This is a genomic window from Dermacoccus sp. MPR-E5 (genome assembly GCF_058809565.1).
Genome location: NZ_JBXASS010000016.1, coordinates 1 through 54,955, shown reverse-complemented (window position 1 = coordinate 54,955; position 54,955 = coordinate 1). Strand labels below are relative to the sequence as shown.

The window sequence follows — 54,955 nt, the reverse complement described above, 5'->3', positions numbered from 1 at the left end:
GATGGCGGCGCGCTGCGCGAGGCGGTGCTCGCGACGGATCTGCGCGGCGCGGAAGCGGCGCTTCTCCTCCTCCGTCACCGGTTCGAGTGTCGGCACCTGACGCGGCCTGCCCGACTCGTCGACGCCGACCATGACGAGGAACGCCGTCGCGACGTGGACCGGGGGCGTGCGATCGTCCCACCGTGTCGTCTCGACGCGCGCGCCGACCTCCATCGACGAACGACCCGCCCAGTTGACCTGCGTCTTCACCGTCAGCACGTCACCGACGCGCACCGGGGCCAGGAACAGCATCTCGTCCATCGCGGCCGTGACGGCGGGGCCCTGCGCGAAGCGCGCCGAGACGGCGCCCGCGGCGTCGTCGACGAACTTCATGATGTTGCCACCATGGACGGTGCCGAGCAGGTTCGTGTGCTGGTTGCCCATGATCTGGCTGAGGACGAGTTGTGTGTCGGAAGGAGCGGTCATGACCGCCATTGTCTCGCAGGATCTCAGCGGTTCGTGACGAGCCCGGCGCCCTCGAGGTGGGTGAACTCGTTGAACGTCAGCAACCGAGGGCCGTGACGATCGATCGTGATGCGCGTGACGCCCGTGTTGACCGCCGCGAGGGTGAAGTGCTTCCACGCGTCGAGGCTGCCGCCGGCGGTGAGGTGAGCCGCCGTCCAGCACACCGGGCCGGCCGACGTCACGACGACGACGTGCTCGTGCGCGGCGTCGACGAGATCGTCGAGCGCCTCGTTCGTGCGCGAGGTGAACTGCTCGAAGCTCTCCGGGTACTCGTGGTCGTACTGGCCGCCACTCCAGCGATCGACGGCCTTCTCGAACGTCTCCTCGAACGCGATGCGCGGACGCAACGTACGCACCATGTCGGCCTTCAACACGAGCATGTTCTTGTACGCCGGTTTGTACGCCGTCAGGAGCGCGCGATGATCGAGCTCGTTCCAGCGCTCGTCGAGACCACGCGCCACGACGCGCGGGGCATGCGCGGCGATGATGGCGTCATCAGGCTGTTCATCGGGTTTCGGGTGAGGGGGCTTGCCTCTGGAGGGTTTTCTCGGCGCGTGTGTGGCGGCGTCCTGGGTGCTCTCCAGGTGTTGCGCTCGGTCTGTTTCTCGGTCGCTCGACGCCGGGGCGGGCGGCGTGGCCGGCGCCTCCGATTCGTCCGCGCGGGGGTGAGCGGGCGTCGTCACGTGTGTGGGTTCGGTGGCGGGGACGTCGTCGAGATGCCAGCCGGCGCCCGCGGCGATCTCGGCGAGAGTCTGACGGTGGCGCTTCATCGAACCACTGACGATGAGGCTCGGTGCGACGCCGTGCGCGGCGAAGTGCTTGCCGAGCAGATACGCCTGCTCGTGGCCCGTCTCGGAGAGGTTGTCGTAGTCGGACTTGCCGAAGGACGCCTGCCCGTGGCGCACGAGCCAGACCGAACGCGTTTCCATGGACCAATCTTGCCGCACCACGTGCTACCCGCGGGTAGCCTTTCGTCGTGCATTCCACGACCGCCCTCGAGGCCACCGTCACGACCACGAGCGGGCTCACGAGCCACGTCACCTTCATTCCCGTCGACGACCCGGCGGCGCCCGTCCTCGTCATCCGACCGGCGTTCGGGGCGCCCGCGTCGTACTACCGGCACCTGACGCCGGCGCTCGCCGAGGCAGGGCTCGCGAGCCTCGTCGTCGAGTACCCGGGGCGGGAGACGCGCGACGGAATCGGGCGCGAGACGACGTACGGCTACGACGCGCTCGCGACCGGGGCGCACGAGAGCGTCATGACGCACGTGCGCGAGCTTCGGCCCGACGCCCCGGTCGTGCTGCTCGGGCACAGCCTCGGCGGGCACGTGTCGATCTTCGCGGCGGCGCTGCACCCGGATGGGCCGGCCGCGGTCGACGGCGTGATCCTCGCGGCGTCGGCGAGTCCCTACTGGCGGGGGTACGGGGCGCCCGGCAGGGTGCGCTCCTTCGCGGGGACAGCGCTGATGGCGACCGTCGCGCGCGCCGTCGGGTACTGGCCGGGCGACCGGCTGAAGTTCTGGGGGCGCCAATCGCGGGTGCTCGTGCAGGACTGGTCGCGGATGGCGCGTACCGGGCGCGTGCGTCCGTCGGGGGCTCAGATCGACTACGAGGCGGCGTTGGGGGCCTATGGCGGGCAGGTGCTCGCGATCTCACTGCCGAACGACTCGTTCGCACCCGTCGGCGGGCTCGAGCAGATGCTGCGCTGGGTGCCTAAGGCGCGCGTGACGCGCTGGCACTCGCCGGACGATCTCGGGCACATCCAGTGGGTGCGCCGCAACGCCGACGTCGTGCCCGTCATCGCTGCGTGGGTCGAGGAAAATATTGCGGCTCGGTGACGGGGTGCGTGATGGGTGTTGACGCCTGGCGGCGGGGGTAGTTGCACGAGTCATGTGCATCTGCACGTGGAATGTGCGGCACATTCCTCGTGCAGATGCGCAGAAGTCGTGCAGCTAAAAACTGCGATTGCGTCCGGTCGATGACGAAGCGTGCAGGTTCCAGATCCGACGAGCGACGTCGACGTACTGCTCGCGTGGGCCTGCGGTGGAGGGTGTCTCTGGTTCGGCGGCGCTCTCGCCATCGCTGTCGAAGCAGTGGACGAACGTCGCGTGGACGAGGGTGAGGACGTCGTCCGGGCTCGTGCACGCAGGCAGTCCCGAGGCGATGTACTCGGCCTCGGCGTCGAACTCGTCCGACGGCGCGCCGATCTCGGCGAGCCCGAGGAGGTTTGCGGCGTCGAGGATCTCGCTGATGCGGGGTGCCACCGTCGAGCCCAGCAGGCGCGCCGGGATGACGTGTGGCTCGCCCTGTTCGCGCGTGACGCGCCAGGCCACGCCACCGGGTTTCTCGGTGACGGCGTAGGTGGAGGTGCCGTACTCGGTGTCGCGGTGCCAGACGAGCGCAACGCCGTCATCGGCGGCAATGCCGTCGGGCAGGGCGCCGTCAGCGACCCACCGCCGGTACTTCTCGGCGCGGCCCAGTTCACCGAACAGGTGGGGGCACGCGCTGCCGGGGAGAAAGCCGAGGCCGTCATCGAGGGGTGCGAGTGGGCCGAACGAGTCGGTCGACGACGCCTCGAACCAGCAGTTCATGCCGGCGCTGATACCGGCCAGGACGGTGCCGTTCGCCGCGGCTTCGCGCAGGAGGTCGGGCAGGCCGTGCGTGCGCCAGATCGCGAGCAGGTTGGCCGTCGACCCACCGCCGACGTAGACGACGTCCTGGGTGAGGACGTGGCGGGGGTCGCAGGTCCAGTTGGCGTTCGCGGACTTGGTGAACAACGACAGGACGCTCGTCTCGGTGCGCCCGGCGAAGGCTTGCTCGAACTTCGCGGCGTAGCCGAGGTCGTCGCCGCTGGCCGTGGGGACGAAGCAGACGCGGGGACGCTCGGCGCGCGTCAGCTCGAGGATGTGCTCGTCGATCGGCGTGACGGCGCCCTCCTGAGAGAAACCCCCGCCGCCGAGGGTGACGATCGTGCCGGTGAAGTTCGTCATCCCTCGATTGTCGCCGAGGCGATGCGTGGTGGCGACAGACTTTCAGTCGGTGGGGTTTGGTCTGCCGTCGGGTGTGGGTATGGGTGCGGGGCGCCGGTCCGTCGTCGTGACTCGCCGTCATGGGTCGTGGAGCTCGTCGCTCTGGGCCCAGCTTCCGGCGTGGTTGAGGACGACGGTGAATGTGGACGAAAATCGCCGATGGGTACGAGAATCGCAGGTGAGCACACGCGTCGCCGGCGTGGATCGTGAGATGCCGGGGTGAATGCGACGGCTCGCACTCACCCCGGCATCTCACGCCCAGGCCCGACCGGCGTTCACGCGACGGGTAGGGCGCTCCCGTCATGAACGGAAAGCGCGGCGCGGCTCAGGCCGCAGCCTTCGCCGGAGCGTGCGAACCGTGCGGCGCCAGCGAGTTGGCCGGCTTCGTCAGGGGCTTCGGGGCCACCTTCGCGTGGTGCTTGCCGACCGGCTTGGCCTTCGGCAGCGCCTTGTTCGCGTCCTTGCCATGCGGCTTGGGTGCGGCCTTCGCGTGAGCAGGCTTGGGTGCAGTCTTGCCATGCTTCACCGTCGCCGGCTTGGGCTGCGGCTTGGCCTTCTCACCCGGCTTGCCGTGCTGCGCCGGGGCGGGCTTGCCGTGCGCCTTCGCCTTGCCCGGGTGCGCCGCCTTCGTGCTCGCGGTGCTGCTCTTCGAGTTGGACACGCTCGTCGTCGTGCTCGAGCTGTTGCCCGTCGAGCTGGACGCGCTCGACGCCTTCGTGCTCGTGGACGTCGTCGTGCCCGATGTGGCGCTCGTGCTCGGCGAGGCGCTCGTCGACGAGCTGGAGGTGCTCGTCGTGGGCGCGCTCGTCATGCTCGACCAGCAGCTGCTCGAGGCGGCCCAGGGCGACGTCCCGGCCTGGTTGTAGAGCTCGAGGGCGGCGGCATCCTGCACCGACGCGGGCGCCGAGGCGGCCGTCGTGTAGCCGGCGGAGGCCGACAGGCCCTTCCACGTCGAGTTCAAGAACTGGTAGGCGCCCGAGGCGCCACTCGAGGCGTTGACGGCCTGGTAGTTGCCGCCGCTCTCACAGGACTTGATCTTGGCGAGCGCCGATGACGCGGACGACGAGGACGTCGACGTCGCGGCGCTCGCGGTGGAGGCCAGGCCCGCACCGGCGACGCCGACGAGCGCGATTCCGCTCGCGAGCGTCATGGCGCGTTTGCGCTTCTGCTTGGGTGCGGCGTCCGTGGTGTCGTGCGAACGGATCGGGTCGGTGGTGGTGTCGAAGTGGGTCATGACTGTTCCTTTCGTCGGTCTGTTGACGTCATCCACCGTGCCGACGCTTCGTTGCGGGCGGCTGACGCGACTCTGACGGCGACGAAACGTTGTGAGCCTGCTGTGAGGCGTGCCGTCATCGCATCCTGTCGATGGCGGTCGGCTCTGATCGCTTGTGGTGCAACAGTTTTCGACAGAAGCACCGCGTCGCGGCGAGCCGCCGGGCGAGGGTCGGTCGGGGCCTCAGAGAGGGCGCGTGACGGCCGGCGTTCTTATCGAAATCAAAGGCGAGGTTCTTAGCGTCGCCGTCATGAAGGCACTCATCGTCGACGAATCCGGCCGCACGTCGGCACGTCTGCAGCCGGCGCTCGCGCAGGAGGGGTACGTCGTGCAGGCGGCCTCTCAGCGCGGCGAGGCGCTGTGGTTGGCGAGCGAGGCGGAACCCGACGTCATCGTCATCTGCAGCGCCCGACCCGGCACGCACGACGTCCCCGTCGTCACCGCCCTGCGCGGCGACGGCGAGCGCGCGCCGATCCTCGTCATGGCTCGCCGCAGCGAATCGGCCGACCTCGTCGACGTGCTCGACGCGGGCGCCGACGATGTCGTCACCTCACCCGTGCCGTTCGCCGAGGTCGCCGCGCGTCTGCGAGCTCTGACGCGCAGGGCCCCGCACCTCGTCGAGGACGAACTGCGCGTCGGGACCCTCCGTCTGGATCGAGCGGCGCGCGTCGCCGTCAGGACGCTCGACGACGCCACCACGGGTGACGCCGGCAGCGATCACGCCAGCATCGGTGACGCCCTTGCCGAGCCGGGCGGGGCCACCACCCGCGACGTGGTGAGCGGCGCGCAAGGGGGTGATGTGGCGATCGACCTCACCGCCCGAGAGTACGCCGTCCTCGAACTGCTCATGCGCAACGCGGGGCACGTGGTGTCACGCGCGCGCATCGTCGACGACGTCTGGGGCGGGCTCGATGCGGCGACGTCGAACCTCGTCGACCAGGTCGTCAGCCATCTGCGGCGCAAGCTCGACCGCCCGTTCGGTCGCCACGACATCACGACGGTGCGTGGCGTCGGCTACCGCATCGTCGACTCAGCCGCTCAGCTCGACGGTGTCGTGCGACGCGCGTCCTGACGGGCCCCACCCCCGGCCTGCCTGGGCAGCACGACGCCCCCGTCAGGACAAATCCTGACGGGGGCGTCACCGGCACGACACATCGTGCCGAGAGGTCTTACGTGGCCCAGCAGCTGGAGCTGGCGGCCCAGGGGGAGGTGCCGGCCTGGTTGTACAACTCGAGGGCTGCGGCGTCCTGCACCGACGCGGGCGCGTACTTGGCCTTCGAGTAGCCCTTGGCCGCGGAGAGGCCCTGCCACGTCGTGTCGAGGAACTGGTAGGCGCCCGAGGCGGTCGACGACGGGTTCTGCGCCTGGTAGTTGTTCGAGCTCTCGCAGAACTTGATGGCGGCGAGCGTGCTCTGCGCGCCCGAGCCGTTCGCCGCGGAAGCGGTGCTCGCGAGGCCGGCTCCTGCGGTGCCGACGATGGCGACTGCGCCGGCCAGGGCGGCGGCGCGGTGACGGATGTTCATGGTCGAGTGCGACATGTGGCGTCTCCTCGGAAGGCGTGAGCGGGCACGAAGTGGTGTTGCTCCGTGCGGGTTCTTCACCTGTCTAATGACCGAGCCCCGGCCCGCCGCAAACGCGCGACGCCCGCCGAGCCGTGGCTCGACGGGCGTCACCCGGGAAAAGCGTTGCGTCAGCGCGATGCTCGGCGACGCATGACGAGCGTCACGCCCGCCGCGGCGAACGCGAGCGCGGCAGCGCCCGTCAGCGCGCCGGTGTTCGACGACGGCGCGACGCGGTCGGTCTGGACGACGGGGCCGGCCGGCTTCGACGAGGCGTGGGACGCGCCCGGCTTGTGCGGCATCCCGCCCGGCATCTGCGGCATGCCGGACATGCCCATGAGCGTGGTGAACCAGGCGTCCCACTGTGCTTCGGACGCGTTGGCCGACGGCGGCTTCGGCAGGCCCAACATCGTGGCGACCTTGCCGGCCCACGCGTCGTACTCGGCGTCGGAGGCGTCCATCGCGGGCAGCGCCGGCAGGCCGAGCAGCTTCACGACGGCCTTGACGTACGTGTACGCCTGCTCGTCCGTGGCGTTCTCACCCGGGAAGGGCGGCAGGCCGAGGGTCTTCGACGCCTGCTGGAACCACGCCTCGATCTGCGCGTCCGTGGCGTTCTCGCCGGGGAACGGCGGCAGCTTGGCAGCCAGCTGCTCGATGGTGGCGGGCATCGTCGGCTTCGGGGCGGGCTGCTCGGCGAGGGCCGGAGCGGCGAACGAGACAGCGACGAGCGCGGTGCCGAAACCGGCGGCGACGCGGGAGGTGAGTGACACGTGAGTCACCTTTCGATGAAGGCCCGCGAGGCTCGGTCTCGAGCAGATCGGGCATGCACAGCCCATTATGAGCTACTTCACAGGGTGGCGGCGACTCGGCGAGCTGTGCGCTCAGCGGATACGCGAACTATCGCGCCCAGTCGCGACGGCAGCGTGCGGGTTGGGTGCTCCCGCGCGCTCACACGCCCGTCCGACGGAGCGTGCGAACCCGCACTCCCGTCGAGACAGGACGTGCGGGTTCGTCGAGGGGCAGAGGCGATCAACCGGCGCGGTAGGCGGCCCATTCGTCACGTGTCGGGACTGCGAGGACGCAGATGTTCTTCCACGTCGAGCCGAGCTGACGCCCGAATCGTCCCGTGTTGTACGGCAGGCCATAGCGTTCGCAGATCTCGCGCACCTTGGGGGCGACCTCGATGTAGCGGTTGCTCGGCAGGTCGGGGAAGAGGTGGTGCTCGATCTGGTGGCTGAGGTTGCCCGTCAGCGTGTGAAACGTGCGGGTGCCGGAGATGTTCGCCGAGCCGAGCATCTGCCGGATGTACCAGTCGCCGCGCGTCTCGCCGTCGATCATGCGTTCGTCGAAGGTGTCGACGCCGTCGGGGAAGTGACCGCAGAAGATGACGGCGTGCGCCCAGACGTTGCGCAGCGCGTTCGCCGCGACGGTGCCGCCGAGCGCGCGCAGCGCCGTCGAACGGAAGTTCGTCGGTCGTCCGAGGGCCTTGCCGACGAGCGCGCCGACGGTGGCCGCAGCGAGCGGCGTCGCGACGTAGTCCTTGGCGACCATCGCGATGGCCTTGTCGCGCAGCGCCGCGATGTCGGCCATGACGGCCTCTCGCGACTTGTACCCGGCCTTGTACTGATCCCACTCGATGTCGTAGCTCGCGATGCCCCATTCGAACATCGGCGCGAGCACGAGGTTGACGAGCGGGTTCGCGAGGTCGCGCGGCTTCCACGGCTGGTCGTCGCTGACGCGCAGGATGTTGTAGCCCACGTCGCGGTCCTTGCCGATGACGTTCGTCCACGTGTGGTGCAGGTCGTTGTGCGTGTGCTGCCAGCCGCGGGCGGGCGCGACGAAATCCCACTCCCACGTCGTCGAGTGGATGTCGGGGTCGCGCATCCAATCCCACTGCCCGTGCAGGACGTTGTGGCCGAGCTCCATGTTGTCGAGCACCTTGCCGAGCGCGATGAGGCCGACGCCGGCGCTCCACGCGATCTTCGAGCGGCTGCCGATCATGCAGACGCGGCCCGCGAGTTCCGTCGCACGCTGGATCTTCACCATGCGCTTGACGTACGCAGCGTCCTTCGCGCCGCGCTCGGCGAGCACCTCGTCACGGATCGCGTCGAGTTCGGCGCCGAGGCGTTCGACGTCGTCGTCACTGAGGTGCGCGGCCGTCGGCGGGCGCACGGCGAGGTGGCCGTGCGTCGGCAGGACGCCGGTGCGTTTGTCGGGCTTCGCGGCCGCGCGGGCCGTCTTCGAATCGGCGGCGCCGGGCTTGAGGGCGTTGAGGACGGATGTCATGAGCTGAACTCCTGGTCGGGTTCGTTCTCGCCGGATGGGGAAAGAGGACGTGAGGTGGCCGCGCGTCCGGTCAGCGCGGCGTGACGGGGCGTCGAGGGCCTGACGACGCAGCGGGATCGTGCGCTCAGGGCGGGCGCGTCGGGTCGGCGGAATGCGCCGTGGGTGGTCATGGTGACGTCATCACTACTCACGCGTCGAGGTGGACCGGGCCCACGGCGGCGCTGATGCAGGTCTGGATGAGTTCGCCCTCGTCGGAGCACAGTTCGCCCGACGACAGATTGCGCACGGTGCCGCTGACGAGCGGCGTCAGGCAGGTACGGCAGATGCCCATGCGGCACCCGGACGGAAGCAGGACGCCTGCGTCCTCGCCGACCTCGAGCAGCGTCGTGTTGCCCTCGGCGCTCGCCTCCTTGTCGGACTTCTCGAACGTGACGACGCCGCCGCGCGCGTCGGGGTCGGCGAACAGGGTCGGGGCGAAGCGTTCGACGCTCAGCTCGTGCGGCAGATCCTCGCTGTGCCAGAGACGTTCGGCGTCGTCGAGCATCTCCTGCGGCCCGCAGACGTACGTCTTGCGGCTGCGCCAGTCGGGGCAGAGCGTGTCGAGGTCATGGGTCGTCGCGAGATCGAGACGGCCTTCGTGTCCGGTGAAGCGGTGCACGAGCGTCAGGCTGTGGTGTGCGTCGTTCATCTGCGTGAGTTCGTCAAGGAACAGCGTCTCGTCGGAGTTGCGCGAGGAGTGGATGACGACGACGTCCGCGTCGCGCCGCTGCGGCAGCAGGGTGCGCAGCATCGACATGACGGGCGTGAGGCCGCTGCCCGCCGTCAGCATGAGCAGGGGGCGCGGGCCGGTGGGCAGGAGGAAGTCGCCCTGCGGCGGAGCGAGGAACAGCACGTCGCCGGGCTCGGTGTGGTGCACGAGGTGGCTCGAGACGCGCCCGACAGCGGTGACGGTGATCGCCGGGTCGTGGCCCTCGGCGGTGACGAGGGAGTACGAGCGCCAGTTGCGCACCCCGTCGATCTCGACGCCGATGCGCGCGTACTGGCCGGCCTTGTGCGCGTCCCACGTGCCACCGGGCGTGAACTCGATCGTCGCCGAGTTCGCCGTCTCATGGCGCACGGCGGTGACGACGCCGCGCAGCTGACGGCTCGAGACGAGCGGGTTGAACAGGCGCGCGAACTCCTGCGGCGGCGCCGGCGTCGTGAACACCTCGGCAGCGCGCCACGCGGCGCGCTTGAGCAGCGAGCCGCGGCGCGTGGTGCCTGACGAGCGGGCAGGGCGCGGTGGCAGAGCGGAGTTCACTCAGACATTGTGCCTCTCACAACTGACAAAAGCTTCCGCCGCCGGGGTGAGCAGCTCTGGGACCTTCGTCTCTGCGGACGAACTGGCGGGTTCGGTGGGGCAGCGGCGAGGGCGTGGCTGACGGGGTGCTCGGCGCTCGCCGACCCCGGCGCGATCTTGTGTCATCAACGCGTGAAATGGCGCGCGTTCATGACACAACATCCAGGAGGCTTGACGAGATGACGAACGTTCACCCTCGCAGATCGCGAAGTCATCCCCTCATGGCGCCATGCCACCGTCCTCGGTGATGGGATCGCCATCAGCGACATGACGTAAAGCGGTCTGTGGTGGGGGACCCCCGTCAACTACGCCAGGACCGGGAGGAGGCAGTCGACCTCGCCTTCACGTCGGTAACTCTCGATCTGCGGACGGGACGAGTCGTGATCTGCCAAGCCGAAGAGGACGTCGAACGCCTCGCCGATGTGCCCGTAGACCTCCGGCGCTTCACCTCGTAGGCGCAGCCGAAGGTAGGCGCCGCCCGGGATCGTCGTCTCGTCCAGACCCAGCGGGATTGCGGCGTCGCGATCCAACCGATTCGAGCACATGCGGTAGATGTGCGATCCGCCGTAGACGAGGCCCATCATGCGTCGTCCCTTCAGGGAGTCGAAGGCGTGCTCGAAGTCGGGCCACCCGGCTTGGATGCTCGGCAGGTCGAGGGGAACATCGCGGCTGAGCGCGGGAAGATCCTCGAGGTTGATGACGTCGATCCTGCCCAAGGCGTGGCGTTCTGGGTAGTCGCTCATGCGCCAGGTCTAGCCAAGAATTTGGAAGGTTTTCAAGTGTTCGGAGCAGACAGGCGACGCCGGCCCGCAGGGATGGGCCGTCGAGCTCGACGTGCTGTCCGTGCTGGAGCCCAACCGCGACGGCACCCGTACGGTGGGTGACCGCCCCGCCGGCTGACCTGCGCGCCGTCAGCGACCGGTGCGAGCCCGCCACTCACGACGCGTCTCGCCCGGGCGCGGGGCGCTGTCGTCGTCGGAGGCGCTGACGGCGGTTGCGTCGGGCGTCTTGGGGGTCGTCGACGCACCGGAGGGCGGCGGTTGGTTCGGCGTCTCGGTCGACGCGCCAGGGACGTCGGTGCGTGCGGCACCGGAGGTGGGCGCTTGGTTCGTCGCGCGTGACGGCGCACCGGGCGTATCAGTCGCCTCGGGGGTGTCGGTGGTGTCAGCGCTCGCGACAGCGGCGTTCTCGGGTTCTCCGCTCTGAGAGTTACCCACCGACTCGCTCGCTTCGTCGGCGCCGGGCTCGACCACGTCAGGCTCGGCGGGCAGTTCGCGTCGGGCGTCGAGGGCGTCCTCGGTGGAGGTTTCCTCGCGCGTGGAGGGCGTGGGGACCGGCTTCGGGTGCAACCCGGCCTCGGCGTCGCCGCCCTTCCACGCCGCGTGCTCCTCGGTGGTGCGCACGACGCCGTCATCGCCGAGGACGAGCCCGTCGGGCAGGTCGGGGGCATCCATCGGCATGACGTCGTCGGGGGAGTTCGGGTCTCCGTCACGGAACGTCGGGCCGACGCGTTCGGGGGAGTCGTACGCGGCCGACGGGTCGTCGAGACCGTGCGCCGGGAAACCGGCGAGCAGCTCGACCTGACCGACCGTCACCGACCCCGGTGCCGGCACGCCGTCGAGGGGGACGGGCGTGCACAGGTCGATCTCGCCGCACACCGTCGCGATCCGGGAGACGAGGAACTCGTGGCCCGTGACGGAGTTCGTGCGGATCTCGGCGAACTGGACGGTGCCGCTCAACGTCGCGAGAGGCGAATCGCTCGACGTGGCGGGCAGGAACGTCTCGATCTCCATCGGCGGCGGCCACGGCAGACCGAACTGCTTGACCTCGGCCGGCGGCTCACCTTCGACTCCGGGCATCGCACTGCGGGGCGAGTCGAAGAAATCCTCGACCGTCGCGAAGAACTCGGTGTCGACACCCATCGCGACGAGCGCGACGCGCCCCACCGCGGCCCAACCGACCGTGTACCGGTTGTTCGGCACGACCGTGAACGGGTCGAGCTCGAAACCCGAGACGTCCGTCAGCGTCACCTGCGCCAGACCGTTCTCGAGCGGCGTGATGCCGCGGTACGGAGTGCGCACCGGCGTGTCGAAACCAGGGCGCGCGTACTGCGCCGTGCGGTCGAGCAACAGCATCGCGCCACTCGAGTCGACCCAACGCGTCGTGCTCGACAACTCGTGCGCCGGCGCACCCTTGTCGCGCGCCAGGGCGGCCAGGGCAGCGGGGTCGGCAAAACCGATGCACGCGACAGTTGAACTCATGGGCGTAACGGTAGGCGAGCAGGTGGCCCCTCGCCACTCTCGCGGGGCGTTCTATCGCGTCGCGGCATGTGGTGGCCCGGCGCGGCCCGGCTCGGCGCGGCACGCGGACGACGCGGTGCGCGGGTGACATCGACGTCGGCCGGACCTGCGAGGCAGACCTGCCAGGCGGGCTGCGTCGATATCGGCATCAGGTCGGGCTTGTCGGGCCCGTCAGGACAGGACGGTGGAGGCGTGTTCCGCGGACGTGACGACGATGCCGTCCTCGTCGCTCCACAGATGGTCGCCGGGCTTGAACGTGGCGCCCCCGAACGTCACCGGAACGTCCTTCTCGCCCTTGCCGTCCTTCGCCGACTTGCGCGGGTTCGTGCCGAGAGCCTTGGTGCCGAGGTCGAGTTTCGCGACGGCGGCGCTGTCACGGATGGCGCCGTTGATGATGACGCCCTCCCACCCGTTCGCGACGGCGGCCTCGGCGATCATGTCGCCCATCAGGGCGCTCTCGACGTTGCCGTCGCCGTCGACGACGAGCACCTTGCCCGCGCCCGGCGAGTTGAGTGTCTCCTTGACGATCTGGTTGTCGCGGAAGCACTTGATCGTCACGATCGTGCCGCTGAACCGCGCGCGTCCGCCGTACTGAGTGAACTGGGTGGAGCACGAGTCGAGCGCGTCGCCGAGCTCGTCATAGAGGTCGGCGGTGGCGATGTCGGCCATGAGAGGCGTCCTTTCGTCGGGTTCGAAGGGCATGCAGGTCCACGCTATTTCGCGAGGACGCCCCATGGGGCGTCGCGGGCCGCGGATCAAGACGAGTCGCGGCGGTGACGGCCGGGGTCGGAGCGATGAACGGTGAATGTGTACGAAGATCGCAGAATCGGGATGCTGTCGGCGCGCGGGCGGTGCCGGCCGTTGGATGGGGTGGGGCTCGGGATCAGGTCGGATCGGGTCGGGTCTCGTCAGCCCTGGGTGCGGCGCTCGCGGCGATAACGTCCCGGGGGCATGCCGGCGAGGCGCGTGAACGTGCGGTTGAACGCGGCCTGGTCGGAGTAGCCGCAGCGGACGGCGATCTGCGCCAGCGTCAGCTCTTTGGCGGTGAGCATCTCGCGCGCGGCGTCGATGCGTGACGACAGGACGAGTTGGCGCGGCGAACGTCCGAACACGCGGCGCGAGCGTCGCTCCAGCGTGTCGACCGAGCATCCCGCGACGCGGGCGAGATCCTGCGACGTCACCGGCTGGTCGAGGTGCGCGTCGATGTAGGCGCGCACGGCGCCGAGCGACGTCATCGCCGGGTCGTCCTCGGCGGCCTCGCCGACGTCCTGCGACATGCTGGCGATGCCGACGACACGCCCCGCCTGGTCGCGCAGCGGCATCTTCGCCGTGATGTGCCAACGAAACGGCCCGCCCGAGGCGCGGATCAGCTCGAGCTCGTTGAACAGCGGCTTGCCGGACGACAGGACGCGCGCGTCCTGCTCCTCGTAGCGCTCGGCGAGCTCCGGCACGAACAGTTCGGCCGCGCGACGCCCGACGACGTCACCGCGCGAGCGCTTGTTCGTGCGCTCGACGAACGTCGGGTTGACGGCGAGGTAGCGACCGTCCGCACCCTTGACGCAGAACATCGTGCCCGGCAGGTGATCGACCATTTCGAGGACGGCGGGTCCGAGCGCGCCACGTAGGGCGTCGAGCGTCGGTGCCGTCGTCATGAGGGAAGGGTAGCGGGCGTGTCGGCACCGCCAGGCCCACAGACCTCGCCAGCCCCACAGGTCCCTGGGTCTTCCCGTCCCGCCGGCGACACGAACCGTCACGACGAGCCGTTCTGGCCGATACCCGCGGCGAGGCTGCGGCAGGCGGGCAAGACTTTAGCGGTCAGGAGGGGTTTGACTGGTGGTATGAGCCAGATCACTGACGCACCCCGCACCCCGGGCGCCACCACCGTCGACACCACCCCGTCCGACGACGCTGCGACGTTCGCCGAACTGCACGACCTCGTCGAGGACGCCGTCGCCCTCGCGAACCGTTGGAGCGACGCGACCGAGGCCGGCCAGACGAAGGCCGAGAAGCGCACGAGCGACCAGCTCGGCGCGCTGCTGCGTGACGAGAAGGGCCTCGACCTCGCGGTGAAGTTCGTCGACCGCGTCGCGCGCCCCGAGGACAACACGGCCGCTGCGCGCGAGCTCGCGCGCCTGTCGTCGAACGAGGCGACCGGGTTCATGGGCAAGCTCGACGCGAAGCTGCTCGGCCTCGGTTCCCGCCTCGCGACGACGATGCCGCCCGTCGTCGTGCCCGCGGCGCGCACGCGTCTGCGTCAGCTCGTCGGCCACCTCGTCGTCGACGCGAGCGACCCGACGCTCGCGAAGCACCTCGCCAAGGCGCACGCCGACGGCTTCCGCCTCAACATCAATTTGCTCGGGGAGGCCGTCCTTGGTGAGGCCGAGGCCGCGCGTCGCACCGAGGAGACGCGCAAACTGCTCGCGCGCGACGACGTCGACTACGTCTCGATCAAGGTCAGCTGCCTCGTCTCGCAGATCTCGACGTGGGACGCCGAGGGCACCGTCGAGCGCGCCCTCGAGCGGCTGCGTCCGATCTACCGCGTCGCGAACGGCACGGCGAGCGACGCGTCGTCGCCATCGTCGAACACCGGTGACGCCAACGCCGACGCAGGCCAGCCGGGTGGGGGCGCCGCGAACGTCAACCGCGGCGACATCAAGAAGAAGTTCGTCAACCTCGACATGGAGGAGTACCGCGACCTCGACCTGACGATCGAGCTGTTCACGCGCCTGCTGTCGGAGCCGGAGTTCCACGACCTCGAGGCGGGCATCGTCCTGCAGGCCTACCTGCCGGACGCGGTGCCGGCGCTCGAGCGTCTCATCGCGTTCGCGAAGGAGCGCAAGGCCAACGGTGGCGCGGGCATCAAGGTGCGTCTCGTCAAGGGCGCGAACCTCGCGATGGAGCGCGTCGAGGCCGAACTGCACGACTGGAAGCAGGCGCCGTACACGTCGAAGGAGGACGTCGACGCGAACTACCTGCGCTTCATCGAGCGCGCGACGCGCGCCGACGCGGTGGAGGTGTGCCGCCTCGGTGTCGCCTCGCACAACCTGTACGACGTCGCGATGGCGCACCTGCTCGCCGAGAAGCGTGGTGTGAGCGAGCACCTCGACGTCGAGATGCTGCAGGGCATGGCGCCGTCGCAGGCGCGCGCCGTGAAGGCCGACGTCGGCACCGTCCTGCTCTACACGCCCGTCGTGAAGCGCGAGGACTTCGACGTCGCCGTCTCCTACCTCATCCGTCGCCTCGAGGAGAACGCGGCGGAGCAGAACTTCCTGCACGCCATGTTCAGCCACGACGAGGGTGCGGCCGAGCGTCACAAGTACGTGCGTGACGGCCTCGTCGGCACCGGTGCGCTGTCGGCGATGCAGGACCAGGAGCGACGTTTCCGTGAGTCGATCGACGCGATCGCCTCGACGCCCGTCGGCCCGCGACGCTCGCCCGAGCGCGCGCCGATCGGAGACTTCTTCGAGAACACGGCCGACTCCGACCCGGCGCTGCCCGCGGTGCGCGATTGGGCGCGGGAGGCCGTCACGCGTCAGCCGGCGCCGCTGACGTCGCCGCAGCTCACGTCGCGCGAGATGGTCGACGACGTCGTCGCGCGCGGCGTCGCGGCGCAGGCCGGGTGGGCCGGACGTTCCAACACCGAGCGTGCCGCGCTGCTGCGTGAGGCGGCGCGGGAGATCGAGAAGCGTCGCGGTGATCTCGTCACCGTCGCGGCCGCCGAGGGGGGCAAGACGATCGACCAGGTCGACCCGGAGATCTCGGAGGCGATCGACTTCGCGCGCTACTACGCTGACCGCTGCGAAGAGTTGGTCACCGGAATGGCTTCTGACGGAGCACGATTCGAGCCTCACCGCCTCACGCTCGTCACTCCGCCGTGGAACTTCCCCGTCGCCATCCCGATCGGTTCGGTGCTCGCGGCGCTCGCGAGCGGATCGGCCGTCGTCATCAAGCCGGCACCGCAGACGGTCGGCTGCGTCGAGGTCGCGATGGAGGCCCTGTGGGCTGCGGGCATCCCGCGCGACGCCGCGCAGGTCGTCCGCGTCGAGGAGGACGACAACGGCCGCGCGCTCGTCGCGCACGACGACGTCGACACCGTCATCCTCACCGGCTCGATCGAGACGGGTCGCCTGTTCGCCGGGTGGCGCGCGCGTCACGCCGGTGGGCCGCGCGTGTTCGGTGAGACGAGCGGCAAGAACGCACTCGTCGTCACGCCCGCCGCCGACCTCGACCTTGCCGCCGCCGACCTCATGAAGTCGGCGTTCGGGCACGCCGGGCAGAAGTGCTCGGCTGCCTCGCTCGGCATCCTCGTCGGCTCGGTCGCGACGTCGAAGCGGTTCCGTGAGCAGCTCGTCGACGCCGTGAAGTCGCTGCGCGTCGGCTGGCCGAGCGACCTCGGCACGACGATGGGCCCGGTCATCGAGCCGCCGTCGGGCAAGCTGCTCAAGGCGCTGACGACGCTCGAACCGGGTGAGACGTGGCTCGTCGAGCCGAAGCAGCTCGACGACACCGGCCGCCTGTGGAGCCCCGGCCTCAAGGACGGCGTGAAGCCCGGCTCGTTCTTCCACATGACCGAGGTCTTCGGCCCCGTGCTCGGCCTCATGCACGCCGACACGCTCGAGGAGGCGCTCGAACTGCAGAACGCGACGCAGTTCGGCCTCACCGCTGGCATCCACAGCCTCGACGAGGACGAGGTCACGTACTGGCAGGAGCACGTCGAAGCGGGCAACTGTTACGTCAACCGTCACATCACGGGCGCGATCGTGCAGCGTCAGAGCTTCGGCGGGTGGAAGGAATCCGTCATTGGCCCAGGCGCGAAGGCGGGCGGGCCGAACTACGTCGCGCAGTTCGGCACGTGGGTGTCTGACGGCGTCGCGCGTCAGGGCGCGCCGATCATGCCGCGGGTGCGCGACCTGCTCGAGATCCTGTCGCCGCTGGCGCGAAACGAAGCCGACCGCGAGTGGCTGCATGCGTCGCTGCGTTCCGACGCGTTCGCGTGGCGCGAGGAGCTCGGCATCGAGGCCGACCCGTCGTCGCTGCGCGCCGAGTCGAACGTCTTCCGCTACCGCCCGCAGCCGCAGGTCGTCGTGCGCGCGGAGCTCGGCGAGACTTCGGCGGACGGCGACGTCGACGCCGTCGCGGACCGCACGCTCGCCGAGGTGGCGCGACTCGTACTCGGAGCGCACCTCGTCGGTTCGAGCGTGTACCTGTCGTGGGATGTCGCGCTGCAGCCGGCGCTGACGCGCCTGGCGGCGACGGGCGAGGGACGTCAGGCACTCGTCTGGCTGAACCGCATGGGGTCGGTCGAGAGCTCGGCGCAGTTCGTCACGTGGTGCCGTGAGGGCACGCGCGGCGGCGAGCCGCTGCGCATCCGCATGGTCGGCGCGGACGCCGACGGCGAGACGGCCGCCGCGCTCGCCTCAGCTCCCGGCGAGGACCAGGGCGCGAGCATCACGCCGCTGTTCGGCGAGGTGCTGTCGACGGGACGCCGGGAACTGCTGACGTTCCTGCGCGAGCAGGCCATCTCGCGGACACTGCACCGCTTCGGCCACGTCGCGCCGGAGCTGATGCGCTGACCGGTTGACGCCGAATCGGTGACCCACCGAGGTCTACTGCGTGACGAGCCGTCAGGGGGCGGCTCGTCACGCAGTTGGTTCGAGTTGAATGTGGACGAGATTCGCGAGTGTGGACGAAAATCGCAGGTGGGCGGGGCCTGAGTGAGTGGGTGGCGCCGGGGGTATCCAGGGCGTCAGGATGTGCGCAGGGTGCCGGCGACGAGGGCGACCGGGGCGGTGTCGAGCGCGGGCGAGCAGCCGATCGAGTCGGTGTCGACGCTCAACGTCCGGGCACCGCTGACGGGCACGCGGAGTGTTTTGGCCTGCTTGCCGCCGAGAGTGACGGTCTGCTTGGCGCTGCCGTCGACGCGGACGGTCACGGTCGTCGTACCTTCCGGCTGCATGTTCGTCCCCCCAGGCTGGGCGTCGGTGGCGCCGACGGTGAACGCCACCTCGTCGTAGCGACGATCGAGGGCGAACTGTGCCGCGGCGGTGCACGCCTGGCGGTCGGTGAGCAACGGCACGACGGCGTCGTCGTACGAAGATCCGCCGACGCGCACGCTCGCCGTGCGCGCCCCGCCCGACAGCGCGCCCGACAGGGGGACGTCTCGTGGCTGCGTCGAACGACTCGACGTCGACGATGACGGCGACGGAGCTGCGCTATGCGACGAGGAGGAGTCGCGCAGCAGCAGCCACGCGACGAGCGCGATGAGAGCGAGACCGGCGACGAGCGTCACCGCCAGCCAGACGCTGCGCCGGTGCTGCCCCCCGCTCGGAGTGTCGCTCGTCGCCGACGCTGTGCCCAGGTGATCGGCGGGATTCGCCCCACCCGGGCCGGCCACGCCACCCGCGCCGACCGCCCCACCTGCGGCCGCAGGCGCCGCCACCGCCGCGGCGGCGCCTGACATGGGCACGGGCGATCCGATGGGCGCGGCGCTTTCCGACGCCCCTGCGGCGACGATCCGTGACGTCCGCGGCGGTGCGCTGAGCACGGGCGCGGCGGGGGCGCCGGCGAACTGCGGCGCCATGGCCCACAGTCGCTGTGCCACGGCTGCGGCATCGTCCGGGCGTTCGTGCGGGTTCTTCGCGAGCAGCTCGGCGATGAGCACCCACAGGGCATCGGGGATGCCGTCGGGGCGCGTCGGCGCGTGATCGGCGTGCAGGCGCAGCAACGCGACGGGCGAGTCCGCGTGGAACAGCACCGCGCCGCACGCCATCTCGTACAGCGTGACGCCGAGCGCGTAGAGGTCCCCCGCGCGCCCGCTCGGTTGCCCGTCGCCGAGTTCGGGCGCGAGGTACTGCGGCGTGCCGATGACGTTCGCCGTCGCCACCTGCCCCGTCTGCGTGACGAGGGAGGCCACCCCGAAGTCGGCGAGCTTCGGCACGAGAGTGCCCAGCGCGTCGGTGGACGTCGGCGTCGATGCGGCGTCGGCGGGCAAGGCAGTCTCGGTCGTAGCCCTCGACATCGCAGCCCTCGACATCGCGTCAGGATCGTCGGCGAGCAGGACGTTCTCGGGCTTGAGGTCGCGGTGCAGCACACCCGCGCCGTGGACGGCGGCGAGGCCCTGTGCGATCTGGGCGCCGAGCGTCGCGACATCGTGCGGGGTCAGGTTGCCGCGCCGTTGCAGGAGGGCGCGCAGGGAGTCGCCGGCGACGTAGTCCATGACGATCGCGAGGCGCGGGCCCTCGACGACGAGGTCGTGCACGCGGATGACGTACGGGCTGCGCAGGCCGACGAGGAGGTTGCGTTCCTGCAGGAAGCGCGCGACGACGCCGGGGTCGTCGGCGAGTTCGGGGCGCAGCAGTTTGAAGGCCAGGGTGTGGCCGTCGACGTCATGCCCGACCCACACCTGCCCCATCGCGCCCGAGCCGATCTGCCGCTCGAGCGTGTAGCGGCTTCCCAGCTGCCAACTCTCGCTCACGCCGAGTTCCCTCCCTGCCTCGTTGGGACGATCCTATGGGCGCGCCGCCGCGTCTGGGGCTACTCTCGGGCACCAACCCCGACTTGCCCGCCGACCGGCGCGTGGCGTAGGAGAGATCATGGCCATCTTCGCTGTCACCTACACGTATTCCGACGACGTCGCCGCCCGCGACGCCCACCGCCCCGAGCACCGCACCTACCTCTCGCAGGTCGAGGGCATGCTGCTGTCCGGCCCCCTCGCCGAGCCCGACGGTGCGCTGCTCGTCATCGCCGCGCCCACGCGTGAGGATGTCGCCGAGCGCCTCGACCGCGACCCGTTCTTGCTCGAGGGCATCGTCGTCGAACGCACGATCCGCCCATACACGCCCGTCCTCGGCTCGCAGGCGCCGACGTTCGCCGAACACCTCGAACGATGACGGAGACGCCACGCGAGCCCGCACCTTACGGCACGTCCGGCACCTCGTTCGTCGACACCTCGCGCCTCGCCGAGAGGGCAGACATCGACGAATCGCCGGCGTCTGAGGGCGCATCGTCGAGCCACGCAAATGTGTCGCTGGCGAACGCGGACCTGCCGGAGCCGAAGCTGCCACCGATCACGAGCGTCGTCATCGACATCGGGGACGATCGCGTCGAGGTCTTCCACCGCGACAGCGGGCCTGATGATCAGCCCGACAACGCCTCGAGTGACGGGGGTGTCGACGTCCCGGGCGTGAACGCGTCGCTCGCCGGCGAGCAACGGGAGCGCGCCGCGGCTGACGCTGCGGCCGACCCTGGTGCCGCCGACGCTGAGCCCCACCCCGAAGCCGCGCCGACTGGTCGCCCGACGTATGTGCTCGTCCATGGTCTCGGCGGCAGCCTCGCCAACTGGGAGCCGTTGTGGCCGTTCCTCACCGAGCACGGTCGCGTGCTGGCGCTCGACCTCGCAGGGTTCGGTCGCACGAGTGGGTCGAACCGCTCGGCCGTCTCCGACAACGTCGATCTGCTCGCGGCGTACCTGCGTCAGCTCGGTCTGAGCGACGTCGTCCTCGTCGGCAACTCGATGGGCGGGATGATCGTCGCGATGATGACCGCGAAGCACCCTGAGCTCGTGTCGCGTCTCGTGCTCGTCGACCCCGTGCTGCCGCTGCACCCGCAGGATCGGCCGCACTGGTCGGTGCTCGTCACCTTCTCCCTCTACATGTGTCCGCCCGCGGCGCGACGCGTCATCCCGCGTTACGCCGCGCGCCGCGGCATCGACCGCATGGGCGTCGAGGGCGTCCTGACGGTCGTCGCCGACCCGCATCGCGTGCCGAAGTGGGTGATGCGACGCTCCGTCGAGGAGGTCCGTGCTCTGGCCGAGAACCAGGACGCCGTGCCCGGGCTCGTGCGGGCCGCCAACTCGCTCGTCGTGGCTGCTGGAAGCCCGCGTTACCGTCGCGTGCTGAGCGAGTTGCGGGTACCCGTCACGCTCGTGCACGGCGAGCGCGATCGCCTCGTGCCCGTCTCCGCGGCGCGTCGCATCGCCGCTCGTCACCCGGCCTGGACGTTCCTCGAGGGCCCCGGCCTCGGCCACGTGCCGATCTACGAGGCCGCGGGGTGGGTCGCACGCTGCATCGTGGGGGCGGCGGCGTCCTGATGAGCAAGACGGCCCGAGCCCGACGCCCGGCTCGGACCGCCGATTGCCGACGCCGTGCATGGTGGGTGTCACCGCTCGTTCAGGATCGCCTCGCGCACGCTGGTTCTGGTCGCTGGTGGATGGCACTGTGCGTGGCGGGTGTCACCGCGTGCTGACTGGCCGCCAAGGTCACGAATGTGTCACGGTGGAGTCGATCGTCCGTCATCGTGACCCACCCCGACCTTCCTGAGAGGACCCAGTGACCTTCACTCTTCGACCCGCCCGCACGCTGTCGGTGCTCGGTGCCTGCGCCGGTCTGACGCTCACGCTCGGTGCCTGCGGCAACAGCGGCGACGACCCGAGCGTGCAGGTCAGCCAGTCGAGTTCGGCCTCCGGCAAGCCCGGCGCGACACTTGCGCTGCGCAAGGCCTGCATCTCGTCGAACAGCCAGGTCGTCTCGGCGAATGCGGCGTGGAACGACGCCGTCGACTCTCACAAGGACGCCGACCTGCAGAAGGCGACGAAGACGATGGGTTCGCTCGCGGATTCGCTGCGCTCGGACGGGAAGCAGTCCGGTGATGCGTCGTTCAAGAAGAAGGCCGACGCAGCTGCGGCTCAGGTCGATGCGTTGAAGAAGGCGGAGAAGCCGGCGAAGACGGTCGACACGACGTCGTACAACAGCGCCGTCGAGGACCTCACGAGCTACTGCTCGACGATGTTCCCCCAGGCATCGAAGAGCGCCTGAGCAACGCCTCTTCGAGAGCGGCCCGCGCCGAGTCGCGGGCCGCTCTCGCTGCGTCGTAGGCCTTCTGCGCCGCCTCGACGCGGACTCGCAACCGCGCGATGCGGGCATCCATCTCGGCCAGCGCTGCCTTCTCGCGCTGCTCCTGCTCGGCCCGCCGCCTCTGGGCGCTCTCGCGCTCGGCGGCCTCACGTTCGGCTTTCTCCTGCTCGTCCTCATCCCGCCGGCTCTGGGTGTCGGCGACCTGCGGGGAGGCTCCATCCGCGGAGGAGGAAGCGGTTGGGGCTGATGTCGCGGCCGCAGCACCGCGGATTCGGTCTTGGGCAGGCGTACCGCCGGCGACGAGTCGCAGCGCGGGGCGCGCAGGCGCGTCGCGGTGCGCGACGGCGTCGGTGAGGTCGATGTCGCCCCACCCGCTGTAGCTCAGTGGCCGCACGAGTGCGCGGGTCGCCACGGCGTCGGCTGCCTGCCGGTCCGCGATCGCCGCGAGCAGCGTGGCGCGCACGGCCTCGGCGAGCGAGCCGTTCAGGTCGTGCCGCGTGACGATCTGCTGCAGCAGTTCCTGCCGTCGGGCCGACAACTCCTTGAGCGTGGCCGCGTCGAGCGAGGTCTGCGCGGCACGCATCTGTTCGCCGAGGGCGAGGACGTCGCTGATGGCGCCGTCGTCGAGGTGGTTGACGGCCGCGGCCGCGGCGGTGGGCTTGCGGAGCGCGGCGATCTCGCGGGCAGCATCGCGCTCACCGGCGGTACGTGCGGCTGCGGCGAGTTCCTTGCGCACCGCGACGAAGTCGGCCGGGTCGCCGCCGTAGAGCGTCGTGACGGCCTCGGCGACGGTGCCCACGTTCATGTCGGCGCTCATGCGGCCCGGCCGGGGGGTGTGCGTCGCACGAGGGCCTGCGGGTGCCCGGCGACGGCGATTCGTGCTGGGTTCATTGCTCCATTGTCCGTCGCCACCGATAGGGTATGCACAGCCTGGCGCCCGCCTGGCGCTCGTGGGGAGGTCTTTGGTGGTCGACGCAGCGGATCGCGCACCGATCGAGCGAGTGCTCGTTCTCGTGCCGACGTACGACGAGCGGGAGAACCTGCCGGTCATCGTCGAGCGCATCCGGAGTGCCGTCCCCGACGCCGACATCCTCGTCCTCGACGACAACTCGCCCGACGGGACAGGGCAGCTCGCCGATGAGATGGCGGCGGCCGACGCCCACGTGCACGTCATGCACCGTCGCGGCAAGGAGGGCCTCGGCAAGGCCTACCTCGCCGGTTTCGCGTGGGGTCTGGAGCGCGGCTACGACGCGCTCGTCGAGATCGACGCGGACGGTTCGCACCCGGCCGAGGAACTGCCTGCGATGCTCGCGCTCGCGGCCGGCGCCGACCTCGTCATCGGCTCCCGCTGGATCAAGGGCGGCTCCGTCGTCAACTGGCCGAAGAACCGCGAGATCCTCAGCCGCGGCGCCAACGTCTACGTCCAGGCGATGCTCGGCACCCGAGTCCATGACGCGACGGCCGGGTTCCGCGTCTACCGCGCGACGCTGCTGCGCCAGATCGACCTCGCGAGCGTGACGTCAGCCGGTTACGGCTTCCAGATCGACCTGACGTGGCGCTCGATCCGGGCCGGGGCGCGCATCGTCGAGCACCCGATCCGATTCAGCGAGCGCGAACTCGGCACGTCGAAGATGTCGGGCAACATCATCAGCGAGGCGCTGCTCGCCGTCGCCGGCTGGGGTCTCGAACTGCGGCGCGAACAGGCCGGGCACCTCCTGTCGCGGGTGCGGGCGCGACGGTCCTAGCGTTCGAGGGTGATGTGGTCGGGCACCTCGTGTCCCGGGTGGGCGCACGGCGCTCAGCCCCCTGATCCCGCTCCTGCGCGTCAGGCTTTCGGATCCTCTGCGGCGGCGCCGAACACGATCGTCCGGTAGGCGACGAAGCGCAGGATGGTGCCGATTCCGATGCCGATGAGGGCGTGCACGTTCTCCCACAACGCGCCGCGGGCCCCCAGCACGTAGTGCGCGAACGCGACCCAGGCCGAGGTGGCGGCGAGTGCGACACCGTTGACGGCGAAGAACAACACGACCTCGTGGTGCAGCGGACGGTTCTCGCGGTGACGGAACGTCCAGTACCGGTTGCCGACCCATGCGAACACGGTGGCCACGGCGCCCGAGATGATCTTCGCGGTCGTCACCTTGCCGTCGAGCGGGCCGGCGCGCAGCCAGTTGTACAGGCCCATGTCGATGAAGATGTTGAGCACGCCGATGATGCCGAACGTGCTGAGCTCGCGCCAGAACGCGGCGAGCGGGGACGACGCCGTAGTCGCCTGGTGCCCGGACGAGTCGGCCCCGAGCGATGACGCTCCGGCCGCGGGCGTCTCGTCGGGGCGCGCCGCTGCGGTCCGTGAGGTCATAACGTCCGATGCTACCCATTGCGCCTTCTGACGGGCTGAGAACGTCAGCACATCGGACGGCCGCGCAGCGCCTTTTCGTCGTTCGTCGATGCGCCCGAAAACCCGTGAGTACAGTGATCGGCATCACATCGAACCCTGGCGTTCGATACAGGCCGCGACGTGACGCGTCGTCCCGAGACAGTGCGTGCGACGAGACTTTGGAGGTGGGCATGGACGGGAAGAGTTTCGACGCGATCGTCGTGGGCGCGGGGCTGGCAGGTCTCGTGGCGGCGGCCGAACTGACGTCGCGGGGGCGCCGCGTCGTCGTCGTCGAGCAGGAGAATCGCGCCAATCTGGGCGCTCAGGCGCACTGGTCGTTCGGTGGGTTGTTCCTCGTCGACTCGCCCGAGCAGCGCCGCCTGCGGGTGCGCGACAGCCTCGAGCTCGCGTGGCAGGACTGGTGCGGCAGCGCCCAGTGGGACCGCCTCGAGGGTGAGGCGAACGCGTCCGGTGAGCCCCTCGGTGAGGACGTCTGGGGAAAGCGCTGGGCGCGCGCCTACGTCGAGTGGGCGGCCGGCGGCAAGCGGGAGTGGTTGCGCGAGAACGGAATCGAGCTCACGCCAATGGTCGGGTGGGCCGAGCGAGGCGACGGTCGCGCCGGGGGTCACGGCAACTCGGTGCCCCGCTTCCACATCGCGTGGGGCACCGGCACGGGCGTGAGCGGCCCCTTCGTCGAGAAGGCGCTCGACGCCGAGGCCCGGGGCCTGCTGACGTTCGCGCACCGTCATCGCGTCGACGAACTCATCGTCGAGACCCCTGCCGACGGTGGTGCTCGCGCCGTCACCGGCGTGCGCGGCAGTGTCCTCGCTCCCGACGACGCGAAGCGCGGTGTCGCGTCGAACCGCGACGTCGTCGGCGGGTTCGAGTTCACGGCGCCGTCGGTCATCGTCGCGAGCGGCGGCATCGGTGGCAACCACGACCTCGTGCGGCGCTGGTGGCCGGCGGATCTCGGCGAGGCGCCGCGTTCGATGCTGACGGGGGTGCCCGCCTACGTCGACGGGCGCATGCTCGAGATCGCCGCGGACGCGGGCGCGCGCCTCGTCAACCGTGATCGGATGTGGCACTACACCGAAGGCATCCGAAACTGGAACCCGGTGTGGCCGCAGCACGGCATCCGCATCCTGCCCGGCCCGTCGCCGCTGTGGTTCGACGCGATCGGACGTCGCATGCCGATGCCGTGCCTGCCCGGTTTCGACACGCGCGGCACGCTGCGTCATCTGCGCAGCGACCCGGCGATCCGCGCGTACGACCACTCGTGGTTCATCGTCACCCAACCGATGCTGGAGAAGGAGTTCGCCCTCTCCGGCTCGGAGCAGAACCTCGACCTGACGTCCGGGAGCCGCCGCGAGGTCGTGCGGGCGCGGCTGGCGAAGGGTGCGCCGCGAGCGGTCGCCGACTTCGTCGAGCACGGCGAGGACTTCGTCGTCGCCGAGACGCTCGAAGAGCTCGTCGCGAAGATGAACGAGTTGACGGACGAGCCGCTGCTCGATGCGGCACACGTGCGTCGGCAGATCGAGGAGCGTGACGCGCAGGTCGACAACGCGTACGGCAAGGACGTGCAGGTCATGGCGATCCACAACGCGCGCCGCTACCTCGGCGACCGGCTGGCGCGCGTGTCGGCGCCGCACCGCGTGCTCGACGAGAGGCAGGGCCCGCTCGTCGGCATCAAGCTGCACGTGCTGACGCGCAAGAGTCTCGGCGGCATCCAGACCGACCTCGACTCGCGCGTGCTCGACGCTCGCGGCCGCGTCGTGCCGGGGCTGTTCGCCGCCGGTGAGGCCGCCGGCTTCGGTGGGGGAGGCGTCCACGGCTTCAACGCGCTCGAGGGCACGTTCCTCGGAGGATGCCTGTTCTCCGGGCGAGCGGCCGGGGTGGCCGCCTCCCGAGTGGCATGACGGACGACATAGCAATTCGTGATTGAATCCGCAGGCCGAAATACGAGACGACCATGAGGGGGTGGCTCGGTGGCGCAGCGGAAAATCACCCAGGCGCGTGCGCACGAGACGCGCTCTCGCATCCTGACGGGCGCCGCCGAGGCGTTCGCCGAGCACGGTTTCGCCGGCGCGACCATCGCCGACATCATGACGCGCTCGGGCGTGACGAAGCGCGCGCTGTACTTCCACTTCGACACGAAGGAAGAGGTCGCCGACGCCGTCCTCGCCGCGCACACGACGTGGCTGCGCGACGCCGTCGCCGCCCTGGCGGGCTCGCCGGTGCAACGCCTCGTCGACTACGGCTACCTCACCTGTGACGGGCTCGCCGACGACCCGATCTTCCAGGCGACGGCTCGGCTCGCGATCGAGCGCGAGACCTATGGCGCGGGGCATCCGGCGTCGTTCGGGGTGTGGCAGGAGACGACCCGCGACATGCTCGACGAGGTCGCCGCTGCGGGGTGCCTCAATGCCGGGGTCGACACGGGCGTCGTGGCGCGCATGCTCAGTGCGACCGTCCTCGGGCTGCACCTGTCAGCACGCGCGAGCGATCCGTCGTCGCGCCTGCACGCCGAGATCGAACAGTTCTGGACGCACGCCGGGGCGACCCTCGTGAGGCCCGAAGCGCTCGCCGGTGTGACGCTGCGTCGCGCCCGCCCCACCGCGTGACACTCTTGGGCCATGGAACAGCAGAAGGTGGCGTCGGCGCGTGAGGCCGTGCCGTATGGCGTGCGGGTGGCCGCGTGGTGGTCGGTGTGTTTGCTCGCCATCGCCGTCGGGGTGCTCGCGTTCTTCTGGGGCGTCACGCGTCTCGGCGTCGTCACCGTCTCCTTCGTCACCGGGGTGATGTTCGCGGCGCTCCTCGCTCCGATCGTGTCGTGGCTGGTGCGGCGCGGCGTGGGGCGCACGACATCCGCGGTCATCGCGTTCTTCGTCGGTGTCGGTTCGGCTGCGGGGCTGATCGCGTTCGTCGTGGCGCAGATCGACGACTCCAGCGGCGAGTTCGCCCGACAGCTGACGCTCGCCGAGCAGGGCGCGCGGCACTGGCTCGTCGACGGGCCGCTGAAGATCGACGAAACCTCCGCGAGCCGCTACACGACCGACCTCGGAACGACGCTGAGCAACCACACGGCCGACATCGTCGGCTGGGCCGCGGCGCACGTCGGCATCGTCACGGGCGGGTTGTCGGCGCTGCTGCTCACGCTGTTCTGCGCGCTGTTCCTGCTCGCCGACGACGGCTCCATCTGGCGTTGGATCGTGCGGCTGCTGCCGCGCGGCGCGCACAACCACGTCGACCTCGCGGGCGCCGCGGCGTGGCGCACCCTCGTCGTCTACATGCGCTCGCTCGTGCTGCTCGCCCTGCTCAACGCAGCGGCGATGCTGCCCGTGCTCTGGTTCGCGGACGTGCCCCTCGCCGTCCCGCTGACCGTCGTCATCTTCCTCGGCTCGCTCATCCCGCTCGTCGGGGTGCTGCTCGCCGCGGCGCTCATGTTCGCGGTCGCGTTCGTCGGCAACGGGCTCGTCACCGCGCTCGTGCTCGTCGCGATCCTCACGGTGCTCGTGCAGCTGCTCGGCAACCTCGTCAACCCCCTCATCCTCGGACGGTTCGTCGACCTGCACCCCGTCGTCATCCTGATCGGCGTGAGCGCCGGCACGCTGCTCGGCGGGGCGTTCGGCGCGTTCACGGCCGTGCCGCTCATCGCCGTCGTCAACAACATGGTCAAGGTGATGCGCAGCTACCATCTCGAGGAGCACGACGACGAGGATCTCGACGCCGTCGACGAACGTCAGTTCGAACGCCGCGCCAAGGAGGCCATGTGAACGCCGAGCGTCCCGGAGCGCTGCGGATGGCCGCGCTGCGCGTCTACCGGATGCTGCCCGCCGGGCTCAGCCACCGCATCGTGCACGCCATGCAGCCGACGTTCAGCGCCGGCGCCGTCGCTATCATCGAGCACGACGGGCGCGTGCTCGCGCTGCGTCAGGCGCACCGCAGCGGATGGTCGCTGCCGGGCGGCCTCATCGACGCCGGCGAGCAACCGCAGGACGCCGTCGTGCGCGAGGTGCGTGAGGAGACGGGCCTCGACATCGAGCCGGGTAGCGTCATGGCCACTGATTTCGACCCGGAGATCCGGCACGTCGACGTCATCTTCCGCGTCGTGTGTGACGAGCGCCCGGAGGTCGAGGTGGCGAGCGAAGCCCTCGAATCCGGATGGTTCGCGCTCGACGAACTACCGCACCCCGACAAGTCGACGCGCCGCATCCAGCGCGCCGTGCGCCTCGCGCGGCAGCCATCGAGCGTGGGGCGTGTCGTCGGGCGCGGCGACTGAGGGTTCAGCCCTAGGCGCTTCTCAGCGCAGCAGCCCAGCGCGTCGTGCGAGTGCCACCGCTTCGGTGCGCGAGGTGGCGCCCAGTTTTTCGTTGATGTGCACGAGGTGCGTCTTGACGGTCGCCTCGGAGACGAAGAGGTGCTTCGCGATCTCCTTGTTCGTCGCGCCGCCGGCGACGGCGTCGAGCACGTCGAGTTCGCGGGCCGTCAGCGTCGGTGCGGGCGAGGACAACCGGTTGACGAGGCGCGCCGCGACGGCGGGCGCGAGCACCGTCTCGCCGCGTGAGGCGCGGTGCACGGCCTCGACGAGGTCGGCGGGCGGTGCGTCCTTGAGCAGGTAGCCGGACGCGCCGGCCTCGACGCCGCGCACGATGTCGGCGTCCGTGTCGTAGGTCGTGAGGATGAGGACGCGGGGCGCGTCGTGGCGGGCGCGGATGGCGCGCGTCGCCGCGACGCCGTCGAGGCCGGGCCCCATCTGCAGATCCATGAGGACCACGTCGGGGCGCACCCCCTGCTCGGCGAGGCGGTCGAGCACGCGCAGGGCCTCCTCGCCGCTGCCGGCCTCGTCGAGGACGTCGATGCCCGACGCGTCGAGCAGCGCTCGTAGGCCCGCGCGCACGACGGGATGGTCGTCGGTGAGGATGACGCTCGTCATCGGAGGCTGCTTTCCGTCGAGGGTGTCACGTGCGGTTCGACTCCGGCCGTCAGGGCAGGGGCGGGCTCGGTGTTCTCCTGCCTCACCGCCTTGTAGGGGCCGCTGGTGGGGATGGTCGCGATGAGGGCGGCGCCCTCGCCGGGCTGGGATTCGATCTCGAGGTGGCCGCCGAGTGCGTCGAGGCGTTCCCGCATGGCGCGCAGGCCGAATCCGCTGCCGCCCAGGGGCGCGCATTCGACGTCGGCGTCGGTGAAACCCACGCCGTCGTCGATGACTTCGAGGCCGACCTCGTCGGGTCGGTAGCTGAGCGTCACGCCGACGCGCTGCGCTTTGCTGTGGGTCCGCACGTTGGCGAGGGCGCTCTGCGCGATGCGCAGCAGCGCGACATCGACTGGGGCCGGCAGTGGGCGCGGTTCGCCGTCGCAGGTCGTGTCGGCGCGGATGCCGGTGTGCTCCGTCAGGCGCGCGGTGAGGCGCTCGAGCGCGCCGGACAACGGCGCGTCGACGAGGTTGCTCGGCGTCAGGGCATGGACGACCTCGCGCGAGTCGGCGAGGCCCTGCGCGGCCGTCGACTCGATCTGCTCGAGCAGGCGCGCCATCTCGTCGCCGGCATGCGCGGCGCTGTCGTGGGTGGCCTGGGCGCTCGCGTGCTGGGTGCGGGCGTGCTGGTTACGGGCGAGGCCCGCGCGCGACAGCAGCACGATGCTGGAGAAGCCCTGCGCGAGGGTGTCGTGGATGTCGTGCGCGAGGCGCTCGCGCTCGGCGAGGACGCCGGCGCGGTGCTGGGCGAGGGCGAGCGTCTCCTGCGTCGCGAGCACGTCGTCCTGCGCGGCGACGAGCTGGGTGACGAGTTCGCGGCGGCGCGTGTTCTCCGCGCGCAGCTGGGCGTACACCCACGAGATGCCGAGCGCGACGATCATCCCCATGATCGGGCCGATGACGGTGCCGACGTTGCGTCCGTCGGGGCGCGAGACGAGGGCGGCGGCGCTCGCGACGAGGACGAGGGGCACGAGGGCGGCAGCGATGGGCCGGATCGCGACGTGCAGGACGAGGAAGTACAGCGCGAACGCCACCCACGCGAAGTCAGGCGCGATGGCGAGCGTCAGGCACCACGCGAGCGTCAGCGCGATGATCCACACCTGGCCGGTGTGCGAATCCTGGGCGGCGCGCAGCGACTGGGCGCGGCGCGCGCGGCGTTCGACGACGAGGCCGCTCAGGTAGACGCCGGTGAACACGACCGTCGCGGCGATGACGGCGAACGGCGAGGCGTCTCCGGCGAGCGCCCGGATCACCCCGACGACGAGCAGCACGACGAACAGGACGTGCATCGCGGCCTGCATGGTGCGGATGGTGCGTTCGGAGTCGGTGGTACTCATCACCGTCCATTTTGCCGCGTGGGTGCGTCGAACGCGCACGGACGTCAACCGAACGGTTGATGCGTTCTCCCACTGCCTGGGTGATGCGCGCAGGGGGTGAATCGCGCTGGAATGGAGAAAACCTGGAGAACCTGTGCCGAAAGAAGAGGTTGATGTTCCTCGCAACTCGAGACCTTGCGTACGCCAAGGGGCGTTTCGCCCTCATCGGCGGCGTCATCGCCCTGATCACGCTGCTCGTCGTCATGCTGACCGGCCTCGCGGCCGGCCTCGCGAAGGAGAGCGTGTCGGCCATCGACACGTTGCCCTCGCACGGTGTCGACCAGATCGGCTTCTCGGCCCCCGCGAAGGGGCAGAAGGTCGGGTATGACAGCTCCCACGTCGAGGCGAAGGACATCGACAAGATCAAGTCGGTCAAGGGCGTCACCGACGCCTCGCCGCTGACGATCACGCAGGGCCGCGCGAGTGTCTCCGGTGTGCCGTCGGCGGTCGCCATCTTCGCCGTCCCGGACGGTTCGTTCGCCGCGCCGAAGGGGGTGAAGAACGGCTCCGTCGTCGTCGGCAAGACGATCACGAAGGACGCCGCGCTCAAGGAGGGCGAGTCGATCTCGTTCAACAACAAGAGCGTTCGCGTCGCGAAGCTGAGCGACGACGCGTCGTACCAGCACCAGCCCGTCGTGTGGATGACGGAGAACGACGCGAAGGCCGCCGGCCTGCTCGGCCAGGGCTCGGGCACCGTCGCGCTCGTCAAGACGGGCAGCGGGTTCTCGAAGGACGCGCTCACCTCGGCGACCGGCCTCGACGTGCAGGACCCGAAGACGTCGCTCAGCACGATCAGCGCCTACCAGGCCGAGAACGGCTCGCTGACGCTCATGCGCGTCATGCTCATGCTCGTCTCCGCCCTCGTCGTCGGCGCGTTCTTCACCGTCTGGACGATCCAGCGCACGCCCGACCTCGCCGTCCTCAAGGCGATGGGCGCGCACACCGGCTACCTCGTGCGTGACGCCATGGGTCAGGCCGCCATCCTGCTGCTCATCGGTGGCGGCCTCGGCACGATCGTCGCGACCGTCCTCGGCTACTTCGCGCAGGGCACGGTGCCGTTCGTCCTCAGCCTCACCACCACGCTCGTCCCGCTGGCGCTGCTGTTCGTTCTCGGTCTGCTCGGCGCGCTCGTCAGCGTGCGCCGCATCGTGACCGTCGACCCCAACACCGCACTGGGGGCCGCGCGATGAGCCTTCGTCGTCATGCACCCGTACCTCGTGTCGAAGGCCGCGCGATGAGCCTCGACGCCACCCTCGTCCCCACCACCGCGCCAGGAGCAGCCCGATGAGCCTCGACGTCAAGAACGCGACGCTGACCTTCCCCGACGGCGCCTCGGGGCGCATCACGGCCGTCAACGACGTGTCGTTGCACGTCGCCGCGGGCGAGTTCGCCGCGGTGACGGGCCCGTCGGGTTCCGGCAAGTCGTCGCTGCTCGCCGTCGCCGGCCTGCTGCAGACGCCCGACTCCGGCATCGTGACGATCGACGGCAAGGTCGTCTCGGGGCTCTCGCACAAGGACGCCGCAGCGGTGCGCCTGTCGTCGATCGGGTTCGTCTTCCAGCAGAGCAACCTCATCGCGTCGCTGACGTCCGTGGAGCAGCTCGAGATCGTTGCGCGCATCGCCGGGCGTCACGGCAAGGACACCGCATCGCGGGCCGAGGAACTGCTCGCCGCCGTCGGGTTGGAGAAGGTCTTCGACCGCCGCCCCGCAGCGCTCTCCGGCGGTCAGCGTCAGCGTGTCGGCATCGCCCGCGCGCTGATGAACGAGCCGAAGCTGCTGCTCGTCGACGAACCGACCGCGTCGCTCGACACCGAGCGCGGCACCGCCGTCGTCGAACTGCTCGGCAAGGTGACGCACGAGCACCAGGCCGCGACCATCATGGTGACGCACGACCTGCACACCCTCGACGCCGTCGACTCGCTGCACGAGATGGTCGACGGTCGCCTGCGCACGCTCGAGGCGACCCCGACGCAAGGTTGATGTCGGCGCCTCGTCGTAGTGCTGGCCTCGGCGCCTGATCGTCTCGACGGAGACGACGCGAGGAATCGGGTGTAGGCGAACATGACGCCGGCCGGATGCGACAAGCATCCGGCCGGCGTTCGTCGTCTCGTGGTTGCGGCGTCTCACGGTGACGTCGCCTCGTGGTCTCGGCGTCTCGACGGTAGGTGTGAGGTCGGCGAGTCGTTGGGGACGGGATTCGCAGATGGGGACGCGAATCGCGGTTTGGGACGGGAGTTCGAGCTGGCGCCTGTTCTCGCGCCGGCGTTGGTCAGGAGCTGACGTGAGCCAGCTGCGTCGTCGTGGCCGGCGCGTCATGCATCAGGGCGAGGCGTAGGCATCCGAGAGCGACGGGGATCTCGGCGGCGAGCGCCATGGCGACGGCGGTGGCGAGCGAACTTGTCGTGGTCGCGCTCGCGATGTCCGTGACGGCGTCGAGGACGAACAGCGTCGCGGCGACGAGCCCGATGAGCCGGGTGGCCGCGGCGCGTCGACTGGTGGCCAGAACGAGTGCGGTGAGGGCGAGGAGTTCGCTCACGTCGAGCCCCAACCACGCCGCGATGCTCGCAGGGTCGACGCGCTGCGCGTCCAGGCGCAGGTAGAGCACCGGGATCCAGGCTGCGAGGGCGCCGCCTGCCACCGTCAGGACTCGTGTCACCGTCGTGTTCTCCACGTCCCCCACGTTCGCGCTCGCGTGTGGGTGGGTGATGTCGAGATCCTGTGCGTCGGCCATGAGCGCTCGCGGGCGATCTGGCGTGGTGTTGACGTCGCAATGTCGACGTGGTGCGGTGCCGCAGCGCGGGCGTGGGGGAGCACCGGGGTGAAGCCTGGCCGTGGGGCGGTGGCGCGAGGGGCCGTCAGAGGTGGCGGGCCGGACACGACGAAGGTGTGATCACCGTTGCGGGAGCTACTGCGTCCCGGGCGCCCACGGCGGGCGGGCGGTTCGCTAGGGTGGGCAGCGCGCGTCACCCAGGACGAGGAAGCCGGTGAGAATCCGGCACGGTCGCGCCACTGTGAACGGGATTTCCGTGAGTCAGGAACTCGGGGTGACGCCATCGAGCGGGACGCGTCATCCCGGGAAGGTGCACTCATGCATATCGCTGAGGGGTTCTTGCCCCCTGTTCACGCTGCCGCCTGGAGTGCGGTAGCGGCACCCTTCGTCATCCACGGAGCGCGCGAGATCAAGCGCACGATCGAGAAGCATCCGGAGTCGAAGCTGCTGCTCGGCGGAGTCGGGGCGTATTCGTTCGTGCTGTCGGCCATCAAGTTGCCGTCCGTCACCGGGAGTTCGTCGCATCCGACGGGCACCGGCGAGGGCGCCATCATCTTCCGCCCGCCCGTCATGGCGGCGCTGGGCACGATCGTGCTGCTGTTCCAGGCGCTGTTGCTCGCGCACGGCGGGCTGACGACGCTCGGCGCGAACGTCATGTCGATGGCAGTCGTCGGGCCGTGGGCCGGGTACGGCGTCTATCGGCTGATGCGTCGCGCGCCGCTGTCGATCGCCGTGTTCTGCGCCGTCGCCGTCTCCGACCTCATGACGTACGTGACGACGGCGACGCAGCTCGCCCTCGCCTTCCCCGACCGCGCGACGGGTTTCGTCGGCGCATGGTCGCGGTTTCTCGGGCTGTTCGCGGTGACGCAGATTCCGCTCGCCATCGTCGAGGGCCTCGTCGGTGTGCTGCTCATGAACGCGCTGCGCTCCTGGGCCGGCCCGGAGCTCGCCGGTCTCGGATTCGGACGCGATCGTGGGTTCGATACGGGTGTCGCGGTCTCGGCCGACGTCGAGGCGAAGGAGGCGAGCCGTGCGTGACCGTCGACTGACGAACGTCCTCCTCGTCGTGCTCGCGGCGGCGATCTTCGTCCTGGCGCTCGTCATGGGCACGCGCAGTGGCGACTTCGGTGGCACGGACGCTGCGGCCACCGAGACCATCGAGAAGTCCGACCCCGACTACAAGCCGTGGTTCGAGCCGTTCTGGACGCAGCCCGGTGGCGAGGTCGAATCGGGGCTGTTCGCGATGCAGGCCGCGCTCGGTGCGGGCTTCCTCGGCTTCGTCCTCGGCACGTTCCGCGAGCGTCGCAAGAACCGCGACGCGGCGTCGGGTGTCGCGAGTGCGGGTAGCGGTGTTGCGTCACGTCGTGCTGCCCCAGGTGATGACGCTGCGACGGGTGTCGTCACGAACGCGTCCGACGGTTCGCGGATCGCCTGAGCGTGGCTCATCTCGCGATCGACGAGGCGGCGTGGAGCAGCGCGTGGCGCTCGCATGCCGTCAGCGAGAAGGCTGCGCTGGCGCTCGGTCTTCTCGCCGTGGCGATGGTGGCGCGGGACGTGCGCGTCGACCTGGCCGTCGTCGTCGTCGCGTTCGTCGCCGTCACGGTGGGTGCGCGCGTCGCGCCCGGGCTCGTGCTGCGTGTGTGGGCGCTGCCGGCGGTGTTCGTCGTCATCGGCCTCGTGGGCGTGCTCGTGTCGATCGGCCCCGCGCCCGATGACGCGCTGTGGCAGGCGGGGCCGTTCTCGATCGGGCGATCGTCGCTCGATCGAGCCGTTCTGACGGGGTCGCGTGCAGCGGCGGGGGCGGCTGCCGTCCTCGTGCTCGCGCTGACGACGCCGATGACGGACGTCCTCGGCGGGCTGCGGCGCGTCGGGGTGCCGGCGTTTCTCGTCGAGATCGCGGGCGTCGTGTATCGGATGATCTTCACGCTGCTCGACTCGGTCGGCACGATCCGGGAGAGTCAGACGGCGCGCCTCGGATACGCGACGCGCCGCGCGGCGCTCGCGAGCACTGGGACGCTGCTCGCGGGGGTGCTCGTCCGGGCCTGGACGCGCGCCCAGCGCCTCGAAGCGGGGCTCGCCGGACGTGGATACACGGGCGACCTCATCGTCACGACGCCCGCGCGGCAGGCGTCGTGGCGGTCGCTGTGTGGTGTCGTGCTCGTCGTCAGCGCCCTCATGACGTGGGCGGTGATGTCGCGATGAACAGGTGGCTGCAGAACAGGCAAGCTGGGCCGAACGGCGTCGCTCGAGATAGTGAGTCACGTGTGGCTGAGCCCGGCGGCCGGGAGGCAACTGGTACCCGTGGGTTGAGTGTCAGGGATCTGCGCGTGGGGTATCGCGGTCGGGACGCCGTACTCGACGGCGTCGACCTCAACGTGCAGCCGGGGCGGCGGCTCGCGTTCGTCGGCGCGAACGGCGCAGGCAAGACGACGCTGTTGCGCGCCGTGGCCGGGTCGGTTGCGGCGACGTCAGGGGACGTCGTCGTCGACGGGGTGGCGTTGCAGCGTTCGCGGCGCGGGCTGGAGCGTCATCGACAGCTCGTGCAGCTCGTGCTTCAGGATCCGGCGGATCAGTTGTTCTCGGCGGACGTCTTCGCGGACGTCTCGTTCGGCCCGACCAACCTCGGGCTGCCGCCCGACGAGGTGCGGCGACGCGTCGAGGAGACGCTCGACGTCCTCGGGATCAGCGACCTCGCGGATCGGCCGGTTCATCAACTGTCGTTCGGGCAGCAGAAACGCGTGGCCATCGCGGGTGCCGTCGCGATGCGCCCCGCGTACTTGCTGCTCGACGAGCCGACGGCCGGTCTCGACCCGGCCGGCGTCGAGGCGCTGCTCGCGAGCCTCACGTCGCTCGAGGAACGCGGTACGACGATCGCCCTGTCGACGCATGACCTCGCGTTCGCGTGGGAGTGGGCCGACGACCTCGCGCTGCTGCACGACGGGCACCTGCGTCAGGACGCCGCGCATCGTGTGCTCAGCGACGAGCCCGCCCTGCATGCCGCGGCGCTGCGCGCTCCCTGGCAGGCGCAGATGTTGGCGCGCGCAGGCGTGAAGTGTGCCGGAGCGCAGACGTCGCGCGACGGGGGCGTCAACGAGGTCGTCGGCGGCGACGCGGGGCCCGGCGACGCCGGCGGCGAAGGTAATGGCGCTGGCCGACGTCCCGTTGGAGGTGGGATACCGCGTGCGGTCGACGAGGTCTACGACGCTGTGATCAGCGGCGGCTCTCAGTCGCCCAAGCGACCCACGCGGATGGAGTGACAGCCCAGAGGTACAGCGTTCGAGCCAGGGTGGCTGGGTGACGCACGGCTGGGCCCGCGGCCACGACGACCGTCGTCATCTCGGGTAGGGACACGCACCGGCCGGGCTAGCGGCGTGGGGCGATGCTCGCGGTGCGCCCGGGCTGAAACTAGCCGGCCGGCGCGCTCTCGGCTGGACGCGTGGCTTCGAGAGCCGCAGGTCCCGCAGCGAGTGGCCAAGCCGCGCGGTCGAGATCGACGGTGAAGCTCTGGTCGTCAGGATCGCGGGGGACGGCATCGTTCGGGTGGGTCAGCATCATCGGCCCCGAAGGCGATTGCCAGGTGCACACCCCGTCAGCGTTCATCTGCACGGCCCAACCACCGAACGTCTTCGCCCGGTGATGATGACGACACAACATCTGCAGATTCGCGGCACTCGTCTCCCCGCCGTCGGCGAAGGGGACGACGTGGTCGGCATCGCACCCCTCCGCGCGGCGCGAACACCAGGGGAACCGGCAGTGCACATCGCGACGCTCCACGAACGTGCGGATTGCCGTCGACAGACGATACTTCTGCGTGCTCGTGGCGATCGTCGTCCAGCGCTCGGCGTCCATGAGCTCCGTCGTGAACACCGCGCCCACCACGCGGGCCAGCTCCTCGACGACAGCGGCCACGATCGTCCCGACGCCCGGCACGCGGGCATCACCGAAGCCGTTCGTCGAGCTGTGTTCGCCCACCCCGCGTCGCAGGGGGACGCCATCGGCACCGCTGGGCGGCCCCACGCCACCGAAACCCTCCGATAAGCGAGCGGCATTCGGGCCGCCTGAGCCCGGACGGCGGGTCCACACGCCGCTCGCTTCGCGAGTGGAGTCGGGGCCACCTGAGCCGGAATGGCGGTTCCACACTCGCTCCGATGCGCGTGCGGCATCCGGCCACCCAGGCCCGGAACGGCCGCTCCAGACGCCATCCGCGTCGAGGACGCTGACGCGGCTCGCGCTCCCGTCGAGCGTTGGCCCGGAGGTGTGAGTAACCCGCTCCACCGCCTCCGCGCCACCGGCCACCGAGGGACGAGAGCGCACAACAGGCACCTGGAGGTGCAGAACCGGTGTGACGTGCACGTTGGCCAGCGCCAGCAGGACGAGAGCGTCCGCGCGCAGCGCATTGATCGGTTCGCGCAGCGCGACGTCGAGTACGTGCGGGGCCGAGTCGCGAAGCTCCTGTGCGTGGGAGTGGATGGCGGCCTTGAGATCCGCCGCGTCGCGCGCGGGCAGGACCGCGCGCAGCTCCGTCAGGGTCGGGTGCTCGGGGTGTGGCGCGAACCAGACACCGAGCTGTGCCCTTATGTCGATCTCGTCCTCGTCTTCGGTCAACCCCAGGGCGTCGAGGACTCGCGTCGTGCGGTTGCTCGCCGCCGTGGAGCCCGCGGTGGCAGCCTTCGCGTGGATCAGGTGCGGCAACGCCACCGCGATCTGCGCGTCGTCGAGATGCGCCAGCACATCACTGATCTTGACCACCGAACTCATGCGCGCACGCCCGGCGCCGGCCTGCTCGAAGAGGGGACGCAGGCAGTGGCGGATGCGCTCGGCATCAGCGGCCATCGCTTCGGCGTGAGAACTGGACACGCCCAGGGCAGGGCCGAGCGCTGCCGCGGCGAACTCGCCGGGCGTCAGGGGGTAGTCGCGATCGTCCATCGACTCCCACTCGATGTCGTCACGCTCGCGATGGACGGTGTGGTGGCGTGCGGCGAGAGCGTGCATCGTCGCGTCCGCGGAGCGTGACACCCGCGACGCGGTGGCAGCAGCGCGCTCGAGCGAGACAGCGGCCTCCTCGAGCGCTGCGGCCCGCTCGTCGAGCGTCATGACGGGACGTTCGACGAAGGCGCCCTCGGCGTTGAGTGCCTCGTCGAAGAGGGCGTGACTCAGCGCCTCCCAGAGCTCGAACCGATCGAGAACCGGGAGGTTGCGTGCCTGCCGAAGCAGGGTGCGCGCGACCTCGTCCATGACTCCAGTTTAGTACATATGTTCGAACATGGCGAGTTGCGAGGCGAAGAGATGCCGTCATGGCGCGAGGCCTCGGGATCCGCACGTCCGGCCCGGCTCGTGCTACTTCACGGGGCTACGCCGCGCCTACTTCCCCCGCCAGCACGCGCCGAGCAGGACCACGTGGTACTTGAGGTGCGCAGCCTCGGTTGAGCCAACCGTCACGCCACGAACACGCAGAACGGATGCCCGGCGGGTTCGGTGAAGACGTAGAGGGCTTCATCGTCGTCATCGGAGCGGTCGAGCACCTGCGTCGCGCCGAGCGACACGGCGCGCTCCCGCTGCCGTTCGAGCGAGGCCACGGCCGGCACCGTCAGGTCGAGGTGCATCTGCATCGGCACGCGCCCCTCGGGCCACGTCGTGGGTTCGAGGTCCTCGTCGCGTTGAAACGCGAGCGCTCGGCGGCCGCCCGCGTGCGTCAGCACGAGCCAGTCGGCATCATCCGGGCCGTCACTCGGTAGCTCGTCCCGGCGCGATACGTCAGCCCGAGGAACTGCCGATAGAACTCCGCGAGGCGCCGCGGATCACGCGCGTCGAGGACGGTCTGCATCAGCTGGGGGGCATCGCTCATGCGGCCACGGTAGACGGCGTCTCCCTCGCCGTCAGGGGCGAATCGCCGGCACGAACTGCAGGCCCACGGGCCGTCATACTGGCGGCATGACGCAGATTTCGGAGAAGGACGTCATCCTCGCCTACGTGCTGGCGAAGTTCGACGCGATCGTCACCATCGTGCGCGACATGGATGACGCGACGGCCAACGCGACGCTGCCCGTCGCCGGCTCGAACAGCCCCTACGCGCTGCTGACGCACTGCCTCGGGGCGATGCGTCGGTGGTCGAGCACCGTCAACCTGAGGGGCACCGTTCCGCGCGACCGCGACGCTGAGTTCACCGCCACCGGCCCCGTCTCGACGCTCGTCGAACGCGCCGCACGCGAACGTCAGGCCTTCATAGACGACGTCGCCGCCACCGACCTCGACGCGCTCCCGGTGGCCCCGCCGGCCGACCGAGTCGACGCCCCGGCGCGCTCGTATCAGGTCACCGACTGCCGCGCCGTGCTCCTGCACGTCGTCGAGGAGCTCGCGCAGCACCTTGGCCACCTCGAGATCACCCGCGACGTCCTGCTCGCGCGCGGCTGAGGCGCGGATCGAGACGCTGCGTGCCCATGAAGTCGGATTGACGGATCCATGTGCCACACAGCCCGGCAGACCGGCGGACTCACCCGACCGTGACCGGGTGCGCGCCGATATGGGACGTCAGCCCGGTTCGGCCGCCCCGGGGATCATCCCGTCATGCGGCGATGGCTTCGCGCAGGAAGTCGATGACGATCCGCGCCAAGGGCTCGGGCCTAGCGAGGTGGATGTCGTGTCCGCTCTCGGCGACGAGCGCGACCCGCGTTCCTGGCCGGCCAGCCATGCGTTCGTGCTCTTCGTTTGCGATGAAACTGTGCTGTGCGCGCACGATGAGCGTCGGACACGAAACCTGCTCCCAGTCCTCCCAGAACTGCTGCGCGTGGACTGCTTGGATGGCGCGCGCCAGGGCCACCGCATCGAAACGAGGTTCTCCCTGGTCGTCGACGAGCGTGCGAACCCATGCGATGACATCTGTCGTCGCTTCGGGTCCCTCACCCCCGACGCCGCCCTCGATGAGAACGAGTGCGGACACGAGCTGAGGGTGATGCGCCGCGACGAGCATGGCCGTGTGGGCGCCCATCGACTGACCGACGAGCACGCAGGGGGTGGCCGCGTGACGACGGATCTGCGACACGACATGCGCGACGTGTGCCTCGCGCGACAGATCCCCGGTCATTTCCGCAGCGGATCCGTGAGCCAGCTGATCAAAGGCGATGAATTCCCAGGCAGGCGGGAGCGACCGCGCGAATTCATCCCACTCGTCTGAGGTGCTGGCAAGGCCGTGGAGAGCCACGAGGGGAAGCATTCCTGCAGGCTATCTGCCCTGCGGGGGGTCATCAGCGCCACCTTCACGCCGTCGGGTCCTCAGAGCCGAGCCACGGTGATGTTCACGACGACGGCCGGACGAGGCACAATGCTCGTCCGGCCGTCGGTTTCGTCCGTGCTGTGGCGATGTGGGTCGCGCGTGGTCGAAGAATTCTCTAGGCGGTTTCGCCTCCGCGGTGACGTCGTGATGAGGGTGTTCAAAGCTGGTTAGTTGCTGGCGCGCGGGGTTCTCAGGGTAGGGCGAGCGTGAGGAAGAGGAAGCTGAGGAATTGCCGTTTGTCGCCTGGGGGCAGCAGTTCGCTGGGGGTGTCGGGGTGCACCTTGGGTTCAGTCAGGCTGATAAAGGTGAAGCCCGCGTCGATGAACGCATTGAGGACATCCTGCAAGGGCCGGTGCCAGTAGGTCAGCACGGTAGTGGTCTGGCCGAACGCATAGTCCTCGGAGTACTGGGTGAGTGCGAAGTAGTCCTGGTCTCGGTGCAGGGCGGCAAAGAGGAAGGGGTGAAGCAGGCTGACGATCAGCCGCCCGCCCGGGCGTAGAACGCGACGCAGTTCGCCGAGCGTGGGTCTCCAGTTTTCGACGTAGTGCAGCGCAAGAGAACACGTGATCAGGTCGAACTCGTTGTCCCCATAGGGCAGCGGGGCAGCGAGATCGGCCACCCGTATGTCGGCGCATTCACCCAGCCTGTCGCGGGCGATGGCGATCATCGCGGGGCTGACATCGAAGCCACTTACGGTTGCGCCACGATCGCGCAGCTCTTTCGTCAAGGGTCCGTGGCCGCAGCCGGCGTCCAGCACTCGAAGCCCCTCAACATCACCGGCCAGGCGTAGCACCTCGGGGCGTTCGTACCACTTGTTGAACAGGCCATTCTCGTTCTCCTCGACATAAGCGGGGGCGAACGCGTCGTAGTCGGCGGTATCCATCATCGATTTTCCTCCTGGCGGGCGTACACGCGGAACATTTCGTCCTCGGGAGCGGCCAAGAGCATGCCGTAGTAGCCGCGCCGGTTGGGATGTGCCACTGCCTGGTTGCGACGGTCCCGGGATCGCTCGCTCCACTTGTCCAGAACGGCGCTGAGCTCGGCGCGCATCTCGACCAACTCCTGATCATCAAGCCAAACTGCGAAGTCTTGGCTGATTGAGCAGGGCGATGAGCTACCGGAGGGATCGAGCTCGGCGCCGTCGCCAACCTGAGCCTGGATTGCCCGATGCAGGGCGACCACGTGCCCCTCCGCGACCCGTCGAAGCGTGTCCACCGCCGCTTCACCCCCGGTCTGCGCCCGCAGCGCCGCCAGGTCGATATGAAACCCGCGCTCGGAGGTCGGCCGCCACCACCGCTCGCGACGGTCGCCCGTGTGGTCCGGGTCGGGCTCGATCAACTCATATCGGGCCAGCTGGCGCAGGTGGAAACTGACGGAGTTGGCTGGCTCGTCGAGCAAGTCCGCAAGATCCTTCACCCGAGCTGTGCCACGGCGCGCCAACTCGCCGAGCAGCCTCATTCGAAGTGGGTGCGTGATAGCCGCGACGGCTTTGGGATCCGTGATGTGTGTAGCCTCATCGCGCCCTGGCGTGGCGTTCATAGCCGCAAGCCTGCCACCGACCGGCTAGAAGCGCAAGAATTATTGCGCGATGTTTGTCGTCTATTTGGTGAGCCGCCAGACACCAGGGCCAAGCCGTATTCGCGCGCCAATCCGAGGGGTGCATCTCCAACGAAGGTTCTAGCCATAGCCGGAGGAGGCTGGCCGATCCGTGCCGAGCCGCGGTGATGTTCACGACGACGGCCGGGCGAGCAACAATGCTCGTCCGGCCGTCGGCTCAGCGCAGAATCAGTGCACGCTCAGTGCTCCCCGCCACCCGTCGGGCCGCGGTCGGTGAAGAACTCCGTCACCTTGGCCTTGGCGAAACCGAACGCGTGGGCGGGCTTCACCTTGCCGGGCACCGACACCTCGTCGGGGTTCGTCACGACTTCGACGAGCCACGGCTCCGGTGACGAAACGGCCTCGCGCAGAACCGATTTCAACTCGGCCGGGTCCTCGACGCGCCGCGAGCGCAAACCCATCGCGGCGGCGACGTCGGCGAAGTTCGGGTTGTCGAGCGCCGTGCCGTACTCGGGCAGCCCGACCTGTTCCTGCTCGAGCTTCACCATCCCGAGCTTGCTGTTGTTGAACACGACGAACGTCGCCGGCAGGCCGTACGTGACGGCGGTGCGCAGGTCGCCGACGAGCATCATGAGGCCGCCGTCACCGCACAGTGCGACGACGGGGCGACGACGATCGAGCGCCTGCGCGCCGAGCGCCATCGGCATGGCGTTCGCCATCGAGCCCAGGGTTGTACGAGCCGATGAGACGGCGCTCTCCGCGCATCGGCAGCAGCCGCGACAGCCACACCGTCGACATGCCCGTGTCGGAGGTGAAGATCGTGTTCGTCGGGCACACCTCGTCGAGCGCGAGCGCGACGGCCTCCGGACGCACCTTCTCTTCCGGGTTGTCGCCGAGCGAGCGCACCTTGCCGAGCAGCGACTCGTCGAACGAGGGGTCGGCGAGCTTGCGCTGATCGTCCATCCACTCCGCGTACTTCGACTGCGCCTTCTCGAGGTGCTCGCGCCCTGACGCCGGCTCGAGCATCGGCAGCAGCGCCCGCAGACTCTCGCGCGCACCACCGACGAGCGCGATGTCGACGGGCGTGCGGCGTCCGATGTGCTGCGTGCGCGTGTCGAGCTGGATGACCTTCTTGCCCTCCGGATACCACTCGCGGTACGGAAAGTCGGTGCCGATCATGAACAGCACGTCGCACTCGTCCATCGCGCCGACGGCCGCCGGGTTGCCGATGAGCCCGCTCTGGCCGACCTCGTACGGGTTCTCGTGCTCGAGCCCCTCCTTCGCCTTGAGGGTCAGCACCGTCGGCGCGGCGAGCTTCTCGGCGAGCGCGAGCACCTCCTCTCGCGCCTCACGCGCACCGCGACCGACGAGCAGCGTCACCTTCTCGGCATCCCGCAGCGCGGCGGCGGCCCCGTCGAGCGAATCCGCAGCCGGTGACGACGGCAGCGGCGGCGGCGCGAACCGCGGCGTCCGCGTGCCGTGCGGCAGCTTCAACCCGCTGATGTCGCCCGGCAGGTTGAGCACCGCGACGCCCTGGTGTGCGACGGCGGCTTCCAGCAGCTGAGGCATCTGGTTGGCGCTCGTCACCGTCGCGGTGAAGACGGCGACGTCACTGAACAACGCGTCGTTGTCGACCTCCTGGAAGAAACTCGTGCCGATCTCCTCCGTCGGCACCTGCCCACAGACCGCGAGCACCGGCGCGCGTGCGACTTCTTCGCGTCGTACAGGCCGTTGAGCAGGTGGATCGCGCCGGGCCCGACGGTGCCCATGCACACCGCGAGACGCCCCGTCAGCTGCGCCTGCGCGGATGCGGCGAACGCGCCCGCCTCCTCGTGGCGCACACCGACCCACTCGATGCGGTCCTCACGCCGGATGGCGTCGACCACGGGGTTGAGCGCGTCACCGACCACACCCCAGAACTCGCTGACGCCGTACTCGGCGAGCGCTTCGACGATCATCTCGGCGATCGTCATCTCGGATCCGATGTTCATGCTTCTCCTCGCTCGGCGGGCGTGATCACTTCTGGACGGGCGTGGGGAACGAATGCGGGTCGGCCTCGGCCCACGCGCGCGCCCTCGACGTCATCATCGTCGTCGCCTCCTCGACGTCATCATCGTCGTCGCCTCCTCGACGGTGGCCTCCTGATGCTCGCCATGATCGATCCTTCGAGAGGCAATGACGTTTCGTCGTCATCCTGGCAGGTCAGGTCCAGCAGCACCATGCCCCTCAGCACATTCACGGCCGACTCGGGCGGCGCGTCAGCGGCTCCCGCGAGGACGTCGACAGGGTGACGACAGGGCGCCGTCATGGTGACGACATGGTGATGCCATCGACACGTTCGGGCGATATGTACGAGAAATCGCAAAACGTGTACATGTCAGGGTGCTCAGGCGCGTACGCTCGTCCTCATGTGGACCGGCCCCGACGTTCCGTACCAGGATCTGCCGCCTCTTCCTCCCTCGACGCAGGTCGAGACGCCGGCGGTGCTCAAGGAGGTCATCGCCGCCAGTCGAGCCCTCGCCGCCCTGGATCAAGCGGTCCGGCGCCTGCCGGACCCGACGATGCTCGTTCACCTGCTCCCGGTTCTCGAGGCGCAGGCCTCGAGCGAGATCGAGAACGTCGTGACCACGAACGACGAGCTGTTCCGCGCTGCCGCGGACATGCCGGACACCAGGACGTCCCCGGCGGTCAAGGAGGCCCTGCGCTACCGCCGTGCCCTGTGGGTCGGGTTCGACTCGCTGCAGACGCGCCCCCTGACGTCAGGAACAGCACTCGAGATCTGCAGCGAGCTGCAGGGCCGAACCGCCACTCTGCGCAATCAACCGGGGACCTATATCGGCAACCCCGTCAACCGTGAACGCATCTACACGCCGCCCGAGGGTGCAGACGTCATCGCCGAGCATCTGTCCGGGTGGGAACGCTTCCTGCACGCCGACTCGGGGTTCGATCCGCTCGTCGTGATGGCGATGCAGCACTACCAGTTCGAGGCGATCCACCCGTTCTTCGACGGCAACGGACGCACCGGTCGCGTGATCAACCTCCTGCTCCTCGTCGAGAAGGGGCTGCTCGAGCAGCCGGTGCTGTACCTGTCGGGCCACATCGTTCGTACGAAGGACGAGTACTACTCCCGCCTCCGCGCCGTCACCGCCCAGGATGACTGGCAGGGCTGGATCCTCTACATGGTGGGTGCGGTCGGCGCCACCGCTCGATGGACGCTCTCGCTCGTCGAGGTCATCGAAGGGCTGCGCCGGGAAGCGGAGGACGCGATCCGCCGGCATCTCCCGGCGCAGGCACCCGCGTCAGACCTCGCGCGGGTGCTGTTCGCGCAGCCGTACGTCCGCATCGAGGCGATCGTCGACGCAGGCTTGGCCAAGCGTCAAACCGCTTCGAAGTGGCTCTCCGTCCTGGCGCAGCACGATGTTCTCGAGCGCCAGCAACTCGGACGCAGCGTCGTCTACCTCAATCGCGCGCTCCTCGACACGCTGGCCGAGGCAACCGATCGCTGATCCGCCGACGTCGGAGCCTTCGCGGTGACGACATGGTGATGCCATCGACACGTTCGGGCGATGTGTACGAGAAGCCGCAAAACGTGTACATGTCCGGCTCATCGCACTCACCGCGTGGGGTGGGTGCGGGACGTGGGGAGCACCGCGTCGGCTGTCGCGACGACACCGCTACGGGCGCGGCGCGGTGCCGTGCCCCCCGACGTCGAGTAGGTCGTCGACGCTCGCGGCGATGGTCGTCGCGTCGACGAGCTGCGTCGAGACGGGCGGCAGGTCGTGGATGAGGCGCGCGAGGCGTGACGCCATCGCGTCGGCGTCGAGGTGAGCGAGCGGATCGTGCGTCCAGCACGCCGCGAGGGTCACGTACGTGGCCGAACCGAGGCTCGCCTCGAGCTCGCTCCACGACCCGAGCACGCGCGGCAGGTCGCGCTGTGCTATCTGCAGGACGTGCGCGGCCTCGAGCTGCTCGAAGACGAGGTCGCGCCGCGCGCTGACGCCCCGCTCGGAGTTGTGCTCACCGTCGGCCAGGAGCAGCAGCACCCGCTCGAGGGCGCGCAGGGCGCGACGGAACTGACGACGCACGAGCAGCACGGGCAGACGACGCCCGAACGCCCACAGCACGAACAGGCAGATGACGCACGACAGGGCCGTCTCGAAGATGCGATCGAGCATCAACTCACCGATCGGCTTGTGCGCCGTGCCCGCCGACGCCACGAGCAGCGCCATCGGCGTGATGAACATCGAGCCCAGCGCATAGTTGCGCACGACCGTCCACTGCAGCAGGTACACGCACATCAGCGCGACGACGATGACCCACCAGCCGCTCGGATGCGTGAGGCTGACGAGGAAGAACAACCCCACCCCGACGACCGTGCCGACGAAGCGGTGCGCGGCGCGATGCGTCAGTGTCAACCGGTCGCCGCCGAGGGAGATGAGCAGCGCCGTCGTCATGACCGCCCAGTACGGATGCGTGACGCCGAGTGCGTATGCGAGCACGCACGTGAGCAGCACCGCGAGCGCTGCGCGCCGCGCGATCAGCGCAGGCAAGGACGAGCGCGACAACCCCCAGCGCAGCAGGTAGCGCCGCGGTGGGCGTCCGAGGTAGCGCGCCTGCGCCATGACGGGGACGGCGATCACGGCCCCGGGCAGTCGCGTCGCGGCGGTGCGCTGGACGACTTCGATGTGCAACCGGCGCAGGCGCTTCGTCAGCTCGCGCCAGTGCGGGTCGGGGTGACGGCGGCCCGTCGCCGCGCTCAACGCCCACGCCGCGGAGAAGATCGACGCGTACGCCGTGTCCCGCAGGCGGCCCGTCTCGACGAAATCGCCGTCCGGGTCTGACTCGAAGTACGCGTCACACGCCTCCTGCGCCTCGTCGACGGCTTGATCCTCCGGTTCGTGACGCTGCGGGTACTGCAGCGCGAGGCTCAGCACGCTCGACATCACGGCGCCACAGCCTGCTGCCAGCAGGAACCGGCTGCCGGGCACGCCGACCGTAGGCAGATACGTGCCGATGGCCGGGCCGATCGTCAGAAAGACAGGGCCAGGCGGGTCGCCGACGAGCGCGTGGTACAGAAGCACACTGACGCCGGCGATCGCCGTCAGCGCGACCGTCGTGAGCACCGCATGTCCTGCGACGCTCACCCCGATCGTCAACGCCGCGACGTACGCGAGCGTCATGCACGCGAGGATGGTGACGCGGTGACGCCACGTCCGCTTGACGCTGACGGTGCACAAGAACGTGCCCGTCAACCCGAGCAGACCGAGCTGTGGGCCGAGGACGAACGACAACGCCAGCACCGTCAGCGTCACGCACGTCGTGATGTGTGCCGCCGTCTTCCAGCGCCCCGGCGCGGGCTTGACCTCGACGAACGTCTGCAGCTCGTCCGCGAGGCGCGCCTTCGTCACCCCGCGACGACGGGCAGCGCGACGCACCTGCGGCGGCGCGAGCATCATCGTGAGGCGGGGCATGCCTCTATTGTGAACCTGGCCACCGACAACCCCGGAAACCTGGGCCTTTCGCCTCCACATGCACACGGGTGCTCGTCGCCGCGGCAGTGGCATGGCGTCGTGTTCATGAATTCAGGGACAGAACATGAGAGTCAAGGAACCCGCGGCAGCGGGCACGAAACCGCGCGCCTATGCGGTGCGTTGCCGGTGGCTGCCGTGGAGCCCCCGGGCTCACCGGTGGGCCGGGCAGCTCCTCAGTGCATCCCCCGGCGGTGATGACCTGATCTCGGCGGTGATCTTCGCCATCGTGCTCGTCCCGCTCATCGTCGTCCTGGTCTACCTCATCGGCGAGCTGGCTCTGCTGTTGCTCCTGGTTCCGCTGCTGGCATTGACCCGTTTCGTGTTTCGTCGCCCCTGGGCCGTCTGTGTGAGTCGACGTGGCCGGGTGCTTCACGAGGAGCGGTGCCCCACGTTCAGCGCCGCCCGAGCGCGTCGGGGCGACCTCGCACAGGCGGTGGGAACCGGCACCTGGCGCGAGCTACCGCGTCAGCACTGAGGCGCGCGCGACGAAGCACCTCGACGTCAACCCCGCGCCAGGCGCTCCCACCTCGCGATCCATGTGGACCGCGCACGACGTCAGCCGCGAGCCAGCCGCTCCTCGACGTAGTCGAGCCAGCGCAGCTCGGCCTCGTCGGCGAAGATGAGCGATTCGAGGACGAGCTCGTCAGGCGTCGGAGCGCTCGGCGCGCCCGGTGTGCGGCGCGGTTTCGACCGGTTGAGCTCGCGCAGGTGCCGCATCGTCGCGGTGCGTTGCGTCGAGACGAGCGCACGCACGTCGACGCCCGGCATCGTGACGGCGAGCGCCAACTTGATGGCGAGTTCGTTGCGCGGCGTCACGTCGCGCGGGACGGCCTGGGCCCACCACGAATCCACTTCACCGCGCCCCGCCTCGGTGAGGCGATACGGAATGCGGCCCTCGTCGTCGGCCGCGCCCGCGCCCTCGACGAGGCCGTCGCGCTCGAGGCGCCCGAGCGTCGTGTAGACCTGGCCGATGTTGAGGGGCCACTGCCCACCCGTGCGTGCCTCGAACTCGGAGCGCAGCTGCGCGCCGTACATCTCCTGCGACGCGAGCAGCGCGAGCAGGCCGTTACGAACGCTCACGTCAGCCCCCTTCGCGTCGTCGCGGTGAACGATGAACGTTCAACGGTACGACGCGGCGCGCCCACCCGCCGAACCCGCCGAACCCGCCGAACCCGGCGCGAGTCGTGCATGACGCTCACCGCTCGCGCCTCGTCAGCACCGGCTTGCGGCGTGCGAACAGCATCGACACGAGCGCTGCGACGAGTGGCACCGCGATGAGCATGATCGCGAGCGACCACCATGGGATCGCGTACGTGCCGCCGCTGAGCTGGTGCGTCCGCTCGTCCATCATGTGGTTCGTCGAGGCCCGCGCCAGGATGAGCCCCGGCGCGATGCCGACGGCGATGCCGATGAGCGCACCGATGACGCCGATCGCCGCCGCGTGCGCGCCGACGATGCGCCGCCGCATCCCCGTGGGCGCCCCGACGGTCGCGAGCGTCGCGGCATCGGCCTGCGATTCGGCGTCGTTGAGCAGCGTCGACACGATCGTCGTGAGCAGGACGACGAACGCGAGCGCCGCCGTCATGATGCCGAGGATGACGAGGATCGGGCTCGAGTAGCCCCGCTCCACCATCAACGGCATGTCGATCGGGGAGGCGGCCTTGAGCTGACCTTCGAGCTTCTTGCTCACCCCACCCTCGGGTGCGACGGTGATCGCCGCGAGATGGGCCGTCATGTGATGCTTCGCGAGCGTTTCGCGCGTCGCGATGAGCGAGTTCGGCGTCGAACCAGCGAGCTTGAACGCGGCGTCGAACGACACGGGGCGTGCCGGCACCGTCAGGGGCGAGCAGGATGCGACGGTCGCCTCCGGCAGTTCGGCGTTCTTCCACTGCACCGCGGCCAGCGTGACCTTGCCGTCGTTGATCGTCGTGGCGCTCGACTGGGGGCCCCATCCCGCGACGCCCAGGCTGTCGTTCGTCGATGGCCCGACGTGGAGGAACTCACCTCGCTTCAGAGCATCTCGCGTCGCGGCATCGAGGCCCATGAGCTTCATGCCGGCCTCGTCGACGCCGAGCATGCTGACGGCCGCGGCGGCGGCGTCCTGACCGGAGCTCTTCGCCGGGCACTTCCCTGCGAGATAGCGGGGCATGAAGTCTCCGGCGCCCACTGTCCACGCACCCGCGGCGCCGGGGACGATCTTGCGGATCGCCGCGATGGCTGTGTTGTCGTCCGCCTCACTGGTCCGCGAGCCGGGAGAGCTCGAGACGAACGCCGCCTCACCCATCGGCATCGACGGGGTGTACGTCTTGGCGAGGTACGCGTCCTCGCTCGCGCCGTAGACGCTGACGCCCGTGCACACGGCGACGGTGGCGAGCACCGCGCCGATCGACGCCGTCGCCCGCGTGCGCTGACGGCTGACCTCACGCACCGCGATGCGCGGCGTCAGGGGCAGGTGACCGGCGAGCTTGCCGGTCACCATGAGCACGTACGGCACCGCGAGCACCGCGCCGCCGAAGAACAGCGGCACGCCGATGTACGCAAGGGCGGTCTGCCCCTCCTCACTCATCGACGACCCGTCGCCCCCTCGCTGCGTCGCGAAGAACAGGCACAGCGTGCCGGCCGCGACGGCGATGACGCCGATCGTCGGCAGTCGACGCTTGACGACACGCGCCGACACCTGCCCGCGCAGGGCCTGCAGAAGGTTGGTACGACCCGCAGCCCGCGCGGGCACCCACGCGGCGATGAGCGCGGCGAGCGTCGAGACGACGACGAGGCCGACGATCCAGCTGAATCGGATGTCGGTAGGCGCATCGAGGGTCGTCACCTGCCGGCAGGCGATCTTCGCGGCGACGACACCGAGCGCGGTGCCGAGGACGGCACTGACGAGCGCGGTCAGCGCACCGAGGATCATCGCGTTGGCCAGGACGATGCGGCGCAGGACGGCGCGGGTGCCGCCGTTCGCCGCGACGAGCCCGAGGCTGCGACGCTGACGCGTCGCGCCGGCCGCGAACGCCGGGCCGGCGAGCAGTGCCGTCACGGCGACGAAGGCCATCGTCGCGACGGCGATGGCGAAGGCCATGCTCGAATCGCCCGTCGTAGCCACGTCATAGGCGCTCGCCTGCGCGGACACGTTGTCGCGGGTCGTCAGGTCGAGGCCGAATCGGTGCCACTGCTCGACGTCAGCGGCCGAGAACGTGCGCGTGTCGTCGAGGAGGAACCCCGGTGACGAGCTCGGCTTGTACCCCGTCGGCACCGGCCCGACGGCGGCGACATCCGCGAACGGCGTCGTCACGGTGCCGACGATGGTGACGTGCACCGTCTTGCTGTCGGACGGGTTTCCGGAGTCAGAGCGCGCCTGCATCGGCCCCTCGGTCGGCAACCCCATGTTCTTGCCGTACTCGGTGACGGCGACCTCACCCGGCTTCGACGGCAGGCGCCCCGAGACGAGAGTGGCCTTGCGTGCGAGCAGGGGCGAGGTGGCGTCGGTCAGCATGACGGTGCCCCACGTCGACGTGAACCCACCCGACGTCGTCTCCTGCGTGGCGGCGAACACGAAACCTTCCTGGTGGGCCTCGAGCGCGGCAACGCCCGCCTGATCGCTCACCTCAGCAGCCGTCGGAGGCTTCGATGTCGTGACGGCGCGTCCGGCTGCCGGCATCGGTACGCCCGGTTTCTCGGCGGACACCGTGACGAGGCCACCGAGCCCTTCCACGGCGCGGGCGCGTTCTTCGTCAGGGCTGATCTCGAACGTCGAGATGAAGGCGAGCATCGTCGCCAGGGCCATGACGGGCAGCAGGATGAGCAGCGCAGCGAGCGCCGAGCGGGCCTTGTAACGCATGATGTCGCGCCACGCGAGGCGCAGCGGCAGCCGCCATCCGGCGAGGGGGGAGGCCATCTCAACGACCCTCTGCGCGCGAGGCGTCCGACGCCGATGAGTTGCGCGACCCACGACTGGCAGGTGCGGCCAGGTGCGAGATCGCCGGACGCGACGCGCGCGTCGCGCCGGCCGTCCGCACCGCCATGACGAGCGCAACGGCGATGATGCCGACGAGCAGGACGACGAGCGCCGGCGTCGACAGGAACACGCCCTCGAGCGCCGGCCCGTGCGTCGCATCGAGCCACGATTCGGCCGGTTTCGTCGTCACGTGCGACGGGGGCGAGCCCTGCACCCACGTGTGCACGCTGACGACGGCGAGCTCCTGCACCCGGGACAGGTGGTCGGACGCGGTGATCATGCCCGGCCCTCCGTCGTTGCTGATGTCACACTCGTCGCACCGTGCGAGCGGGTGACGGCGCTCGCCCCGAACGGCTCGGGTTCGTCGCCGACGATGCCGACGACGGCGCCGTCACGCAGGTTGACGATGCGGTCGGCCCACGACGCGTGCCGCGAGTCGTGCGTGACGAGCAGGACGGCGGCGCCCGCGTCGCAGCGCTGACGCAGCACCATGAGCACCTCCTCACCCGTGACTGAGTCGAGCGCGCCCGTCGGTTCGTCGGCGAGCACGACGCGGCGCTCGCCGACGAGGGAGCGCGCGATCGCGACGCGCTGCTGCTGGCCGCCCGACATCTCCTCGGGGTAGCGGTCGGCGAGGTCGGCCAGGCCGACGGCGTCGAGCGCCTCGAAGCCGGCCGCGCGGGCGGCGCGCAGGCCCATGCCGTCGAGTTCGAGGGGGAGCGAGGCGTTCTCGACCGCCGTCAGCGCCGGGACGAGGTTGAGGTCCTGGAAGACGAACCCGACGCTGCGTCGGCGCAGACTCGCCATCTCCTTCTGGCCGACGCCGACGATGCTCGCACCGCCGATGCGCACATCGCCGCTCGTCGGCGCGTCGAGGCCCCCGGCCATGTTGAGCAACGTCGACTTGCCCGAACCGCTCGGGCCCATCACGGCCACGAGTTCGCCCGGGTACAGCGCGAGGCTGATGTCCTTCAACGCGTGCACGTCACCCGCGGGTGAGGGGTGCACCTTGCTCACGCCGTCGAGCTCGAGGGCTGGTTGCGTCATCGTTCATTTCCCTTCGTGAGGCCTGACGTGCGCCGCCGACGATGTGTCGACGGCGCACGTCACGCTCCCGTTCCCTTACCGCATACGCAGTATGCATACCCGGTATTCACATGTATACCGGGTATGTGGGTGCTGTGGGGGAATGACGCGCCGGTGGGTGTGTCGGGCGTGTCGGGTGAGGCGCGCCGCGCGGCATGTGCCGGGGGTGTCGTAGCACGTCGAGGCTTGGGGCCGGCGGGCGACGGGGCGTCGGGGTGCGCCATGACCGTGCCGCAGATGGTGCGAAACCACGCGCAGCGCGCCGAACGTCGCGCGCGTTTCGAGGCGGAAGCCCAGCTCGCTGAGCGTCTGAGCAAGGCCCGTACACCCCGCCAGAAGCGACGCGAGCTCGCCCGCGTGAATGGCGAGGCGAAGCGCGCACGCAGCGGCGATCAAGAAGGCGGCACAGTGGGCAGGCGTGAGTGATCGTCAGGCGCAGCGATGGGCCAAGACTGCCGATCGCGACGGCAACCCTATGCCGCTCGCGAAAGCCTCACCGGTCGTAGAGAAGCGCCGCACCGCCGTGCAGCGTGGCATGGGAGGTGCGCGGAAAGTCCAGGCGGACCGCATGGCAGCGATGCGCCATTTCACCATCCCAGGCACGGTGAAGGTCGAGATCGACACGGGCGGTAAAGCATCGTCGATCGAAGACCGTACGCACATCACGACGACCGTCCCTCTCGACGCGTCTGAGATGGAGACCGTGGCCGCGTGCATCGAAGCGCAGGAGTACGAGGAAGCCGCAGCGACCTTCAACGCCGCGCTGATCGATGCGTGGATGGGCGGCACGAGCCCGGTGAACATGAAGATCTTGCACTGGACCCCGGTTGAGCCGGAGTGAGAAAACAGTGGAGGGGTAAGGCAGAAAACCTGCCTTACCCCTCCACTGTTACGTCAGACCTCTAATTGGGTGAGATCATCGATCGGCAGGCGAATGAGGCTCAGAACTTCGGCTGAATACCCAGATTGTTTCATCGGGTCATCTTCAATCCAGGCGGTCGCTTCTTCTGATGTTGCATGGGCTGAAGCAATCGCTGGCGATTCGTTCAGGTCTCCAGCAGCCCAAATGTACAGATTATTCTCAATCCGAGCTGCACCGGCTAGGTCCAAGTCTTCCCATGAGACTCTTGTCCTAAGATTTTTGTTGCTGTCAAGGATCTTCAGAAGCTCGTCTTCCGACGTGAGTGCGACCTTGGCTGAGCCGTCTACGAAGACTGCGATCATGCCTACATCGTGCACTTCAGTTGAGCAACCTTCGTGTAGGACCGCGCGTAGTAGGTCTTGTTTTTCCAAACGATCGTACCGAGCGTGGAACCAATAAACGTGGTGTTCGTGGTTCCCTTGCAGGTCTTCACCACGTTCTTCTGCTCGAGCTTTGCGATATTGCGACCACCCGACATCGTTGTGCCGCCGGCCTTCTTCCACCACGCATACCACTTGTAGTGAATCTCTTCAGCGTGAGTGATAGATGTTACGGGCGTGGTGCATGTCGTGATGGGCTTATTACCCGCAGCCTTGTAGTCATATTCCTTCCGCAGGTAAACTGCACCGGGGTTTAGCGTGCAAGGCCCATAGTTGGGTGTTGTAAAACGTACCGATGCGCCCTTTCCACATTGGTAGTCATTGAGCTTTTTGATTGCTTCTTCCTGACTGCTCGCCTGGATGAAGGGCGTTGCCTTCGCCTCGCCACCCTTGAGGAACTGGTCAAGGCACTCTGCGTCGCTAGAGCGGTCGGTTGCGCTCTGAGCTGCGGGCACGGGCTTCTCAGCCGCCAGGGCTGTCGGCGTCACAAGAGACACGCCGAAGACGAGGGGCAGGCTTGTTGCTGCGATGCGCATACGGTTGACATGACAACCGCTCTCACTAGGTCAATTCTTCGGCTTTCGCAGCATACCTAGGTCAGGGGCTGGGGAAGGGGGAAACG

The 54,955-nt window shown here is 69.5% G+C and carries 56 protein-coding genes and 1 riboswitch (1 of these 57 cut by a window edge); of the genes, 22 read left to right on the top strand and 34 right to left on the bottom strand.

Features of this window, described 5'->3' with window-relative positions; genetic code table 11:
* Both AC1RS9_RS12140 and AC1RS9_RS12135 read right to left on the bottom strand, forming a co-directional pair.
* A protein-coding gene (locus AC1RS9_RS12140) for an acyl-CoA thioesterase (RefSeq protein WP_006945484.1) crosses the window boundary here: on the bottom strand, positions 1-465 show its 5' portion. Its footprint begins 42 nt before the window's first position; the window shows 465 of its 507 coding nt (coding positions 1-465); it begins with the start codon at positions 463-465; the stop codon falls past the left edge of the window.
* A gap of 23 nt (positions 466-488) precedes the next feature.
* Positions 489-1,433 carry a histidine phosphatase family protein gene (locus AC1RS9_RS12135; RefSeq protein ID WP_006945532.1) on the bottom strand — a complete coding sequence of 315 codons (945 nt, stop codon included), beginning with the start codon at positions 1,431-1,433 and terminating at the stop codon, positions 489-491.
* Positions 1,434-1,480: 47 nt separating this feature from the next.
* Here AC1RS9_RS12135 and AC1RS9_RS12130 point away from each other — a divergent pair, with 47 nt between their 5' ends.
* Positions 1,481-2,341: an alpha/beta hydrolase family protein gene (locus AC1RS9_RS12130; RefSeq protein WP_492921643.1), complete on the top strand. Its 861-nt coding sequence runs from the start codon at positions 1,481-1,483 to the stop codon at positions 2,339-2,341.
* 114 nt (positions 2,342-2,455) lie between these two features.
* Here AC1RS9_RS12130 and AC1RS9_RS12125 read toward each other — a convergent pair whose 3' ends face one another.
* Together AC1RS9_RS12125 and AC1RS9_RS12120 are read right to left on the bottom strand one after the other, a co-directional pair.
* Entirely contained in the window at positions 2,456-3,493 is a 1,038-nt protein-coding gene (locus AC1RS9_RS12125; protein ID WP_492921641.1) for a Type 1 glutamine amidotransferase-like domain-containing protein, read from the bottom strand.
* A gap of 364 nt (positions 3,494-3,857) precedes the next feature.
* A complete protein-coding gene (locus AC1RS9_RS12120) occupies positions 3,858-4,766 on the bottom strand; it encodes a transglycosylase family protein (protein WP_492921639.1) in 909 nt (302 codons plus the stop codon).
* 289 nt (positions 4,767-5,055) lie between these two features.
* On the opposite strand from AC1RS9_RS12120, the gene AC1RS9_RS12115 reads away from it, so the two are divergent.
* Entirely contained in the window at positions 5,056-5,877 is an 822-nt protein-coding gene (locus tag AC1RS9_RS12115) for a response regulator transcription factor (RefSeq protein WP_492921637.1), read from the top strand.
* A 97-nt stretch (positions 5,878-5,974) separates the two neighbouring features.
* Here AC1RS9_RS12115 and AC1RS9_RS12110 read toward each other — a convergent pair whose 3' ends face one another.
* From AC1RS9_RS12110 to AC1RS9_RS12075, 8 genes are all read right to left on the bottom strand, one after another.
* Positions 5,975-6,343 carry a transglycosylase family protein gene (locus AC1RS9_RS12110; protein WP_131941779.1) on the bottom strand — a complete coding sequence of 123 codons (369 nt, stop codon included), beginning with the start codon at positions 6,341-6,343 and terminating at the stop codon, positions 5,975-5,977.
* 152 nt (positions 6,344-6,495) lie between these two features.
* Positions 6,496-7,134, bottom strand: a complete 639-nt coding sequence (locus AC1RS9_RS12105) for a hypothetical protein (protein WP_074046253.1) — start codon at positions 7,132-7,134, stop codon at positions 6,496-6,498.
* Positions 7,135-7,393: 259 nt separating this feature from the next.
* Positions 7,394-8,650, bottom strand: a complete 1,257-nt coding sequence (locus AC1RS9_RS12100; RefSeq protein WP_006945549.1) for a fatty acid desaturase family protein — start codon at positions 8,648-8,650, stop codon at positions 7,394-7,396.
* A 187-nt stretch (positions 8,651-8,837) separates the two neighbouring features.
* On the bottom strand, positions 8,838-9,950 hold the full coding sequence (locus AC1RS9_RS12095; protein ID WP_492921634.1) for a ferredoxin reductase: 1,113 nt from the start codon (positions 9,948-9,950) through the stop codon (positions 8,838-8,840).
* Positions 9,951-10,294: 344 nt separating this feature from the next.
* Positions 10,295-10,732, bottom strand: coding sequence for an AraC family transcriptional regulator (locus tag AC1RS9_RS12090; protein WP_492921632.1), 438 nt, complete (start codon positions 10,730-10,732; stop codon positions 10,295-10,297).
* A 168-nt stretch (positions 10,733-10,900) separates the two neighbouring features.
* Positions 10,901-12,250 carry a hypothetical protein gene (locus AC1RS9_RS12085; protein WP_492921630.1) on the bottom strand — a complete coding sequence of 450 codons (1,350 nt, stop codon included), beginning with the start codon at positions 12,248-12,250 and terminating at the stop codon, positions 10,901-10,903.
* 210 nt (positions 12,251-12,460) lie between these two features.
* On the bottom strand, positions 12,461-12,958 hold the full coding sequence (gene rraA / locus AC1RS9_RS12080) for a ribonuclease E activity regulator RraA (RefSeq protein WP_492921628.1): 498 nt from the start codon (positions 12,956-12,958) through the stop codon (positions 12,461-12,463).
* Positions 12,959-13,197: 239 nt separating this feature from the next.
* Positions 13,198-13,941 (bottom strand): PAS domain-containing protein, encoded by a 744-nt coding sequence (locus AC1RS9_RS12075; RefSeq protein WP_492921626.1) that lies wholly within the window; start codon positions 13,939-13,941, stop codon positions 13,198-13,200.
* A gap of 186 nt (positions 13,942-14,127) precedes the next feature.
* Between AC1RS9_RS12075 and AC1RS9_RS12070 the strand changes: the two genes are divergently transcribed.
* On the top strand, positions 14,128-17,862 hold the full coding sequence (locus AC1RS9_RS12070) for a proline dehydrogenase family protein (RefSeq protein ID WP_492921624.1): 3,735 nt from the start codon (positions 14,128-14,130) through the stop codon (positions 17,860-17,862).
* 173 nt (positions 17,863-18,035) lie between these two features.
* Here the strand turns inward: AC1RS9_RS12070 and AC1RS9_RS12065 are convergent, their stop codons facing one another.
* A complete protein-coding gene (locus tag AC1RS9_RS12065) occupies positions 18,036-19,763 on the bottom strand; it encodes a serine/threonine-protein kinase (RefSeq protein ID WP_131941767.1) in 1,728 nt (575 codons plus the stop codon).
* A 118-nt stretch (positions 19,764-19,881) separates the two neighbouring features.
* Here AC1RS9_RS12065 and AC1RS9_RS12060 point away from each other — a divergent pair, with 118 nt between their 5' ends.
* The 3 genes from AC1RS9_RS12060 (at position 19,882) to AC1RS9_RS12050 (ending at position 22,101) form a co-directional block, all read left to right on the top strand.
* Entirely contained in the window at positions 19,882-20,178 is a 297-nt protein-coding gene (locus tag AC1RS9_RS12060) for a YciI family protein (protein ID WP_038569695.1), read from the top strand.
* Positions 20,175-21,377, top strand: a complete 1,203-nt coding sequence (locus tag AC1RS9_RS12055) for an alpha/beta fold hydrolase (protein WP_083607331.1) — start codon at positions 20,175-20,177, stop codon at positions 21,375-21,377. Before AC1RS9_RS12060 ends, AC1RS9_RS12055 begins: the two co-directional genes overlap by 4 nt.
* Positions 21,378-21,615: 238 nt before the next feature.
* Entirely contained in the window at positions 21,616-22,101 is a 486-nt protein-coding gene (locus tag AC1RS9_RS12050) for a hypothetical protein (RefSeq protein ID WP_144694373.1), read from the top strand.
* Here AC1RS9_RS12050 and AC1RS9_RS12045 read toward each other — a convergent pair.
* The gene (locus AC1RS9_RS12045) at positions 22,052-22,945 is read right to left on the bottom strand and encodes a hypothetical protein (RefSeq protein ID WP_156444894.1); all 894 of its coding nucleotides are present in this window, start codon (positions 22,943-22,945) and stop codon (positions 22,052-22,054) included. The two genes, AC1RS9_RS12050 and AC1RS9_RS12045, sit on opposite strands and share 50 nt — an antisense overlap.
* A 160-nt stretch (positions 22,946-23,105) precedes the next feature.
* Here AC1RS9_RS12045 and AC1RS9_RS12040 point away from each other — a divergent pair, with 160 nt between their 5' ends.
* The gene (locus AC1RS9_RS12040; RefSeq protein ID WP_038569692.1) at positions 23,106-23,885 is read left to right on the top strand and encodes a polyprenol monophosphomannose synthase; all 780 of its coding nucleotides are present in this window, start codon (positions 23,106-23,108) and stop codon (positions 23,883-23,885) included.
* A gap of 80 nt (positions 23,886-23,965) precedes the next feature.
* On the opposite strand, the gene AC1RS9_RS12035 is transcribed toward AC1RS9_RS12040, so the two are convergent.
* Positions 23,966-24,496 carry a GtrA family protein gene (locus tag AC1RS9_RS12035; protein WP_006943451.1) on the bottom strand — a complete coding sequence of 177 codons (531 nt, stop codon included), beginning with the start codon at positions 24,494-24,496 and terminating at the stop codon, positions 23,966-23,968.
* A gap of 209 nt (positions 24,497-24,705) precedes the next feature.
* On the opposite strand from AC1RS9_RS12035, the gene AC1RS9_RS12030 reads away from it, so the two are divergent.
* The 4 genes from AC1RS9_RS12030 (at position 24,706) to AC1RS9_RS12015 (ending at position 28,793) form a co-directional block, all read left to right on the top strand.
* A complete protein-coding gene (locus AC1RS9_RS12030; protein WP_492921619.1) occupies positions 24,706-26,430 on the top strand; it encodes an FAD-binding dehydrogenase in 1,725 nt (574 codons plus the stop codon).
* Positions 26,431-26,499: 69 nt separating this feature from the next.
* Positions 26,500-27,135 (top strand): ScbR family autoregulator-binding transcription factor, encoded by a 636-nt coding sequence (locus AC1RS9_RS12025; protein ID WP_131941757.1) that lies wholly within the window; start codon positions 26,500-26,502, stop codon positions 27,133-27,135.
* A gap of 12 nt (positions 27,136-27,147) precedes the next feature.
* On the top strand, positions 27,148-28,287 hold the full coding sequence (locus tag AC1RS9_RS12020; protein WP_074046261.1) for an AI-2E family transporter: 1,140 nt from the start codon (positions 27,148-27,150) through the stop codon (positions 28,285-28,287).
* Positions 28,284-28,793 carry an NUDIX domain-containing protein gene (locus AC1RS9_RS12015; RefSeq protein ID WP_006943456.1) on the top strand — a complete coding sequence of 170 codons (510 nt, stop codon included), beginning with the start codon at positions 28,284-28,286 and terminating at the stop codon, positions 28,791-28,793. Before AC1RS9_RS12020 ends, AC1RS9_RS12015 begins: the two co-directional genes overlap by 4 nt.
* Before the next feature lie 21 nt (positions 28,794-28,814).
* On the opposite strand, the gene AC1RS9_RS12010 is transcribed toward AC1RS9_RS12015, so the two are convergent.
* Positions 28,815-29,447 (bottom strand): response regulator, encoded by a 633-nt coding sequence (locus AC1RS9_RS12010; protein WP_074046262.1) that lies wholly within the window; start codon positions 29,445-29,447, stop codon positions 28,815-28,817.
* Positions 29,444-30,823: a sensor histidine kinase gene (locus tag AC1RS9_RS12005; protein ID WP_074046263.1), complete on the bottom strand. Its 1,380-nt coding sequence runs from the start codon at positions 30,821-30,823 to the stop codon at positions 29,444-29,446. The genes AC1RS9_RS12010 and AC1RS9_RS12005 overlap by 4 nt, the downstream gene beginning before the upstream one ends.
* A 152-nt stretch (positions 30,824-30,975) precedes the next feature.
* Here AC1RS9_RS12005 and AC1RS9_RS12000 point away from each other — a divergent pair, with 152 nt between their 5' ends.
* Together AC1RS9_RS12000 and AC1RS9_RS11995 are read left to right on the top strand one after the other, a co-directional pair.
* Positions 30,976-32,052: an FtsX-like permease family protein gene (locus AC1RS9_RS12000; RefSeq protein WP_006946338.1), complete on the top strand. Its 1,077-nt coding sequence runs from the start codon at positions 30,976-30,978 to the stop codon at positions 32,050-32,052.
* A gap of 94 nt (positions 32,053-32,146) precedes the next feature.
* Positions 32,147-32,842, top strand: coding sequence for an ABC transporter ATP-binding protein (locus AC1RS9_RS11995; protein WP_038569683.1), 696 nt, complete (start codon positions 32,147-32,149; stop codon positions 32,840-32,842).
* Positions 32,843-33,131: 289 nt separating this feature from the next.
* On the opposite strand, the gene AC1RS9_RS11990 is transcribed toward AC1RS9_RS11995, so the two are convergent.
* Positions 33,132-33,593, bottom strand: coding sequence for a hypothetical protein (locus tag AC1RS9_RS11990; protein WP_492921614.1), 462 nt, complete (start codon positions 33,591-33,593; stop codon positions 33,132-33,134).
* Between the two features lie 214 nt (positions 33,594-33,807).
* A riboswitch (cobalamin riboswitch) is annotated at positions 33,808-33,904 on the top strand.
* Positions 33,905-33,950: 46 nt separating this feature from the next.
* Here AC1RS9_RS11990 and AC1RS9_RS11985 point away from each other — a divergent pair.
* The 4 genes from AC1RS9_RS11985 (at position 33,951) to AC1RS9_RS11970 (ending at position 36,889) form a co-directional block, all read left to right on the top strand.
* The gene (locus tag AC1RS9_RS11985; protein ID WP_038569681.1) at positions 33,951-34,670 is read left to right on the top strand and encodes an energy-coupling factor ABC transporter permease; all 720 of its coding nucleotides are present in this window, start codon (positions 33,951-33,953) and stop codon (positions 34,668-34,670) included.
* Entirely contained in the window at positions 34,663-35,067 is a 405-nt protein-coding gene (locus AC1RS9_RS11980; RefSeq protein ID WP_006947575.1) for an energy-coupling factor ABC transporter substrate-binding protein, read from the top strand. Before AC1RS9_RS11985 ends, AC1RS9_RS11980 begins: the two co-directional genes overlap by 8 nt.
* Before the next feature lie 2 nt (positions 35,068-35,069).
* On the top strand, positions 35,070-35,834 hold the full coding sequence (gene cbiQ, locus AC1RS9_RS11975; RefSeq protein WP_170957293.1) for a cobalt ECF transporter T component CbiQ: 765 nt from the start codon (positions 35,070-35,072) through the stop codon (positions 35,832-35,834).
* A 125-nt stretch (positions 35,835-35,959) separates the two neighbouring features.
* Positions 35,960-36,889 (top strand): energy-coupling factor ABC transporter ATP-binding protein, encoded by a 930-nt coding sequence (locus AC1RS9_RS11970; RefSeq protein WP_237723805.1) that lies wholly within the window; start codon positions 35,960-35,962, stop codon positions 36,887-36,889.
* Between the two features lie 148 nt (positions 36,890-37,037).
* Here the strand turns inward: AC1RS9_RS11970 and AC1RS9_RS11965 are convergent, their stop codons facing one another.
* From AC1RS9_RS11965 to AC1RS9_RS11955, 3 genes are all read right to left on the bottom strand, one after another.
* On the bottom strand, positions 37,038-38,867 hold the full coding sequence (locus AC1RS9_RS11965; RefSeq protein ID WP_259879569.1) for an HNH endonuclease signature motif containing protein: 1,830 nt from the start codon (positions 38,865-38,867) through the stop codon (positions 37,038-37,040).
* A 200-nt stretch (positions 38,868-39,067) separates the two neighbouring features.
* Positions 39,068-39,331: a VOC family protein gene (locus AC1RS9_RS11960; protein ID WP_006947573.1), complete on the bottom strand. Its 264-nt coding sequence runs from the start codon at positions 39,329-39,331 to the stop codon at positions 39,068-39,070.
* Positions 39,325-39,477: a VOC family protein gene (locus AC1RS9_RS11955; protein ID WP_311200859.1), complete on the bottom strand. Its 153-nt coding sequence runs from the start codon at positions 39,475-39,477 to the stop codon at positions 39,325-39,327. The genes AC1RS9_RS11960 and AC1RS9_RS11955 overlap by 7 nt, the downstream gene beginning before the upstream one ends.
* Positions 39,478-39,563: 86 nt before the next feature.
* Between AC1RS9_RS11955 and AC1RS9_RS11950 the strand changes: the two genes are divergently transcribed.
* Positions 39,564-40,043 (top strand): mycothiol transferase, encoded by a 480-nt coding sequence (locus AC1RS9_RS11950; RefSeq protein WP_074046267.1) that lies wholly within the window; start codon positions 39,564-39,566, stop codon positions 40,041-40,043.
* A gap of 151 nt (positions 40,044-40,194) precedes the next feature.
* Here AC1RS9_RS11950 and AC1RS9_RS11945 read toward each other — a convergent pair whose 3' ends face one another.
* The 6 genes from AC1RS9_RS11945 to AC1RS9_RS11920 all read right to left on the bottom strand — a co-directional run bounded on the left by AC1RS9_RS11945 (position 40,195) and on the right by AC1RS9_RS11920 (position 44,450).
* Positions 40,195-40,842, bottom strand: coding sequence for an alpha/beta fold hydrolase (locus AC1RS9_RS11945; RefSeq protein ID WP_006947570.1), 648 nt, complete (start codon positions 40,840-40,842; stop codon positions 40,195-40,197).
* Positions 40,843-41,092: 250 nt separating this feature from the next.
* Positions 41,093-41,788 carry a class I SAM-dependent methyltransferase gene (locus AC1RS9_RS11940; protein WP_312294783.1) on the bottom strand — a complete coding sequence of 232 codons (696 nt, stop codon included), beginning with the start codon at positions 41,786-41,788 and terminating at the stop codon, positions 41,093-41,095.
* Complete coding sequence (locus tag AC1RS9_RS11935; protein WP_082740477.1) at positions 41,785-42,441, bottom strand: winged helix-turn-helix domain-containing protein; 657 nt, start codon at positions 42,439-42,441, stop codon at positions 41,785-41,787. The genes AC1RS9_RS11940 and AC1RS9_RS11935 overlap by 4 nt, the downstream gene beginning before the upstream one ends.
* A 257-nt stretch (positions 42,442-42,698) precedes the next feature.
* The gene (locus AC1RS9_RS11930; protein ID WP_231729367.1) at positions 42,699-43,178 is read right to left on the bottom strand and encodes a thiamine pyrophosphate-dependent enzyme; all 480 of its coding nucleotides are present in this window, start codon (positions 43,176-43,178) and stop codon (positions 42,699-42,701) included.
* Entirely contained in the window at positions 43,102-44,133 is a 1,032-nt protein-coding gene (locus tag AC1RS9_RS11925) for a hypothetical protein (RefSeq protein WP_253184183.1), read from the bottom strand. Before AC1RS9_RS11925 ends, AC1RS9_RS11930 begins: the two co-directional genes overlap by 77 nt.
* Positions 44,043-44,450, bottom strand: a complete 408-nt coding sequence (locus AC1RS9_RS11920) for a thiamine pyrophosphate-binding protein (RefSeq protein ID WP_240742565.1) — start codon at positions 44,448-44,450, stop codon at positions 44,043-44,045. Before AC1RS9_RS11920 ends, AC1RS9_RS11925 begins: the two co-directional genes overlap by 91 nt.
* A 417-nt stretch (positions 44,451-44,867) precedes the next feature.
* Here AC1RS9_RS11920 and AC1RS9_RS11915 point away from each other — a divergent pair, with 417 nt between their 5' ends.
* Positions 44,868-45,965 (top strand): Fic family protein, encoded by a 1,098-nt coding sequence (locus tag AC1RS9_RS11915; protein ID WP_062256193.1) that lies wholly within the window; start codon positions 44,868-44,870, stop codon positions 45,963-45,965.
* 168 nt (positions 45,966-46,133) lie between these two features.
* Here AC1RS9_RS11915 and AC1RS9_RS11910 read toward each other — a convergent pair whose 3' ends face one another.
* Complete coding sequence (locus AC1RS9_RS11910) at positions 46,134-47,930, bottom strand: FUSC family protein (protein ID WP_338811617.1); 1,797 nt, start codon at positions 47,928-47,930, stop codon at positions 46,134-46,136.
* A 124-nt stretch (positions 47,931-48,054) separates the two neighbouring features.
* Here AC1RS9_RS11910 and AC1RS9_RS11905 point away from each other — a divergent pair, with 124 nt between their 5' ends.
* Positions 48,055-48,465: a hypothetical protein gene (locus tag AC1RS9_RS11905; protein WP_338811616.1), complete on the top strand. Its 411-nt coding sequence runs from the start codon at positions 48,055-48,057 to the stop codon at positions 48,463-48,465.
* An 80-nt stretch (positions 48,466-48,545) separates the two neighbouring features.
* On the opposite strand, the gene AC1RS9_RS11900 is transcribed toward AC1RS9_RS11905, so the two are convergent.
* From AC1RS9_RS11900 to AC1RS9_RS11885, 4 genes are all read right to left on the bottom strand, one after another.
* On the bottom strand, positions 48,546-49,070 hold the full coding sequence (locus AC1RS9_RS11900; RefSeq protein WP_006943494.1) for a PadR family transcriptional regulator: 525 nt from the start codon (positions 49,068-49,070) through the stop codon (positions 48,546-48,548).
* A gap of 115 nt (positions 49,071-49,185) precedes the next feature.
* Entirely contained in the window at positions 49,186-51,885 is a 2,700-nt protein-coding gene (locus tag AC1RS9_RS11895) for an ABC transporter permease (RefSeq protein WP_006943497.1), read from the bottom strand.
* Position 51,886: 1 nt separating this feature from the next.
* A complete protein-coding gene (locus AC1RS9_RS11890) occupies positions 51,887-52,225 on the bottom strand; it encodes a hypothetical protein (protein ID WP_006943491.1) in 339 nt (112 codons plus the stop codon).
* On the bottom strand, positions 52,222-52,992 hold the full coding sequence (locus AC1RS9_RS11885; RefSeq protein WP_006943493.1) for an ABC transporter ATP-binding protein: 771 nt from the start codon (positions 52,990-52,992) through the stop codon (positions 52,222-52,224). Before AC1RS9_RS11885 ends, AC1RS9_RS11890 begins: the two co-directional genes overlap by 4 nt.
* 261 nt (positions 52,993-53,253) lie before the next feature.
* On the opposite strand from AC1RS9_RS11885, the gene AC1RS9_RS11880 reads away from it, so the two are divergent.
* Positions 53,254-53,457 (top strand): hypothetical protein, encoded by a 204-nt coding sequence (locus tag AC1RS9_RS11880; protein ID WP_006943496.1) that lies wholly within the window; start codon positions 53,254-53,256, stop codon positions 53,455-53,457.
* Positions 53,450-53,872, top strand: coding sequence for a hypothetical protein (locus tag AC1RS9_RS11875; protein ID WP_143181554.1), 423 nt, complete (start codon positions 53,450-53,452; stop codon positions 53,870-53,872). The genes AC1RS9_RS11880 and AC1RS9_RS11875 overlap by 8 nt, the downstream gene beginning before the upstream one ends.
* A gap of 53 nt (positions 53,873-53,925) precedes the next feature.
* Here AC1RS9_RS11875 and AC1RS9_RS11870 read toward each other — a convergent pair whose 3' ends face one another.
* The gene (locus tag AC1RS9_RS11870) at positions 53,926-54,255 is read right to left on the bottom strand and encodes a hypothetical protein (RefSeq protein ID WP_131941650.1); all 330 of its coding nucleotides are present in this window, start codon (positions 54,253-54,255) and stop codon (positions 53,926-53,928) included.
* A gap of 2 nt (positions 54,256-54,257) precedes the next feature.
* Positions 54,258-54,869 carry a hypothetical protein gene (locus AC1RS9_RS11865; protein WP_492921605.1) on the bottom strand — a complete coding sequence of 204 codons (612 nt, stop codon included), beginning with the start codon at positions 54,867-54,869 and terminating at the stop codon, positions 54,258-54,260.
* Between the last annotated feature and the right edge of the window lie 86 nt (positions 54,870-54,955).

Coding starts and splice junctions, on each gene's coding strand:
- AC1RS9_RS12135 (WP_006945532.1), bottom strand. CDS start 1,433: ATGGAAACGCGTTCGGTCTGGCTCGTGCGCCACGGGCAGGCGTCCTTC.
- AC1RS9_RS11905 (WP_338811616.1), top strand. CDS start 48,055: ATGAGAGTCAAGGAACCCGCGGCAGCGGGCACGAAACCGCGCGCCTAT.
- AC1RS9_RS12030 (WP_492921619.1), top strand. CDS start 24,706: ATGGACGGGAAGAGTTTCGACGCGATCGTCGTGGGCGCGGGGCTGGCA.
- AC1RS9_RS12055 (WP_083607331.1), top strand. CDS start 20,175: ATGACGGAGACGCCACGCGAGCCCGCACCTTACGGCACGTCCGGCACC.
- AC1RS9_RS11930 (WP_231729367.1), bottom strand. CDS start 43,178: ATGGCGAACGCCATGCCGATGGCGCTCGGCGCGCAGGCGCTCGATCGT.
- AC1RS9_RS12000 (WP_006946338.1), top strand. CDS start 30,976: ATGTTCCTCGCAACTCGAGACCTTGCGTACGCCAAGGGGCGTTTCGCC.
- AC1RS9_RS12020 (WP_074046261.1), top strand. CDS start 27,148: ATGGAACAGCAGAAGGTGGCGTCGGCGCGTGAGGCCGTGCCGTATGGC.
- AC1RS9_RS12120 (WP_492921639.1), bottom strand. CDS start 4,766: ATGACCCACTTCGACACCACCACCGACCCGATCCGTTCGCACGACACC.
- AC1RS9_RS12110 (WP_131941779.1), bottom strand. CDS start 6,343: ATGTCGCACTCGACCATGAACATCCGTCACCGCGCCGCCGCCCTGGCC.
- AC1RS9_RS12005 (WP_074046263.1), bottom strand. CDS start 30,823: ATGAGTACCACCGACTCCGAACGCACCATCCGCACCATGCAGGCCGCG.
- AC1RS9_RS11940 (WP_312294783.1), bottom strand. CDS start 41,788: ATGATGGATACCGCCGACTACGACGCGTTCGCCCCCGCTTATGTCGAG.
- AC1RS9_RS11955 (WP_311200859.1), bottom strand. CDS start 39,477: ATGAGCGATGCCCCCCAGCTGATGCAGACCGTCCTCGACGCGCGTGAT.
- AC1RS9_RS11870 (WP_131941650.1), bottom strand. CDS start 54,255: ATGATCGCAGTCTTCGTAGACGGCTCAGCCAAGGTCGCACTCACGTCG.
- AC1RS9_RS11895 (WP_006943497.1), bottom strand. CDS start 51,885: ATGGCCTCCCCCCTCGCCGGATGGCGGCTGCCGCTGCGCCTCGCGTGG.
- AC1RS9_RS11990 (WP_492921614.1), bottom strand. CDS start 33,593: ATGGCCGACGCACAGGATCTCGACATCACCCACCCACACGCGAGCGCG.
- AC1RS9_RS12070 (WP_492921624.1), top strand. CDS start 14,128: ATGAGCCAGATCACTGACGCACCCCGCACCCCGGGCGCCACCACCGTC.
- rraA (WP_492921628.1), bottom strand. CDS start 12,958: ATGGCCGACATCGCCACCGCCGACCTCTATGACGAGCTCGGCGACGCG.
- AC1RS9_RS12115 (WP_492921637.1), top strand. CDS start 5,056: ATGAAGGCACTCATCGTCGACGAATCCGGCCGCACGTCGGCACGTCTG.
- AC1RS9_RS11995 (WP_038569683.1), top strand. CDS start 32,147: ATGAGCCTCGACGTCAAGAACGCGACGCTGACCTTCCCCGACGGCGCC.
- AC1RS9_RS11885 (WP_006943493.1), bottom strand. CDS start 52,992: ATGACGCAACCAGCCCTCGAGCTCGACGGCGTGAGCAAGGTGCACCCC.
- AC1RS9_RS12045 (WP_156444894.1), bottom strand. CDS start 22,945: ATGAACGTGGGCACCGTCGCCGAGGCCGTCACGACGCTCTACGGCGGC.
- AC1RS9_RS11915 (WP_062256193.1), top strand. CDS start 44,868: ATGTGGACCGGCCCCGACGTTCCGTACCAGGATCTGCCGCCTCTTCCT.
- AC1RS9_RS12100 (WP_006945549.1), bottom strand. CDS start 8,650: ATGACATCCGTCCTCAACGCCCTCAAGCCCGGCGCCGCCGATTCGAAG.
- AC1RS9_RS12060 (WP_038569695.1), top strand. CDS start 19,882: ATGGCCATCTTCGCTGTCACCTACACGTATTCCGACGACGTCGCCGCC.
- AC1RS9_RS11950 (WP_074046267.1), top strand. CDS start 39,564: ATGACGCAGATTTCGGAGAAGGACGTCATCCTCGCCTACGTGCTGGCG.
- AC1RS9_RS11880 (WP_006943496.1), top strand. CDS start 53,254: ATGACCGTGCCGCAGATGGTGCGAAACCACGCGCAGCGCGCCGAACGT.
- AC1RS9_RS12085 (WP_492921630.1), bottom strand. CDS start 12,250: ATGAGTTCAACTGTCGCGTGCATCGGTTTTGCCGACCCCGCTGCCCTG.
- AC1RS9_RS11985 (WP_038569681.1), top strand. CDS start 33,951: ATGCATATCGCTGAGGGGTTCTTGCCCCCTGTTCACGCTGCCGCCTGG.
- AC1RS9_RS12125 (WP_492921641.1), bottom strand. CDS start 3,493: ATGACGAACTTCACCGGCACGATCGTCACCCTCGGCGGCGGGGGTTTC.
- AC1RS9_RS11865 (WP_492921605.1), bottom strand. CDS start 54,869: ATGCGCATCGCAGCAACAAGCCTGCCCCTCGTCTTCGGCGTGTCTCTT.
- AC1RS9_RS12075 (WP_492921626.1), bottom strand. CDS start 13,941: ATGACGACGGCACCGACGCTCGACGCCCTACGTGGCGCGCTCGGACCC.
- AC1RS9_RS11910 (WP_338811617.1), bottom strand. CDS start 47,930: ATGCCCCGCCTCACGATGATGCTCGCGCCGCCGCAGGTGCGTCGCGCT.
- AC1RS9_RS11890 (WP_006943491.1), bottom strand. CDS start 52,225: ATGATCACCGCGTCCGACCACCTGTCCCGGGTGCAGGAGCTCGCCGTC.
- AC1RS9_RS11920 (WP_240742565.1), bottom strand. CDS start 44,450: ATGAACATCGGATCCGAGATGACGATCGCCGAGATGATCGTCGAAGCG.
- AC1RS9_RS12010 (WP_074046262.1), bottom strand. CDS start 29,447: ATGACGAGCGTCATCCTCACCGACGACCATCCCGTCGTGCGCGCGGGC.
- AC1RS9_RS11965 (WP_259879569.1), bottom strand. CDS start 38,867: ATGGACGAGGTCGCGCGCACCCTGCTTCGGCAGGCACGCAACCTCCCG.
- AC1RS9_RS12090 (WP_492921632.1), bottom strand. CDS start 10,732: ATGAGCGACTACCCAGAACGCCACGCCTTGGGCAGGATCGACGTCATC.
- AC1RS9_RS12035 (WP_006943451.1), bottom strand. CDS start 24,496: ATGACCTCACGGACCGCAGCGGCGCGCCCCGACGAGACGCCCGCGGCC.
- AC1RS9_RS11935 (WP_082740477.1), bottom strand. CDS start 42,441: ATGAACGCCACGCCAGGGCGCGATGAGGCTACACACATCACGGATCCC.
- AC1RS9_RS11945 (WP_006947570.1), bottom strand. CDS start 40,842: ATGCTTCCCCTCGTGGCTCTCCACGGCCTTGCCAGCACCTCAGACGAG.